Genomic DNA, 40,426 nt, shown 5'->3' with positions numbered 1-40,426 from the left:
AAAAAGATATTTAAAGCTTTACAAATAGAATCGATTTTTTAGTGGTTCACTTTCGTCCGCTGTAGGTGGTTCACTTTCACCCGCCGCACTATGCTCAATTTAATCCGCTGTGGGTGGTATACTATGCCCGTTTTTTGCATTCTAATAAATTATCGAGTTGGTTAAATCGATTTTCCCAAATGACTCTAAATTGCTCTAGCCATTTATCGATTTCTTTCATTTTTTCAACTTTAAGTTCGTAGTATATTTCTCTCCCTTGTTGGTTAGCCTCAACCAAGTCACATTCATTTAAAATTTGAATGTGTTTAGAAATAGTGGGTCTTGCAGCATCAAAGTTTTCGGCTATAGCACCCGCTGTCATTGTTTGTGAGGTGAGTAATACCAATATAGCCCGCCTTGTTGGATCGGAAATTGCTTGAAAAATATCTCGTCTTAATTTCATTATGAAGTTATTTAACTACAAATATATATGAAGTTACTTAACTACGCAATTATATTTTAGATAAAGTCATTTAAAATAGTTTACTACCTAAAAAACAAAGAAGCTGTAGTTACAGGTGTATTCTCTATAAAGATGTTGAAGACAAGTAAAATAGTAGATTCTATATTTTTTATCCATATAGTCGTAAAAGACCAGAGAATTATTAAATACACCCTACTGAAAGATAGTTATGCCGTTTCAGCATCTTTATCTTAACTAAAAAGGGTGCTGATTACTTATAAAATTCATTACAATTAAACTAGTTTGCATAGTCGGTAAATAAAGATTTGGTATTCTCCACATATAATATCTTGGCTACTTCTTGCAATCTAGACTTAGGAATCTTTTTCCATCGATTGAAATCGGTTTCATAATTTGATCCAAAAAGAAGCTGGCTCATATTAGTAACAATACGGTAATTAGCATGAGGATGCGCATTTCTGGGATCATTCTTTGCATTTTTTAAATAATAAGCTACACGATTGTAAAGTTCTTTATTGCAAAATATCATTTCTATTAATTTGCCTCTGTATTCAAGGTCTCGCGACTCTAAACCTGGGAATCTTTTGTAATCATAAAAATGTTGTCCTTCATGTTTAAGATAAACTATTTTAAATTTTTCAGAACTTTGATTATATCCCTTTGAAACACAATAAAGCGCCTTATTAGTAGCCCAACCCCCTGGATATCTCTCGCCTAAACGGGAATATTCCATCCAACCTAAAGATATAAAATCCTTCATAAAATAGACAGTCACCTCTTCAGTGTGGTCTACCAATTCAATTTTAAACTTCTTGGGTTCCATGGTTCTCCAAACTAAAAAGTCATAAAATTTACCAGCTTTCCCAAAATCCGTACAATAATAACCTTTACTTTCTATGTACCTTTTGTACACTTCATCTAAATTATCATGATTAACAATTGTGGCATTATTAGCATCGTTTTGTGCTGCTTTATTAAAGAAGTTTATCAATTTCACCTTAAACAAACTGTCATTATCTTGCTCAGGATGTAACAGTCCTTGTCGCCAATATTTCTGAAATATTCGATGCAATGGATTCAAGAGGGTATCAGTTATAGCAAAATAGTTAGTGGTTAAGTCTTCATTATACTTAAAACGTGCCTCAAACTTATCTTTGAAATTAAGATCTTTAGTCTTATAAATCTGTAATGTATCTAAGGAGTTTAGAATTGGGGTTATCTCCCCTTTTATAGCCATTCCAAAAATGTACTCATAATCAAGAGTGTCTTTAACTGTTTTTTGTGCATAAATAGTGAAGGTAAACAATAGGAATAAACTAAAAATAGGAGCTTTATGTTTCGAATTTATATCTTTCTTATGTATGGTTTATAATTAAAAGACATGTATTTTTAACGAATGTTGCAGTTACCATTTTAAAACTATGTTAAAATAACATTTGATACTTTACACATAAATTTCTGCTTAGTTTTTGTATCCATACTTTAAAAGATAAGGACTTAACCATTTGTATATAAAAAAATGCATTGTTTTTTGGTTTCCAACTATTAGAACATCCATCTAAAATCTTATTTTATATACTTAGATAAGTTCATAACTTATTCAGAATATAACAATCACTATATTTGATATTGACATCCTAAATAATAACAATGCTGAAAATTAGATTCCTCATCATAATTGTTCTTACATCTTATGGAGTAAGGGCACAACATACAAGAGAAGTCGCCCAGTTTAATCACGATTTCAATCAATCCCTCAGTGTTCGAGATCTTGCTATTACTGCAGACGGAAAGGAAGCGTTCTTTACTATCCAAAGTCCTTTTCAGGAAATTTCTCAAATTGCTTTTATCAAAAAAGAAAATAATACATGGAGCGAGCCCGAATTAATGCCATTTTCTGATGCATTTTCCTATTTAGAACCTTTTATATCTGCCAATGGGAACCGCTTGTATTTTGTTTCTAACCGCCCCTTACATAGTGCTGATACCATTAAAAAAGACTTCGATATATGGTATGTAGAAAGAAAGCAACAAGGCGAAAAATGGTCTACACCTATAAATTTAGGAAAACCTGTAAATTCAGATCTTGATGAATTTTATCCTTCACTAAGTGAAAATAACAATTTATATTTTACTATGGTCTCACCCGAAGGTATGGGAAAAGACGATATTTATGTATGTAGATGGCAAAATGGAGCCTACCAAAGTCCTATGCTTTTAGACAAACATATTAATAGTGCTGGGTATGAGTTCAATGCTTTTATTTCTAAAAAGGAAGATTTTTTAATCTTTACAAAATATAATGAAGCAGATGGTTATGGTAGCGGAGATCTTTATATCTCCAAAAAGAATTCCATGGGAAATTGGGAGAAGGCTGAGAATATGGGAGCAGCCATCAATACCAAATATATGGAATACTGCCCCTTCTACGATGAGCAAAGCCAGCTATTATATTTTACTAGCAAAAGAAATGATTTAACTCCAAGAACATTTAAAGACTTTTCAGATTTGCAACAATACATAAAAGAAGGTAATAATGGACTGAGTAAAATTTATTGGATTCCTCTAAATATAAGATAGCATCTTTTATCATATCGGCACGAGTATGATGTTTGCGCTAGCGGGTTTCTTTTTTACTGAAGAAAATTCTTTTAGCTATTGGTTCAAAAATATTTAAACCTCAATTAATCAATCAAAAAAAAGCTACTAAGTTTCCTTAGTAGCCTTTTCTATAATTTTATTTGAAGAATATTATTTACTCAAATACATCTTTCTACGCTGATACAAGTCGTAAAACTCATCATCTTTCAAGCTATCTATAAATAAGATACTCTCTCCTGTACTCTTCATTTCTGGTCCTAATTTTTTATTTACATTAGGGAACTTATTAAAGGAGAATACCGGTTGTTTAATTGCATATCCTTCTAATTGCGGATTGAAGGTAAAGTCTTTAACTTTCTTCTCTCCCAACATTACTTTAGTTGCATAATTTACATAAGGTTCTTTGTATGCTTTTGCAATAAAAGGTACCGTTCTAGATGCACGTGGATTTGCTTCAATAATGTAAACCATATCATCTTTAATAGCAAACTGAATGTTAATTAATCCAACTGTATTAAGTGCTAAAGCAATTTTACGAGTATGATCTTTTATTTGCTCCAATACTAAGTCTCCTAAATTAAACGGTGGCAATGTTGCATTTGAGTCTCCCGAGTGAATTCCACAAGGCTCAATATGCTCCATAATTCCGATGATATACACATCTTCCCCGTCACAAATAGCATCCGCTTCTGCTTCGATAGCCCCATCAAGATAATGGTCTAAAAGTAATTTGTTGTTTGGTATTTTTCTCAGAAGATCTACAACATGCTCTTCTAATTCTTTTTTATTGATAACAATTTTCATTCCTTGCCCTCCTAATACATAAGAAGGTCTCACTAGAATTGGAAAATCAAGCTCATCTGCAAGCGCTAAAGCTTGATCTGCTGTTTCTGCAACCCCAAATTCAGGATAAGGAATATTATTTTCTTTCAATAATGTTGAAAAGCTCCCACGATCTTCAGCAAGATCTAAAGACTCGTAGCTAGTTCCTATAATTTTTACTCCGTATTTGTCGAGTTTCTCAGCAAGTTTAAGAGCTGTTTGTCCTCCTAACTGAACAATTACACCTTCTGGTTTTTCATGGCGAATAATATCATAAATATGTTCCCAGAAAACTGGCTCGAAGTATAATTTATCTGCTGTATCAAAGTCGGTAGAAACTGTTTCAGGATTACAGTTTATCATAATAGTTTCATAACCACATTCCGCAGAAGCTAATACTCCGTGCACACAACAGTAATCAAACTCAATCCCTTGACCAATTCTATTCGGTCCAGACCCTAATACTATTATTTTTTTCTTATCTGTTACTACACTTTCGTTATCTGAATATACTTCTCCATCTGCAGTTTGTACTACATCTTCAAAAGTAGAATAATAATAAGGTGTTGCAGCTTTAAATTCTGCTGCACACGTATCTACTAATTTATAGATTCTATTAATACTCATTTCATCACGCTTGTTGTGAACTTCACTTTCCCAACATCCAAGCATATGTGCTATTTGTCTATCTGCAAAACCTTTTTGTTTTGCTTCTAGCAATAAACTTTTAGAAATAGTCTCAATAGTATAAGTAGAAATCTCTTTTTCTAAGAAAGATAATTCTTCGTATTGCTTTAAGAACCACATATCAATTTTTGTAATCTCATGGATGCGACTTAATGGAATTCCCATCTGTATAGCATCATAAATTACAAACACACGATCCCAACTTGCGTGTGTTAATTTATCGATAATTTGGTCATAATCTTTGTATCCTTTTCCGTCTGCTCCTAAGCCATTTCTTTTGATTTCTAGAGATTGTGTTGCTTTGTGTAAAGCTTCTTGGAACGAACGTCCAATTCCCATTACCTCTCCAACACTCTTCATTTGGAGTCCTAATTCTCTATCAGAACCTTCAAATTTATCAAAATTCCAACGTGGTATTTTCACAATTACATAATCCAATGTAGGCTCAAATAAGGCAGAAGTAGATTTTGTAATTTGATTTTGTAATTCGTCTAAAGAATAACCTATTGCTAATTTACTAGCAATTTTTGCAATTGGATAACCTGTTGCTTTAGATGCTAATGCAGAAGAACGAGATACCCGTGGGTTAATTTCAATAGCAATAATATCTTCATTATCATCTGGACTTACAGCAAACTGTACATTACAACCTCCAGCAAAATCTCCAATACTACGCATCATATGGATAGCCATATCTCGCATTTTTTGGAAAGTTCTATCAGATAATGTCATAGCAGGAGCTACTGTAATAGAGTCTCCAGTGTGAATCCCCATTGGATCCATATTTTCAATTGTACAGATAATAACAACATTGTCATTATCATCTCTAAGTAATTCTAATTCATATTCCTTCCATCCCATCAAAGCCTTATCAATCATTACTTCATGGATAGGAGATATTTCAAGACCTCTACTTAATAACTCATCAAAATCTTCTGCTTTATGTACTATAGAAGCACCTGCTCCTCCTAGGGTATAAGATGCTCTAATTACTAATGGAAAACCGAACTCTTGTGCTATTTCTTTTCCTTTTAAGAAAGAAGTAGCCGTAGCTTGTGGCGCCATTGGAATTCCTATTTTCAGCATTAATTCACGGAATTGCTCGCGGTCTTCCGTAATATTAATTGCATCAATATCTACTCCAATTATTTCCACTCCAAAATCTTCCCAGATTCCTTTCTCGTCAGCTTCAATACAAAGATTCAAAGCCGTTTGACCTCCCATTGTAGGTAAAACCGCATCAATGTTTGGATGCTTTTTTAGAATTTCAATAATTGATTTTGTGGTTAAAGGCTTTAGATAAACATGATCAGCCATTGATGGGTCTGTCATGATGGTAGCAGGGTTGCTATTTATCAAAACAGTTTCTATTCCATCTTCTCTAAGCGATCGTAATGCTTGTGAACCAGAATAATCAAATTCACATGCTTGCCCGATAATAATAGGTCCTGACCCTATTAACAATATACTCTTTAAGTCTTCTCTTTTTGGCATTTTTATTAACTATTGTATAAATATAAGATGTTGTTGGGTATAAAAAAAGGCGTTACTAATAAAAGTAACACCTTATATTTTAATAATCAAATCGATCATTATTTCTTGTGTCTAGGTTCAGAAGAAACAGATAATTTTTTTCTACCTTTTGCTCTTCTGCTAGCAAGCACCTTTCTACCGTTAACAGAGGCCATTCTTTCTCTGAATCCGTGCTTATTTCTTCTTTTTCTCTTCGAGGGTTGAAATGTTCTTTTACTCATTGTAATATCTTTATCTCTTTGGTAATTCTATCTCTTATCGGCTTGCAATATACTTCACAAAAGCGCGGCGCAAATATACAAAGACTTTTTACTTATACAAACACCTTTTTGAAAATATTTTTAATATCTTTTAAAACCTATTATTTTACTCGTACTAAGGGAGTTTCTATATTTATAAAAGCTATATATGTCCTGAGAAAATTAAGACAGGTTTTCTACTTCAAAAATAACACTTATTTTTTATAATAAGGCAAATTTCCTTTAACGGCAAATACTCTAGCCCAAACATCCATTAGTACTGTACACATTACTATAGTCTCTATTTCTTCATTATTAAAATACCTTTTAACTTCTTTCGTTGCTTCTTGAAGTTTTTCATAAGAAACAGTTGAAATAGCTTCTGCATAGTTAAGTGCTGCTTTTTCTTTAGCCGAAAAAAGCTCACTTTGTTTATAGGCCATGATATTGTCTATTTTATGAATATCAGTTCCACTATCTCGTGCATCTTGCGTATGAAATATAGTACAATAACTACATTTATTATTAATGCTTACCCAAAGCCTAACTAGTTCTGCTATTTGACGATCTAATGGTAAGGACTCATAACTAAAAGAACCATACTTTTCAGCTAATTGGGAAGGTATATCTGTGTAATTTGTAACATTTTCTGTATACAAGGTTTCTTTAAATGCTATACTCCCAAAACTTTGATTAACAATAGCTGTTTCTGTTTTCTCAATCTCTTGTGCATTACTATTATTTAGTGTCATTAAGATGATGAATAAAATTAATATAGTTTTCATATGATAAATTTTTATAAAATAATTAGTGTTATTTACTTTCGTACAAGACATTTCACAATAAAAAATACCCTTGAAGGGTAATAGCTATTAGATAGTTATTCGTTTGCTATGTCTTTACAAATAACAATATAGCGATAATTTACCTCGATACTGTATTTTATTCTATAAATAATAGATTTTAAACTATTATTTATTACAAACGCTAGTAAGTATAGAAAGTTAATTTTTATAAAGTTCTAAGCCAGCTCTGTTAACCTTAAATAAGTAGTTTTTATATAGAGGAAAATAAACGGGGAAAACCTAAACTTATTAAAATCAATTATCTATAAGGAAGTTCACAAAGTATTTAAATGGAACAAATTGAGTTTATTTGTATGCAGAGTCGTTTAATAAATTCAGGGCAAAATTTCATAAAACAAACCCTGTATAAGCTATTAAAAAGGTATCTAATAAAATAGTTTCTTTTTAAACTATTGCACACTATTAAAAATGCCTGATTTTATTACCTTTGCCCTTTAATTGAAAATACCCAATATGTTCAACAAAAATATAAAATTAGTAATAGCCGTATTAATTATAGCTTATGCCGTATTCCAATTTATTGAAGGCAATATAGGTAATGGCATTTTTTTAATGCTCCTTTCTCTTATTTTTATCTTTCTTTATTTTAGAAATGAATTGATTTTGCTAGCATTTTTAAGAATGCGAAAGCAAGACATGGTTGGAACAGAAAAATGGTTAAACAAAATTAAAAACCCTGAGAGCGCCTTAATTACAAAACAGCAAGGATATTACAATTATTTAAAAGGAATTATCTCTTCTCAAACCAATCTTACTCAAGCTGAAAAATACTTTAAGAAGGCATTAAAATTAGGATTGAGTATGGATTACGATCTAGCAATGGCAAAACTAAGTCTTGCAGGAATTTCTATGCAAAAAAGAAGAAAAAGAGAAGCTACAATGCTTTTAAATGAAGCTAAAAAATTAGACAAACAAAATATGCTAAAAGATCAAATTAAAATGATGCAACAGCAATTAAAAAGAATCTAAAACTATTCTTGCTTCAAAAAATATAAAAAATGCAATTATTTCTTAAGAGAAGTAATTGCATTTTTATTTATAATAATGGCGCCCATAAGCGGCAAAACGATTCTTTAAGTCGCTGTATAAGTCCGCGGTTTAGCCATCTTTCGGCATCTACTTGTTCACTGTATTGCAAATCGTCTATATAGATTTCTAGCATTTGCTTTGTAATATCTTCATCATAAATTAAAGCATTTACTTCAAAATTAATATGGAAGCTACGGTAATCCATGTTTGAAGTTCCAATGGTGGTAAAAACATCATCAACAATCATTGTTTTTGCATGAATATTCCCTTTTTCGTACAAATAAATCTTTACTCCTGCTCGTAAAAGTTTTTCTAAATAGGAATAGGTAGCATATTTTGCTGCCCAAGAATCGCAACTTTTAGGAATAATTAAGCGTACATCTACTCCACTTTTAGAAGCGGTAGAAAGCGCTAAAGATATTTCATCATTCGGAATAAAGTAGGGAGTGGTTATATAAACATATCTACTAGCAGAATTTATTGCTGTAAACATTGCTTCCATAATATTAGCCCATTCGGTATCTGGACCACTAGCAGCAATTTGAATAGGAATTTTATTACTCACTTCGGTTTCTGGGAACCACCTTTTATCAATCTTAATATCATTTTCACTTACAAAATCCCAATCTAAAGAAAAGTGAAATTGCAACATTCCTACAGCCTGTCCTTCTATACGAATATGAGTATCTCTCCAAAACCTACGTCCTTCTTTATTTATGTACTCATCTCCAATATTTATTCCGCCAACATAACCTATTTTTCCATCAATAATTACCATTTTTCTATGATTACGATAATTTGCTTTACTTGCAAATTTTGGAAAATAAACAGGCATAAAAGGGAACATCTCTACCCCACTGTTTTTTAAAGAAGAGATAGATTGATTGGAAAAAGAACTAGCAACAGAATCGTAATTTATTTTTACTGAAACTCCTTCAGCAGCTTTTTCACAAAGAAGATTAATAATTTTGGTCCCTATTTCATCATCTCTAATTATATAATACTCTAAATGGATAGAAGATTTAGCTTCCTTTAAATCGGCAAAAAGACTATTAAATTTTTCTTCGCCATTAATCAATATTTTAACTTTATTATTTAAAGTAAGAGGAGAGCGTTTTTCACTATCTATAAGCTTAATTATTTTAGTATTTCCATTTAAAAGATGACTTCCAATATCATAAGCTTCTTTTTTATTTAATACTAATTGCTGCGCCCAATCTCTTATATTTTTCTGATTTAAAACATTTTTCTTTTTGAATATTTTAAACTTCCGATAATCTTGTCCAAAGAAAAAATACACAATAAGCCCTACAAAAGGAAAGGCTAAAAGTGCTATTAAATAAGATAATGTTTTTGTAGGATTTATATTTTTAAGCAGAATTGTAACTGCTGCTATCAAAGCTAAAACATAATTTAACCCTAGTAAAAACTGCCACAAATGATCTGAAATATAAGCCCACATTATTTAGCAGGTGGGTAATATCCTTCTTTAGGAATTTCTATGTAATATTTTTTGTGAGAAGCATTATTTAAATGAGTTTCTCTTAACCACGGATTATGGATTTTTAATACTTTATAGTTTATTCCAAATTTTTTAGCAAATTTAGGGAAATCTGTCACCACAGTATCAACTTCCATTTTAGTTACTGGAATATGGGTATATAAATCCTCTTGATCAAAATTAAATCCATAAGATTCTGGATTTGATAATATTTCTTTTAACGCCAAAATTCTAAAAACATAACGTCCAGTTTCTTCACCTAATAAAACATTGTAATAGTTTTCAACCTCTTGCCTTTCCAATTGTTTTGCCATTCCAAATTGTCCAGCATTATAGGCAGCCGCTGCCATTGTCCAGCTTCCAAAACGATCTTTTGCTTTCTTCAAATATTCACAAGCAACTTCGGTAGATTTTTCAATATGGTATCGCTCGTCTACATTATCGTTTACTTCTAAGCCGTATTCTCTTGCTGTTCCCTTCATTAACTGCCAAAAACCAGTAGCTCCAGCAGGAGAAATAGCTTGTGTTAATCCGCTTTCAATAACCGCTATATACTTTAAATCGTCTGGAACCCCGTGTTTCTTTAAAATCGGTTCTATAATTGGAAAATATTTATTAGCTCTTTTAATTAGTAATAATCCGTTAGACTGCCAATACGTATTAACCAACAGTTCTCTATCCATACGCTCTTTTACATCTGGATCTTCTACCGGAACCCTTTCTCCAGCAAAATTAATCCCTGCTGGAATTTTTAAAGCGTAAACATTATAATCATGCACAAGACTTAGACTGTCTTTATCTTTTGCTACCGTTTTATTTGTTGCTTCTGGCATTGGATTGGTAGATTGAACTGCATTAATAAATACTGCAGAAACAGCAACTACCCCTATCAAAATTATTATGTTTTTTATACGCTTCATCTACTTCTTTTTTTTATAAATATACAAATTTGATTTTTCATTTATCATCAATTAATTTAGGTAAGTTTTCATTAAACCATCTAAATTTATTAATTATCATGATGTGAGTTCCCCCTTTAATTTTAATACAATCTTTAATATAAGTACAAGGAAAAATTGCATCTTTATCTCCTTGAATATGTATGGTTCCTGATGAAGGCTCCACCTGCTTCCAATTAATAATAGAATCAATAGCCCAATCTAAATAATATTTATCTCTAACAGATAAATATTTCTCATACAAATGTAACCTTTTTGTAACGGTTTCTCCAAAAGCATACTTAGCTAAAACCTCAATATTACTTACTAAGCTTGTAGGTAAAAGCTTATGTGCTTTTGTATATTTTGCAAAAATCATTCTCTTTGGTAATTCCTTATTACATTTAACGCTAGAAATAATAATTACTTTTTTTACTGAAATAAATTTTGCCATTTCCTGCACCAATATCCCTCCAAAAGACACCCCTATAAGAACAGGGTTTTCATGCTCAATTAGAAGCGTCATTCTTTTGGCATAAGCTTCTAGCGTCTCATTTTTTAAAGGAATATTCCAAGTTAAAAAATGAGGAACAAACCGATCTTTTGGCAATTTTATATTTTCAAAAATTGTAGGGTTTGCAGCCATCCCTGGCATAAAGTACACATGTATCAATTCAGTACTCATAGATATTAACAATTGAAAAATAGAAGGTTAGCTATTTTTTTCGTAACTTTGCACTGCTAAAGGTATATAATTCTCCGTCAATACAACTACCGACCTAAACTAAATTATACCAAATTTTACCACCATTTAGTGCAAAACACAATGCATTACATGGACTGAATTAGATTTTTGGTGATAATTAAAAATGATTTTTAAACCTCGTAATAATGAATGAAGTAGTAATTAATGACAATGAGTTTTTGCGTCAATACGAAACAAGAATTGACGGTAAGCTAGCTAAAATAGAGTATGCTTCTCAAGAACGAAAAGTTTTTTTAACAAAACTTGTTATCCCGGAAGAGGTAACAGACCCTAACTTCAAAGATGAATTCATTACAACTGTTTTGAAGCACATTGAAGAGAAAAAATTAAGTGTAGTTCCTACTAGCCCCCAAATTGCTGGTTTCCTTAGAAAGCATAAAGAATTTAAAGATTTATTACCAGTAGGAATTAGAATTTAAGAAACTAAAAGCTGTCTAAATAGGCAGCTTTTTTTTATCATCCAATTATACTACATAAAAAAATCGCCTAAAAAATACTAGACGATTTCTTCCCTCTAAAACAAACAAACTAGTTATTACAATTATCCTTTAGCTACAATTCTTACATCAACAATATACTCTTCATTTGGTTTTAAAGCAGCTACCTCTACCTTTTTATAATTCATTCTGCTTTTGATATATTCTTCAACCATATCATTTTCAGCAGAAACATTTATAACAACTATTTCACTACGCTTATTCACCATAAAATGAACTTTAGCCACCATATCATTTTCTGTAACTTTAAATGTTGGCGTTCCTAATATAGTTGAAAGTTGTTTAGAAACCTCTTTATTTGATGGTTTCGGATCTACGTTGGCCATAACAATATTCGATACTGCTACGAATGCCATTACTAATACTAATTTAAAATTTTTCATAATGCTTTTTGTTTTTTGATTACAGGTCAAAATTACAAACAGAAATCATAATAAAATACTAAAAACTAGATAGTTAACTTACAATTAAATGATATAACATTTTCGTAACAAAGAAAAAAATGCAGAGAATTAATCAAGAAATAGGAAAAGCCATATATACATAGTCTTTCAAGAATCTGTTTATTTTTCAGAAGAAAAAGAGAAAAAAATCAACCTTTCATTCCCTAGTAAAATACGCTACTAAGAAATATAAATTTGAGCTGAATCTTTAAATTAATAGCAAAAAAACAAACTTACTATTAGCATATTCATATTATAGCAAACTCAAATGTGTTGCTAACAATAACTTTACAAAGCAACTATGCTTATAAAACTACTTTACAATTTTAAAACAAAAAAGCCTCGATAAAAGTATCGAGGCTTTGTATATAATGTAATATCAGGAATTTATTTTAATACTTCCTGAACTTTATCTGCTGCTTCTTTAAACTCAATAGCCGATTGAACAGCCAATCCAGAGTTGTCTATAAGCTCTTTAGCTATATCTGCATTTGTTCCTTGCAAACGTACAATAATTGGAACTTTAATTGAATCTCCCATATTTTTATAGGCATCTACAATTCCTTGTGCAACACGGTCGCAACGTACAATTCCTCCAAATATATTTACCAAGATAGCTTTTACATTTGGATCTTTTAAAATCATTCTAAAAGCAATTTCTACTCTTTTAGCATCTGCAGTACCTCCAACATCTAAAAAGTTTGCAGGTTCTCCTCCAGCCATTTTAATTAAATCCATGGTAGCCATTGCTAAACCAGCTCCGTTAACCATACAACCAACGTTTCCGTCAAGGTTTACAAAGTTAAGACCAGCTTCTTTTGCTTCAACTTCAATTGGATCTTCCTCTCTTAGATCGCGCATTGCTTCATAATCTTTATGACGGTATAAAGCATTGTCATCTATAGATACTTTAGCATCTACAGCCATAATTTTATCATCTGAAGTTTTCAATACAGGATTGATTTCAAATAAAGAAGAATCAGAAGCTTCGTAAGCTTTATAAAGTGCTGTAACAAATTTTGTCATTTCTTTAAAAGCAGTACCGCTTAAACCTAAGTTAAAAGCAATTCTTCTAGCTTGGAAAGGCAATAATCCAGTTGCAGGATCTATTTCCTCATGAAATATTAAGTGCGGTGTTTTATCTGCTACCTCTTCAATATCCATTCCTCCTTCAGTAGAATACATAATCATATTCTTCCCTTTGCTTCTATCTAACAATACAGACATATAAAACTCAGAAGTTTCACTGTCTCCTGGGTAATAAACATCTTCAGCTACCAATACTTGGTGAACTCTTTTACCCTCTTTAGAAGTTTGAGGTGTAACCAAGTCCATTCCAATAATATTTCCAGCTATTTCTTCTACTTCTTTAAGGTTTTTAGCAAGCTTAACTCCACCACCTTTTCCACGTCCACCGGCATGAACCTGTGCTTTTATTACGTGCCATCCGGTTCCCGTTTCTTCAGTTAATTGTTTTGCAGCAGCTACAGCCTCTTCAGGATTCTGAGCTACAATACCACGCTGAATGCGTACTCCAAAACTTGCTAATATTTCTTTTCCTTGATATTCGTGTAAATTCATAACGATACGTTGTATAATTTAAAGCTGAACAAAAGTAACAAATGGAGTTTAATAAACCCAATCTAGAATTATTTTTTTGGGCAAGCATACAAATCTACTACCTCGAGGCAAGCCCACAAGGTATTCTAAGGAAATAAATTTAATTCATTTCGACGCAGAGCGTCTGGGAATTAGACCCTCTATGAGGGATTAATAACAAATAGCAACTCAAAAACATTCAGGAATAACATAAAACTCCTTAAAATTTTAAAGGGTCTAAGTTTTTAAAATGCCCATTCATTTGAATTAGTTTTCTTGTATCGTTAACTTGATTTAATATAGGGAGTACTTTTAATAAATGTGCTTTTATAAATTGAACACGTTCCCGCTCACTCACTATTTCTAATAGCTGATATTCTTCTCCTATACTCATCCCTATTTTATGGGCAAACAAAAAACTATTAAAAGTTTCTATCTGAATATTGTGTGCAGAAACACCAATAATTGCATATAATTGCTTAATTAAAGCTATTACTTCAGAATATTCTTCGAGCGTACTATCATCTTTATTTTCAAAAAATTGAACTTCGCCTCCCGCATATAATTTATTAGGAATTGGATTAAAGAATTTATCTACTTTAAAAGTCCTAATCCCTTTACATAGAATATCCATGCTTCCGTTATCATAGTTTTTTACAATCTCTTCTAACTTCACTTCTGTACCATAACTTAATTTCCCTTCCAAAAAAGTGGGAATTCCAAAGTTTAAGCCTCTTCGTTTACAATCGTTTATTAATTGTTTATAGCGTTCTTCAAATATGTGTAATGGAAGTACCTCCGTAGGAAAAACAACAATTTGAAGCGGAAACAGCGGAATAATTCTATTCATAACAGACACGTTCTTGTAAGTTTATAATTATAGTTCTAAAAGGCAAAAATGCTTTTTAGCGACAGCTATTTCTTAAATTTACAAAAAATACTTTTTAAATTTTAGAAATCACCAACCTTATGTTATAAATGTAACATTGTGTTTTATTTTTATATATTTAATAAAATTTATTTTGAATACGAATCTACTTTTCTAATTTTGCCTTCTAATATATAATGTAGTATGAACAATAGCGACCTTTTAAATGTAGCCAAAGAATTTGGCAGTCCGGTATACGTATACGACTCAGAAAAAATAACATCTCAATACCAAAGGCTTACTTCTGCTTTTAAGAATGTAAAGAATTTAAAACTAAATTATGCCGTAAAAGCGCTATCTAATGTGGCTATTCTTAAGCTTATGAATTCTTTAGGAAGTGGTTTAGATACTGTTTCCTTACAAGAAGTACAATTAGGTTTAATGGCAGATTTTAAGCCAGAAGACATCATTTTTACCCCTAATGGAGTTTCTTTAGAAGAAATTGAAGAAGTTGCCAAGTTGGGAGTTCAAATAAATATTGACAATCTTTCAATTCTAGAACAATTTGGAGCTCGAAATCCAAAAATTCCTGTTTGTATTAGAATCAATCCGCATGTTATGGCTGGTGGGAATTCTAATATTTCTGTAGGACATATCGATTCTAAATTCGGAATTAGTATCCACCAAATTCCGCATATTCTAAGAATTGTAGAAAATACTGGGATGCGAGTAAACGGTATCCATATGCATACGGGAAGCGATATTTTAGATATTGAAGTCTTCCTGTATGCTTCTGAAATTTTATTTGAAACTGCTAAAAATTTCCACGATTTAGAATTTATAGATTTTGGAAGTGGTTTTAAAGTTCCTTATAAAGAAGGCGACATTGAAACTAATGTAGAGGAATTAGGGAAAAAACTTACAAAACGCTTTAATGCTTTTTGTAAAGAATTTGGTCGCGACTTAACATTAGCTTTTGAGCCAGGTAAGTTTTTAGTAAGTGAAGCTGGTTTCTTTTTAGCAAAAGTAAATGTAGTTAAACAAACCACATCTACTGTTTTTGCAGGAATAGACTCTGGTTTTAACCACTTAATCCGACCAATGTTGTACAATTCTTACCACAGAATTTACAATATCTCAAATCCGAAAGGGAAAGAGCGCTTCTACTCTATTGTAGGTTATATTTGCGAAACAGACACTTTTGGAAGCAACAGACGCATTAACGAAATATCTGAAGGAGATATTCTTTGTTTCAAAAATGCTGGAGCTTATTGCTTCTCTATGGCTAGTAATTACAACTCTAGATTTAGACCGCCAGAAGTATTATGGCATCAAGGGAAAGCTCATTTAATAAGAAAAGGAGAAACTTTTAACGACCTTATAAACAATCTTGTGGAGCCAGACATCCCTGAGATAAATAAAAAAGAACTCGTAAAAGAGGCATAAAATAGTAAAAACTACCTCTGAAGAAGCTCCAAGGTATTCAAAAAATAATTTAAACGTATTTCGACGCAGAGCGTTAGAGAAACAAACCCTCTAAGAAGGGATTAAAGCTCGGCAAAATTTGCCGAGCTTTTTTTTACTGAATACATTAACACTCTTCTACATTGATATTTTGCTATATTTACTCTTCCTGAATTAACCCAACCATAAACGCTTGTAGTAAAGTGATTATTTGGAGGTTTTAAGCTATTTGCCTACGTTACCAAGGTTTGGTATATTTATATAAATTTATAGTCGAAAATGGGGAAAAACACATCAATATCGCTTGGAAATCATTTTGAGGATTTTATCAGAGAAGAAGTGAATTCTGGTAGGTATGGTTCAGCTAGCGAAGTTATTCGTTCCGCATTACGCTTGTTAGAACATGAAGAAAAAAAAGAAAGAGAATTGATTAAGGCTCTCGAAGTTGGGGAAAGCAGCGAATTTGTTGAAAATTTTGACGCAAAACAAAATCTAACTGAATTACATCGCCAACACTCATGAGTAAAAACAAGTATCGAATAAGTAAACAAGCGATTGATGACTTAAATGATATTTGGGTATATACTTTTCATAAATGGTCTAAAGAACAAGCCGACAGATATTACGAACTAATAATTGGAGAGATTGATTTTATAGCAGATAATTACTTGAATGGTAAGTCCGCAGAACAAACTCGAAAAAACTATCGAATAGCGAAAATCAAATCGCATCTTATTTTTTACAGAAAAGTCGAAAGTGAGATTGTTGAAATCGTTAGAATTTTACATCAGAGAATGGATATTAAAAAACGACTGAAATAAAAAATTACTCACAATAATACTATAAGTAATTGCTTGTTCTTGCATACTTTTGAAAATTCTAACTAATTTTCACGAAAAGAAATCTCAGCTAAGCACAACATATAGCTTCTTAAAAAACAAAAACATGAAACAATATATATTTATCCTTTTCACTTTTTTATTTACAATAACTACACAAGCCCAAGAAATTGAATGGCTAACGTGGAGTGAAGCCATAGAAAAGGTAAACACGGATAAAAATCCGAAAAAGCTTTTTGTAGATGTCTATACCGATTGGTGTGGATGGTGTAAAAAAATGGATAAAGACACCTTTAACAATCCAAAAGTAGCCAAATATATGCAGGAGAATTTTTATATGATAAAAATGGATGCTGAAGGAAAGGAAGCTATTGTTTACAAAAACAAAACCTTTAAATATATTCCACAAGGAAACCGCGGTTACCATGAGTTGGCCGCCGCTTTGTTGAAAGGGAAATTGAGTTTCCCAACCGTTATTTTTTTAAATGAAAATGAAGAAATTCTTTCTCCAGTTCCTGGATATCAAAAACCAGATGGGTTTTTAATGATTGCTAAATATTTTGGAGATGATATTTATAAAGATAAAAGTTGGAAAGAATATGACGATAGTAATAAAAGCTAACCCAAACACCAAACTATGAATTGTCCATTAACAAACTTGAAAATCAACCGATAGGATAGTAAAAGGCGTTACATCTCCCCCTTGAGAAACAATAAATATTAACAGATGAAACTTTTAATCAAGCTATTTATTTTTTCAATAATTACTTTCTTTTTTACTTCATGTAAAGAAAAAAAGGATGATCAAATAAAAAAAGTAACTATTGAGAATGTTAGTCCTATTAGCCCTATGGAAAGGGTTTTGGAAGCTAACAATCCGCTTTTAAAAAGAGTTCTTGACAGTGCTGCTGATTATGAAGTACAAATTATGTTTACTGAAATTAAAAGGAACCATAACAACGTTACTTTTAAAGATTATAAATTCCATGTAAACGATTCCAATTATTTTTATCCTGCAAGCTCAGTAAAATTACCAATAGCTGTTTTAGCACTAGAAAAACTTAATAAAGACAAGCGTTTTACTATAAATACTCCTTTTTATATAGAGGGAGATTCGGTGGAGACAACTTTTAAAGATGAAATAAATAAAATATTTGCGGTTAGCGATAATGAAGCCTATAACCGACTTTTTGAATATTTAGGAAAAGATTATATCAACAAAACTCTCAAAGAAAAAGGATTAACAAACGTTCAAATAAATCATCGTTTAGCTACCGACAATGCCTATGAAATTGAGAATAAACCGCTTATTTTCATCACAAAAGATACCCTTACAGAAATTGTAGGAAGCATAAATACCCCTATTGACACTCTAAAAATTGAAAATTTAAAGAAAGGAAAAGGTTATATGGAAAACGATTCCATTATAAATGAGCCTATGGATTTTTGCTTAAAAAATTATCTTCCTGTAAGTACACTTCATAACATTATGAAACGAATTATTTTTCCAGAGAATTTTTCTCCTGAAGAGCAGTTTAATTTAGCTGCATCTGACAGAGAATTCCTTTTAAAATCTATATCTACACTACCAAAAAATCAAGGTTATGACTCAGAAGAATATTACGATAGTTATGTGAAATTCTTTATGTATGGAGATAAAAAAGAAGACATTCCAGACTCTCTAAAAATATATAATAAAGTTGGATTTGCATATGGTTATCTTACCGATTGCTCTTATATACACGATACAAAAAACAACATTGAATTTATTATTACCGCCACCATTCATGTAAATAAAAATCAAATTTACAACGATGGTATTTATGAATACGATAAAGTTGGCATCCCTTTTCTTGCTGAATTAGGACGTCAATTTTATAAAACTCAAACATTAACTAACTAACAACCAAAATGAAAACTACAAAAACATTTTTATTATTTATTACAATTTTATTTTTTATGAATACAAAAGCAGCTGCTCAAGAATTTGAATTAACCTTCGACCACAATGCTATTTTAGTTAAAGACCTTACCGAAAGTTCCAATTTTTATTTAAACATTATTGGACTTAAAGAAATTGAAAACAAAACTGAAAAATCGCATATTCGCTGGTTTTCTTTAGGCGGAAACTCTTCACTTCATGTTATTGAAGATAAAAACCATAAAGTACCAGACGTAAAAGGGCTTCATTTTGCCTTACACACTAAAAATTTAGATGCTTTTATAGAACATTTAAAAGAAAATAATGTCTATTTTGAAAATTGGCCTGGCGAAGCAAATACAACCAATACACGTCCAGATGGGGTTAGACAAGTTTATTTAAAAGACCCAAATGGATATTGGATTGAAGTTAATGAGAACTAAAAAATCAACTCCCTCGAGGCAAGCCTACGAGGTATTCAAAGGAAAAATAATTTAATACATCTCGACGTAGAACACTTCGATATACTCAGAACAAGCTCTGGGAAATAAAACGCTCAATGAGGGATTTGAAAATGAAGAACAATCAAATAAAAATAGAAAAAGAAAGCATTCTTTCGGATAATTGGTACCTGTTAAAAAAAATTGATTTTCAGTTTAAAAACAAAAAAGGCGAATGGGAAAAAGTTAGTAGAGAGGTATACGACCGTGGAAATGGAGCTGCTATTTTACTATACAATCCCGAAACAAAAAATATTGTTTTAACTAGACAATTTAGAATGCCAACTTATTTAAATGGTAATGAAAGCGGGATGATGATTGAAGTTCCTGCTGGAATTATTGAAAATGAAGATCCCGAAATATCTATCATCAGAGAAACCGACGAAGAGACTGGATATAAAATTTCTGAAGTACAAAAAGTGTTCGAAATATATCCATCTCCTGGTGCTGTTACAGAAAAGCTACACCTCTACATTGGAAAATACAACGCCAATATGAAAGCACATGAAGGCGGCGGACTCGATAGCGAACATGAGGATATTGAAGTTTTTGAAACCTCTTTTACAGATGTAGAAAGCATGGTAAAGAATGGTGAAATAAAAGATGCAAAGACCATTATGTTAATTCAATACGCTAGACTACATGGTATTATATAAAAAAAGCATTGTTAGCAGGAACTAACAATGCTTTAACAACAAACTAACTATCAATTTAACAAATTGAAATTTTTATTTCAAACTACCCTTTGGTAGTAATGCAAAATCTATTTCAGGAGCTTTTCCGTTTGGCGTTCTAGTATGCATGGTATTCATTTCTGTCATATCATCAAAAAAGCCACAATTTTTCATATAAAAAGTATTGCCTTTAGCTCCACCAGCATAATCAACTCTAGATCCTTTTTTTGCTGTAGCATCTGCTGTAAATTTAGCTTCGGTTAATTCATGCCACTCTCCTTCGGTATCATACACCCATTGGTTTCCATATACTCCCATACGACTTATATTTCCTGTTTGGGTAATAAAATTTTCTAAAAAAGAATGCTGTCTTTTTAAATAAGTACTTGTGTGCGGTCTTCTAAAACTAGCAATCAAATTCCAACTCCCTTCAGTAGGGTCAAAGAAATAAGCTGTATAATCGGTAGAATTATTGGTAGATGGACTCCCTTTAAGTAAAAACTTATACGTCTGCCCCGCTTTCCAATTAAACACTTTATAACTTTGTCCACCAGAACCTTCGTTTCCAAATTCTCCTGTGGTGACTCCTTCTCCTTTTCCTAAAAGAATAATTTTATAATCGTCTGGAATTTCATCAGGATTTTGCGTTTCATATGGACTCCAAACTGAAAATAAAATTCGTCGCTCTGTTGAAGAATTCACCTGCATCCCAAAGTATCCTTCAGCAAAACCATTCGCCATAAAATATGAACCTAAAGTATCGTCTCCTTCTGGTACTGTAATTTCATTATAAAACCACACAATGTCTTTTCCTTCTGGAGCTATATAGTTTAAGTGGACAGATGGTCCTCTTCTACCCCAATAAAAGTCTTCTTTTACATAAGTAATACCTTCATTTAATGCAGAACCTTCTAACGTAAAACTATCTATATCTGCAATAGTTTCTCCAGTATTAGACTTCCCTTGTATTTCTAAAAAATAGCACCCTGCCTTTTCTACAGAAAACATCCCAGCTTCAAGAGTTTGAAAATCGGTATTGGAGATTTCCACCTCTTTCTGCTGATCTCCCAATGCAATAGTTACTACAGAAGAACCTTCTACGGCTTGTGCTTTAAGACTTACTTTTATTTGTCCCGAAGTATTTACCTTAAAATACGTACGAATTTTTGTATCTAAATCCTTCCAATTACGAATTCCATCTTCTGTAATAATTTCTTCATTACTAGCAATATCTCCAACAACCCAACTATTTCCCTTAGCAAGAATAATACTTGGCGGATTAATAGCTTCTTCTATTATAACTTCTTTGGTTTCTCCATCCGTGTTACAACTAAAAAGTATAACCGAGCAAATGGTTATTAAAACTGATAAATATGTATTTTTTTTCTTCATTTAAAAAAAGTTAACTGAATGCTTTTAGCGATATTTACAAAAAAGCATTCAGTATTATCTAAACTCAACAATTAAATTAATCGTTTTGGATTAATGTAGGCTGTGTATTAATTTGGTTTTGTGGAATATATTCAATCACTCTATTATCTGTTGGCAACACTTCATAATAAGGATTACTTCCACTTAAATGAGTCCCTGGATATCTTCTATCTAGCGTCTCAGCATTTCTAAACACATCAAACTTTCTATGCCCTTCATAAGCAAATTCCAATCTACGCTCATCTGACACAACATCAATTAAGTCTTTCCCTACTGGAAAATCGGTAGCATCATCATAAGTTGACACCCCTGCACGCTCTCTAATAACATTTACATTAGCAAGTGCATTTGTTTCATCTCCCATTTCAGCATAAGCTTCAGCTTTATTTAAATACATTTCAGCTAATCTAGAAACTACTGGCGACCATAAATGAGGTACATTTTCTTGTAAAGAAGCTTTTAGAATATAAAATTTTGGAAAACCATTTCTTTTAAACATATCGAAATCGTATGTTACATATGTTTTTGTACCTGCATTATTAAAATAATACAATGTTTCCCCTCCATTATCCTCAGTCATAACTTCTACTTTACTTTCATCTTGAGTAAAGTAAATTTTCCCATTCTCTTCGGTGGTTCTTCTAAATTGGTAAGTATAATTATCATTTACCCAATAAACAGCTGGTATTTTGTTTCCGTCATCATCCAATTCGTACTGCGGATCGATAAATTCTTTTCTCGCATCTTCTGGATTTTCATTTATTAAATTTAAGTACGATTTTGAAGCATACATTTCTCCCCATCCAGTTCCTTGAATGTTAGCATAAAGAGACCCTACAGTATACCATCCTGGAGCTCCACTATTATTATAATCTGCTTCTTCTACAAAACGAAAACAAAAAATAGTTTCTGTATTATCTTCAGGTGTTTTTTGGAAATATTTTCCTAATTCTGTTGTTGGCAACAAACTATACCTTCCAGAGTTTATTACTTTATCTGCATACTTAATAGATTTATCATTTTCTCCCATATACAAATAAACTCTAGACAATAAAGCTTGTGCCGCCTCTTTAGTAGCATATGCATTTGTTTTATTAATGCTCATTAAAGATTCTGCCTTCAATAAATCTTCCACTACTTGATTGTAAACTTCTCCTACGGTATTTCTGTCTGGAATATCTGTAATATCAGAAGTTAACTTTAAAGGCACACCTAAGTTTGAAGCTCCTTGATAATATGGTTTCCCAAATACATTTACCAACTCAAAAAACGCATATGCTCTTAAATAGTAATTCTCTCCTATTAATTGATCTGACTCAGCAGCTTCCCCTTCCGTAGAAAGTTCAATCACTTTATTACATCCTACAATCGCTTTGTAAGCCGAACTCCATAAGTCGTTAATCCTACCACTGGTAGTAATATTATTATAGTTGTATGTGTAGAATAAAGCATCTGTTGTGGTTCCACTTAAAGAAACATTATCACTAGAGAACTCTGCTATTCTATGTAATTGTGGAGCAAAACCTCCTCCATCTCCATTTCCTTTTAATAAGGAATAGGATCCTCCAGTTGCGGCTTCTAATCCGCCTTCTCCTTCAAATAATTCATCTGAAGCAACCGAATCATATGGAAACCTGTCAAGTTCACATGAAGTTATAGAGGCTGCTGCTAATATGATATATAGTATTTTTTTCATTTCTTTTGATTTTAATGATTAAAAGGATATCGATAAACCTAAAGTAAGTCTCTGTGAAACAGGATACAAAGAACTATAATTCCCATTCACCCCTACTTCTGGATCCATCCCTGAAAAATCTGATGTTGTCCATAAATTATCCCCAGAAAGATAGATATTGAAATTACTCATCCCGATATTCTGTACCCAATCTGAAGGTAATGTATACCCCAATCTAACATTTCTCATTCTCAAATAACTACCGTCTTCTAAGTAACGAGAAGATACTTTATTTGATAAATTATTTCCACCATTTATCAATTTAGGATGCGTAGCAACATCTCCTGGCTGCTCCCAACGACTCCATCCATCTGCTAAAATCTGTTGGTTATATGTTGGATAAGCCCCATCTGCATCGTACAATTCTCTACTTGAGTTATAAATTAAATTCCCTTTTGAAAAAGCAAAGTTTGCCGATAACGAAAGCCCTTTATAATTAAATACAGTACCAAAACCACCATAATAATCTGGTGTAGAAGCTCCTACTTCTTGCTGTGTAGCATCATTCCAATTATTTGTTGTAGTTACTTCACCTGTAGTTTCATCTACAACCTCCCATAGTGGATCTCCATTTGCAGAATCTACACCAGCCCACTTACGCATATACCAAGTATTAATATCTTGCCCTTCATTTAATCTTTTATTTCCATTTATTATTGGCTCTCCTTCAAAAAGCTCAGTAACTTCATTATTATTAATACCAATATTAAAGTTTAAAGCCCATAAGAAATCTTCATTACGAATTACATCTGCATCTATAAAAGCTTCAAAACCAGTGTTTTTAACTCCTCCAATATTTTCCCAATATCCACTATATCCAGTAACATCAGGTATTTTCACAAAATACAATAAATCAGAAGTATCTTTAATATAGTAATCAAACGTTAATCCTATTCTGTCAAATATTCTAAAATCAAATCCAAAGTTTGTTTGAAAAGATTTTTCCCAAGCAACATCTTCATTCCCTAATTGAGAAGGCGTAGTTACAGGCACTCCATTATATGTATTACTCAAGCTAAACAAATCGTATTGTGGATATAAAGAACTAGGTCTATTTCCAACAGCACCATAACTAGCTCTTAGCTTAAGCTCATTAATAGCTTCTACATTAAAAAAATCTTCATTATGTACATTCCACCCAGCACTTGCTGAATAAAAAATACCATATTGATTATTCTCTCCAAAGTTTGAAGCCCCATCCCGTCTAATAGATAATTGCACTAAATATCTATTATCGTAACCATAGTTTGTATTTAATAACATAGATTGCAATGCGTATTCGTTTTTACCTCCACCAACAGTTTGTGGACTAGCTGCATTGTCTAAAATTTCTGTACCAGCAACAATTCCTTGTCCTGCAGCAGAAAAGCTATCAAATACATAATCATTATATTCATATGCAGCCAAAGCTGTAAAACTATGGTCTCCCCATAGGTTACTATACTTTAACATCTGGTTGGTAAATCTTGTTATTCTTCTAGAAGTATATTGACTTAAACTACCATTAACCGCCAAACCAGCATTTGATTTTGGATCTTGATATGATTTACTATCATATCTAAACATTGTATAACTGTTTGTTGAGATGAATTTTAAATGATCAGTAATTTTATATTCAAAATCAAAGTTTGTATACAAATTAAACTCTTGATTTTCACTATAATTCCACTGCAAATCATATAAATAGTTAGAGTTATCTCTCCCAATCCAACCAGTCCCATTCTCTTGTGGGTTTATAATATTCCCCTCTTCATCATAAGGAGAATCCCATGGCATATAGGTAAGCATAGCATACAAAGAGTGTTGCTGATTTTCTACTGTATTGTAGTTCAGTCCAACTTTAGGCTTCAATGTTAAACGCTCTCCTACTTTATAATCATGATTTATCCTAAAACTTAATTTATCAAATTCATATCCCTTAATAGATCCTGTTTCATCATAATATCCTAAAGAAATATATGTTTTAGTTTTTTCTGTTCCAGCAGTAAATATTAAATTATGATCCTGAACAATTCCAGTTTGGGTACCATTATCTATCCAATCATAATCTTTCTCCAACAAACTTGGGTTATACCATGGATTATCAGCTTGATTAAAAGTATCTCCAAATTGTTGATAATTATCGTACATCTGTTGAGAATTCATCAATTCAAAATTCCCTTGATTAAAGTTTGAAAAACCTGTTTTTGTTGATACCGTTAATTCACTTCTACCAACTTTGGCTTGTTTTGTAGTTACAACCACTACTCCATTTGCTCCACGAGAACCATACAAAGATGTAGCCGAAGCATCTTTTAAAACAGATAAAGTTTCAATTTCATTTGGATTTAAGTTTGGTGTACCATGCATAATAACTCCATCTACCACCCATAACGGACTTACACGTCCATCAATAGAAGAGATTCCACGTATCCGAACATCTGGTACAGACCCTGGTTGCCCAGAACCTTGGATTACTTGTACCCCAGAAACTTTACCTTGTAACATAGTAGATACATCGGTGGAAGTTACGTCTGTTAATTCTTCAGAGTCAATTGTAGAAACCGATGCTGTAACTTCTTCCTTCTTTTGTGTTCCATAAGCCACAACTACAACCTCATCTAATTCTGAAGCTGAAATTTCCATACTAACATTTACAGTATTAGCCGCTCCAATAACAACCTCTTTTTCTTTATATCCAATATAAGTAAAAAGCAATTTTACTCCTTCCTCTACAGAAATAGAGTAATTCCCATCAAAATCGGTGACAGCACCTTTGGTTGTGTTCTGCACCATTACGTTTGCGCCAGGAATTGGCATACCAGTCTCCGCATCTGTCACTGTTCCTGAAACAGTTTTTTCTTGCGCAAAAGAAACCATACAACACAAAACCGTAATAAAACTTACAAATAAATGTTTCTTCATTATTAAAAAATTAGGTTAGTAATTTATGTTAAACTCAAATTCTTGTTAAAAAAGTAATGTTACACAACTTTTAAATAAACATACACATAACAAAAACTTTCATTTCCACCGCAATTTATAAATTTCTCACAATTAAACAAAAAATAATAAACATTTAACTTTCGAATTGATTTTAAAATTATAAAAAAACATATAAAACGAAAATAAAAAGCTTATATGATAATTTTTATTTTCGAATTATTTTCTTTTAATTTGCGTAAGATGACTATTAGTCTTCACTATATAAATATGAAAAAGATGAATAATAATACTGAAAGCTGTCAAGATCTTTATACGGTTCAAGAAATTAATGCACAGCCTAGATTATGGTTAGAGACTTTTCTTCTACTGAAAAAAAATAAAGAAGACATCTCTAATTATTTACAACCTATTTTAGATATCAATAATCTTAGAATAATTGTAACTGGTGCAGGTTCTTCAGCATTTATTGGAGAGGCAGCTCAAAGCATCATTCAAAAGCAAACCAACCAGTTAACGCAACCTATTGCTACCACAGACCTTGTTACGCATCCAGATTTTTTCTTTATAAAAGACACTCCTACCTTATTAATTTCTTTTGCAAGATCTGGTAATAGCCCAGAAAGTCTAGAAGCAGTTTCCTTAGCAGATAAATATTGTAATAATGTTCACCACTTAATTATTACTTGTAATAAAAATGGAGAATTAGCCAATTACAATAAGGAAACAAAAAGTCCATGTTATAGTATTATTTTACCAGAAGAAACTAATGATAAAAGTTTAGCAATGACAAGTAGTTTTACCTGTATGCTTCTTACCGCTATATTAGTTTCAGACATTAAAAACATAGACAAAAAAGAACAAGTTCTAGAAACTATATGTAAACAGGCTACTACTATTATAAAAAATCAAGAAATTTTTTCTAAAATAGCAGAAAGAGCCTTTGAAAGAGTCGTATTTTTAGGTTCTGGAGAGAAATTAGGTATTGCGAGAGAATCTCATTTAAAATTACAAGAATTAACTGACGGTAAGGTTATTTGTAAATTCGATTCGTTTTTAGGTTTTAGACATGGACCAAGAGCTGTGGTTAACGCAAACACACTGCTTGTATATTTATTTTCTGAAGATGAGCACGCCTTTAAATATGAAAAGGATTTAGTGGAAGACATCGCTAAAGATCCTAGAAATATTCAGTCTATTTTGGTTGGAGGCTTCAATGATATAACTATTGAAAATTCTACTAGAATTCCTTTTCAAGCGGTTAACAACAATATATTACAACTAATTCCTGTTACATTAATAGGTCAGCTTTTAGGGTTGCACAAATCGCTAAACTTAGGCTTAAACCCAGACAACCCTTCGGTTTCTGGAGCTATTAACAGAGTGGTTCAAGGAGTTAATATTTACAAAAAATAATGAAATGATCTTAACTGTTTGTCCAAATCCATCTATAGACACCTATGCTTGGCTAGAAAATATAGAAGCTAAAAAAGCAAATAGGATATTAGCATTAAAAGAGTATCCTGGAGGAAAAGCTACGCATGTTGCCTTTGCATTAAAGGAGCTTAATATGGCAACCACACTTTTTGGAAACTGGGCAGGGACAACAGGACAATGGATCAAAACTGCTTGCAGCACTAAAAATATAGACGTTGATGGAATAACACTTGATGATGGACAGAACAGAAAATGTTATACGTTTAGATCCTCGCTAGCTGCTTTTAACAATACTGAACTTTTAGAGCCAGGACCAAAATTTAAAGAAACAGATTGGGAGTTATTTACAACAGCATTTCAACAATCGGTTTCCAAACATTCTCTAGTATGCATCTCTGGATCGTGGCCTAAAGGAGCTCCAGAAAATGCTTATAATTTGTTGATTGAAATTTGTAATCATCAGCAAAAAAAAGTAATTATTGATTGCTCAGGAAAACAACTAAAAAATGCATTACAACAATCATTTTTTGGCCTCCATATTAATGAAGACGAGTTAAAATCTATATATAAAGAAGATTCAATTCCGTCTATTATAAAAAAGTTAAGCGTAAAGGTAGAACTTATCGCTATAACAAAAGGAAAAGAAGGTTTATGGTTATACTACCAAGGAAAATTAATCCATGCAAATGTAACCATTGATAAGGTGCTAAGTACCGTTGGTAGTGGCGACTGCCTTACCGCAGGAATTACTTATGCAGTTGAAAAAAACCTCAACATGGAAGATATTGCCAGGTATGGCGTTGCATGTGGAGCAGCCAATTGTTTAAATGAAGACTTAGGAATGCTTAAAATTGAAGATGTAAACAAGCTACTGCCAAAAGTAATAGTAACACCTCTTGAAAATAAGCTTATGAATAATTAGAAGGAGAAACTGAAAAAATGGCCACAAAAGTAAATATCAAAATAATCAACTACCTCAAGGCAAAGTCTACGAGGTATTCAAAGAAAAGATGATTTAATCCATTTCGACGTAGAACACCTCGATATACTCAGAACAGGCTCTGGGGAATAAAGCCCTCAATGAGGGATTCAAATCTCAATTATTGAATAAAAGAATTGAATTATGTCTTATAAAGAATTAATAGTTGTTGGAGAGCTCAATGTTGATTTAATATTAAATAACATTGAAGGTTTTCCAAAAATAGGAACAGAAATTATAGCTAATAATATGAATCTCACACTTGGGAGTTCATCGGCTATTATGGCTGCAAATGCAGCTACAATGGGAATTTCAACTTCTTTTTGCGGCGTAGTTGGGAACGATAACTATGGAGATTTTATTACCTCGGAATTAAAAAAGAAAAACGTACATACGGAATTCATCACAAAAAATAGTGCCTTACAATCTGGAATCACTATTGTAATGAATTACGATCAAGATAGAGCAAATGTAACCTATTGCGGAGCTATGGAAGCATTAACTTTTGATTTAATTCCATGGGACACATTGTCAGAATTCAAACATTTTCATTTATCCAATTTTTTTATTCAGAAAGGTATCCGAAAAGACATTACCAAAATCTTTAAAAAAGCAAAAGAATGTGGGTTAACAACTTCTCTTGACCTGCAATGGGATCCAGAAAATAAATGGGATTTTAATTTTGAAGCATGCCTCCCTTATGTTGATATTTTTATGCCGAATGAGCAGGAATTATTGGCTCTAACAAAACAAGAAACACTGGATACTGCAATACAACATATTGAGAAAAGTGCAAATATTATTGTAGTCAAGATGGGAGAAAAAGGCAGTATTGCTATTCAAAATAAAAAAAGAACTACTACCGAAGCTTTTCATAATCCTACCTATGTGGATTCTATTGGAGCTGGAGACTCTTTCAATAGTGGTTTTATAAAAAAATTCATTGAAAAAGTACCCTTGGCAGAATGTCTTCGTGCAGGAAATTTAATGGGCGCTTTAAATACAACTGCTGCTGGAGGAACAGCTGCCTTTGTCAATCAAAATATCATCAAAGAAAAAGTAAAAACAATATTTAATTCTGAATTATAAAAGTCATGTTATTAAAAGAAAAATTAGCCGTATTTACCAGTCAACATAGAGGATTGCTCGCTACAAACTTCTATAACTTAGAAACCTTACACGGGGTTTTAAAAGCAGCATCAGAATTAAAAGAACCTATAATTTTACAATTGACCAAAAGTTCCATAGATTATATGGGGTTGGACACTGCTGTAAAACTCGGAAGAGCAGGTTTAGAACAGTTTGGTGTTGAAGGATGGATTCACTTAGACCACGGAGGTTCTGTAGAATTAGTACAACAATGCCTTGATGCTGGCTTTGATTCTGTTATGATTGACGGAAGTGAACTCCCTTTTGAAGACAATATAAAAATGACTCAAGAGGTAGTAAAGCGTGCTAAAAAATACAATGCACATGTAGAAGCAGAATTGGGTTATGTAGCAAAATTAGGTCAATCTCATGGTACACAGGGTTTTACACAACCAAGTGAAGCTAAAGAATTTGTAGACGCTACTGGCGTTGATGCTTTAGCAATTGCCATTGGTACAGCCCATGGATTCTATAAAGAAGAGCCTAATTTAGATATTGAACTTTTAAAAAGCATTAAAGAAGTTACCAATGCAACCTTAGTACTACATGGAAGTTCTGGAGTTCCTCACAACCAAGTGCAAAAAGCTATTAGCAACGGTATTTGCAAAGTGAATTTAGCTACAGAAATTAAAAATATCTTTATGAAAACGCTTCAAAAGGAGCTTACTAATAATGAAGAAATCGACTTAAGAAAAGTTTTCCCTAAGGCTACCAATCAAGTTACCGACTTGGTGAAAACTAAATTAGAAATGATAAAAAACTAAAACTATGCTAAACCCATTCATTGATGCACATGTCCATTTAAATACACGCTCCGAAGCAAAAATGAAGTTAGCTAAAAAATATAATGCTTCATTTTTATCGATTAATACCAATATTCCGTTTTTTGATTCTTTAGAGGAACAACAACAGGTGATTCACGATTTGGAAGAAAAATATCCAAATACAAGTAAATTCATTACTAGTTTTGATACTAAATTTTGGAATACAGACAAATGGCTTCCGCATGCTTTAAACCAAATAAAAACAGGAATGGCAAATGGCGCTGTTGGTGTTAAAATTTGGAAAAACATAGGAATGGATCCTGAAGTAAAAGATAAAAATGGAAACTTTGTTTTGTTAGATGATGCTCGCTTCGACCCTATTTATCAATACTTAGTAGCTAATGATATCTTACTTATTGGACACCAAGGGGAACCTAAAAACTGCTGGCTTCCGTTAGAAAAAATGACAGTGGATTCTGATAGAAATTATTTTGCTGAACATCCAGAATATCATATGTTTTTACTTCCTGAATATCCATCATATGAAAAGCAAATGGAGGCTCGTGATAATGTGCTAAAAAAATTCCCTCAACTAAAATATGTTGGGCTTCATTTGTTTAGCATGGAATGGAGCATAGATGAAGTAGCAAAAAGGTTAGACACCTATCCAAATACAATGACCGATTTAGCGGAGCGTATTTGCCATGTCCAATTACAAGCAAAAGAAAACCTTGAAAAGGTAAAAGAGTTTTTTATTAAATATCAAGATCGAATTATCTACGGAACTGATGTTATTGACGATGGAAGCATGAATGATGAACAACTTACCCAAAAATTTGAAACACTTTGGAATACTCATTGGGACTTTTTTGCAACTGACAAAACATTAAGTGCTCCAGAGTTTAAAGGAACTTTTGAAGGCTTAAATTTACCTGAAAACGTTCTTCAAAAAATATTTAGAGATAATGCTATAAAAACTTACAGCTTTTAAATAAAAAAGTGGCTATCTAGAAAGAATCTAAACTCTAAATGTTATCCTGAGCTTGTCAAAGGATTCTTTTATGAGTTGGTTGTTTAAACTTCGACAAGCTCAGTTTGACAACTACCAATTACTTTTTAGATAGCCACTTTTTATGGTTTTAACAGTTAATCTTGCCTTACATTTCCTATTATTTGCTCCTCCTCTGTTTTGTAATTAGACAGGTTAATAGCCGTTTCTATTAAAGCTAAATGAGAATAAGCTTGTGGGAAGTTCCCTAACAATCTCTTAGTTTCAAAATCTATATCTTCACTAAATAAACCTAAATGATTGCTATAAGACAGTAATTGTTCAAATAGTTTTACTGCTTTTTCGTGCTCTCCTATTTTATTTAATGCATTAATAAACCAAAACGTACATATTGTAAAAGATGACGAAGGCAATCCAAAATCGTCTTGATTTTTATATCTATAGAGCAAGCCATCGTTGCTAAGTTCTTTTTCTATTGCTTTTACAGTTCCTACATATCTTGGATCATTTGCATTAATAAAACCATAAGGCTCCATTAATAAAACAGAAGCATCTAAATCTTTAGACCCATAAAACTGAGTAAAGGCTTGTACTTCTTCATTCCAAGCATTGTTATGGATATCATTTTTTATTTCTTGTTCTAAAACGCTCCATTTCTCAATTTTGCGGGTTTTATTTAACATTTTAGCTACCCTTAAAGCTCTATCTACTGCTACCCAGCATAATACTTTAGAAAAGGTAAAATGCTTTTCTTCAGTTCGAAATTCCCAAATCCCCTTATCTGTTTCTTTCCAGTGTTTGTTTACAACCCAAACAATCCCTTTAGTAATAGTCCAAAGGTCTTCACTATTTTCAATTTGAGTACTAAACTTCATAAACTGCTCATAAATAACATCCATTAAAATTCCATAGATATCATTTTGACGTTGCTCATACGCAGCATTTCCAATTCTAACAGGTTTAGAGCCTTTATAACCACTTAAATGATCGAGAGTTTCTTCGGTTAACCTTTTCTCCTTATTAATTCCGTACATAATCTGAAGTTTCTCATCTTTATCTGGAATTAAATCGATAATAAACTGAAGAAAACGTTTGGCCATATTTTTATGTCCGAGTTCAGAAACTACTTTTATAACCATTGAAGCATCTCTAATCCAACAGAACCTATAATCCCAATTTCTAACTTCTCCAATAGTTTCTGGAAGTGAAGTTGTAGCAGCAGCCAAAACAGCTCCTGATTTATCATAGCTCAACATTTTCAATGTCAAAGCACTTCTCAGAATTTCTTTATTGTATTTTTTATAGGTTGGAGTTCTTTCAGACCAATTTAACCAATATACTTTAGTTCTAGATAATTCTAAAAAAGCCTTATTTACAGTTGGTACAAATATTTTCTCATTGTATCCTACCAAGAAATACCCATCTCCATTAATTGAGATTTCCTCTCCTGTTACTACTTTATCTTTGTCGTAACTAGTATATAGAAAAAGGGTATCAAATTTTTCTTTATCGGTTAAACTAACAATAAAATCATCTTTTACATAGGTATTTGTTACCCCTAAAGCATACTCTAACTTCGGATTATAATCAACCCTCATTTTTGGGTTTCCACTAATGTGTTCTATATAGCGAATTACATCTGGAGGGGAATTATATCCCCCATCTTCTTCGTAATATCTAGGCATAAAATCCCATACCGAAAAAGCATCCTCTCCATTAGAAAAACGTGTTACTAAAACACTTGTATTTTTATAATATTCCTGAGAAATAGTATATGAATTGTCTACCTTAAAACCAAAACTCCCTCCTATTTCTTCATCTAAAAGTTTAGCGAATACAGAAGAAGAATCAAATTCGGGCAAACAGCACCAATCGATGTATCCCGTTTTAGAAATTAATGCAGCGCTTCTGCAATTTCCTATGATTCCGTATTCTAAATTATTCATTAATTATATTTTTTATAACGTTTAAAAACTAATAATTCCTTAAATTAACGAAAATCTTATTTGTTAACCAATATTCTAATCATAAATGAAAGTAAATAAATTATGTCATTTTGATTATCATAATTCAAGGGCTTATTTTATATTATTTTCATAAAAAGGATATTAAAAAACAATCAACTTAAAAAAAAAGAAAAAACAGCAACCAAAATTATGAGCAAAACAATTATTGTTTCCAACCGACTACCACTTCAAATAAAATTAAATAATGATGAACTTGAAATAACCCCTAGTGTTGGTGGGCTTGCCACTGGAATGAAATCTGTGCATAAGGATGATGGTGGTTTATGGATTGGATGGTCTGGACTTACTGAGGAAGAATTAAACGAATCTCTTGAGAAAAAAGTTGATAAAGCAGTAGTTAAAGAAAATTGTGCATCGGTTAATTTATCTCAAAATGATATTGACAACTATTATTTTGGGTTTAGCAACAGAACTCTTTGGCCTCTTTTTCATTATTTTATGGAATATACCGAGTTTGAAAAAGACTTTTGGGAGTCTTACAAAAGGGTAAATCAGAAATTTGCAGATGTTGTTATTGAAAATTTAGAGGATGGAGATAAGGTTTGGGTGCACGATTACCAACTATTATTACTCCCCCAACTTATAAAAGACAAAAGACCTGATGTTTCTATTGGTTTCTTTTTACATATTCCATTTCCTTCTTATGAAATTTTTAGGACTTTCCCTTGGCGTGAAGAATTGTTAACTGGAATGCTGGGATCGGATTTAATTGGATTCCATACGTATGATTATGAAAGACATTTTTTAAGTTCGATAAAAAGAATTTTAAGACTTGATGTAAAATTCAATGAAATTATTTATCATGATAGAATTGTAAAAGTAGACTCTTTCCCAATGGGAATTGATTATAAAAAATTCCATGAAGCTGCTATCAACCACACCGAATTAAACACTAACGATAAATCTGAACTACAGCAACGTTTAGACGACCATATACAAGCTTCTGAAGACACTAAATTAATACTTTCCATAGATAGATTAGACTATACCAAAGGAATCCCAAATAGAATTCGGGCATTTGAGTATTTCCTGAATAAATATCCAGAATTCAAAGAAAAAGTTCGGCTTATAATGCTCTCTGTACCTTCAAGATCTAATGTGCCACAATATCAATTATTAAAAAAGGAAACCGATGAATTGGTGGGGAGAATAAATGGGCAGTTTGCAACCGTAAGTTGGACTCCAGTTTGGTATTTCTATCGCTCTATGCCTTTTGATAATTTGATAGATTTATACACCTCTTCAGATGTAGCCTTAATTACTCCTGTTAGAGATGGAATGAATTTGGTAGCTAAAGAATACGTAGCCACCAGAACCAAAAAAGATGGGGTTTTAATTTTAAGTGAGATGGCTGGTGCTTCCAAAGAAATGAATGAAGCCTTGATGATTAATCCTAATAATTTTGAGCAAATTGCAGATGCTATAAAACAAGCGCTTGAAATGCCAATTGAGGAACAAATATCTCGAAATACCATCTTGCAAAAAAGATTAGAGCGTTATAGTGTTGAAAAATGGGCTCATGAATTTATGAAATCTCTAGACGCCACTAAAAATTTAGGGCAAGTTATAGTTTCTGAAAAACTAAATGATAAACTTGTTGAACGCATGCTTAGCGATTACAAAAAGGCTAAAAGCAAACTAATTTTATTAGATTATGATGGAACGCTAGCTGGATTTCAAGACAATCCGCAAAATGCGAGTCCAGATGCAGCGCTTATTAAATTACTAGATAGGCTAAACGAAATGCCAAATACCGATATGGTAATTATAAGTGGAAGAGATAAAGAAACTTTTGAAAAATGGTTTGGAAATAAAGACTACTCACTTATTACCGACCATGGAGTATGGCTAAGAAAACGTACCAAAGAATGGGAAGCACTTGAGCGTTTAAAAAACGATTGGATGGAAAACATCAGACCTATTCTTGAGACTTTTGTGGATAGAACGCCTGGAACATTTATTGAAGAAAAAAAATATTCCCTTGCATGGCATTACCGTAAAGCAGATCCAGAATTAGCACAAATAAGAACTATCGAGCTCAATACAGTCTTAACCAGCCTTATTTCTAACAACGACCTTACCGTTCTAAAGGGCAATAAAGTAATTGAAATTAAAAGTAGTAGTGTTAATAAAGGACGTGCTGCTTCTAGATTATTATCTACTAAAGATTATGACTTTATTTTTACAATTGGAGATGATTGGACAGATGAATATATGTTTGAAGAAGTACCAGAAGGTTCTTATACCGTAAAAGTAGGTTTCAAAAAAACAAAGGCTAAATATTACGTAAAAGACACAAAAGAAGTACGAACTCTAATTTCCAAAATAGCTGATTCACAATAAAATAGTCATGCCAAATATCATTTTTGCATAAAAGTTTCACTTTTATCGATTTTTTAATGTGCATGATAGATTTTTATATCTATTTATAAAATTCTTTCGTAAAATTAGTACTCTAAACTAATACTAGCCAATCAAATAAATCATTTTTGTTTATTCTGATTGGCTTACTTATTGTAATTATGAAAGCAATTTACATTTCCCTTTTTATGTTCACACTTCATTTAGGGGCTCAAAACCCAACTGAAGTTTTTTTGTTTGATATGGATAAATCCTATCGATTAACAAATCCTATAAACCTCTCAAATAATCCAACTGAGTACAACAACCAACCTTATTTTGTAAATAATAACAACATATTATATTCTTCAACAAGAAATAAACAAACAGATATAAAGCATGTAGATTTACAAAAAGAAACCCAAGAATGGATAACTAATACTCCTGGAAGCGAATTTTCTCCTCAAATGGGTTATCTCCCTAATATGTTTACCGCCATACGGTTAGATACAGATGGCAAACAGTTATTATATAGTTATGATATAAAAAATGGAAATGCTACTGAGCTTATAAAAAACCTAAAAATTGGCTATTACACTTGGTTTGACAAAAATACTATTGTAACCTATACCATTGGTAAAATAGCAGATAGTTCCAAGCTGGAAGTCCATGAATTAAATAACAAAACAACTTTTACATTAACTAAAAATATAGGTAGATGTATCCAAAAAATACCTAATACAAACCTCATTAGTTTTGTTGACAAAAAGAGTATTCCCAATAGCATCAAAACCTTTGATCTTAGCACCGGGCAAGTAAAACTTATTACAAGTATATTAGAAGGTTCTGAAGATTACACATGGACTCCAGACGGGAATATATTAATGGGAAAAGATGATATTTTATATTTGTTTGATCCGTCAGATAAAAAAGGTTGGACTCCAATTGCCTCTTTAAAAAATTATAACCTTCATAAAATATCAAGATTAGCTATTAGTCCAAATGGAAAATCAATCGCAATAGTAGCTGTAAAAAAATCGGCTAATTCTCCTAGAAAAACTAAAATGGGAATTATTGACATTGGAGTGGTTGTAAATAATTTAGAGAAATCGCTTACATTTTACAAAGATATTTTAGGAATGACAGAAATGTGGAAGTTCTCTATTGACAAAAAGTTTGGAAAAGAATCAGGCTTAACAAATGGATTAAGCACAGAAGTTACGGTACTACAATTAGAAAACAATGATTATACTACAGCGTTTAAATTGATGAGTTTTGGAAAGCATAAAGATTGGCAACCTAACTATATCCAACAAGATTTAGGAGTTCAGTATATAACACTTAATGTAGATTCTGTCGACCCTTTTTTAAAGAGAATATATAAAAACAATGTGGAACTCTTAGGAAACACTCCTATTACATTAAGTAATGGAAAAACATTTCTCTTGATTAAAGATTACGACGGTACTTTTATCGAAATTATCGGGAATTCCATTAATGATTAACTCGTACAAATGCCGCAAAATTTTATTTAATTTTAATATCCTCCAAGAAACCATACATTTTTTTATCTTTAGAAAGTCATTTTATTAAATGAATACACCTTATAAAAGTGTTCAAATATTTTTAAGTCTCATTCTTAATTAGTTAAAAACTTTCTATGAAAAAATTTTTATTCCTTCTTACCCTCACCACTTGCAGTATTTTAGCTGCGCAAACAGATTCTAGAATTTATGATATTATAAATAATGTTTCTGCGGAAAGAATTAAAACCGATGTAACAAAATTAGTCGGTTTTGGAACACGACACACCTTAAGCGATACCGTTTCTAAAACTCGCGGAATTGGAGCTGCAAGACGATGGATAAAAAGTGAATTTGAAACTATTTCTTCTGATTGTGATAATTGTTTAGAAGTTTTCTATCAGAAAAATTTAGTTAAAAAAGGCGAAAATAATAGAATTACTAAAGACGTTTGGGTAAATAATGTAGTCGCTATTCAAAAAGGAACCAAATATCCTAATCGCTATATTATTATGAGTGGCGATATTGATTCTCGTGTTTCTGACGCTAATAATTTCGAGTCAGATTCTCCAGGAGCAAATGATAATGCTAGCGGAATGGCAGGTACTATTGAAGCCTCTAGAGTTCTCTCCAAATACAAGTTTGAAAATAGTATAATCTATGTTGGACTTTCTGGAGAAGAGCAAGGACTATTTGGAGGAAAAGGCTTGGCTGCATATGCTAAAGAAAAAGGATGGGAAATTATCGGGATTTTTAATAACGATATGATTGGAAACATAAAAGGCGTTGATGGAATTATTAGCAATACCGATTTTAGAATTTTTTCTGAACCTACTCCTCCAACAGAAACAGAACAACAAAGAACCCTTCGTAGGTTTTATGGGGGTGAAGTTGATGGAATCTCAAGACAACTGGCAAGATATGTACACGCAAATGTAAAAACATATATGCCAGAAATGAATCCTATGTTAATTTATCGTCTTGACCGTTTTGGTCGCGGAGGGCACCATCGTCCATTTAACGATGCTGGATTTGCTGGAATCCGAATTATGGAAGCTCATGAAAATTACACACAACAACACCAAGATATTAGAACCGAAAATGGCATTGAATACGGAGATGTTCTCAAACACGTTAATTTTGAATATGCAGCAAAACTAACTGCAGTGAATGCTATTAATTTAGCGTCCATTGCTTGGGCTCCACCAGCACCCAAAAAAGTTGCTATTGGTGGTATTGTAGAAGCCTCAGCCAAATTAGAATGGAATAAAATAGATGGCGCTAAAGGTTATAAAATATATTGGAGAGATACAACTTCTCCTACATGGGATCATTCACGTTATGTAGAAAATACAACTTCTTTTACATTAGAAGGCGTTGTTATTGATAATTTCTTTTTTGGAGTAGCTGCTGTAGGAGAAAATGGAAATGAAAGTGTGGTAGTTTTTCCAAATGAAATTATTAAAAACTAACTTTTGGAAGAAGCTACACTCAAGCTATTTATTTGATTTTCAATATAATAAATTACCTAAAGGCAAGCATACGAGGTATTCAAAAGATAATAATTTAGTCCATTTTGACTTAGAGCCCTTCGGTAAACTCTGGACAGGCTTTGGGGAATAAAACCCCCAATGAGGGATTTAAACATAGATATTAATCAAAAAAGCACCAATTATGAAAACCATTTTGACATCCTTATTTGCTGTTTTAATATTAACAGCGTGTAAAACAGAACCCAATAAAGAGAAAGACGTAGTTGCTAACGCCGTATCTGAAATAAGTAACGAATTATCCGAATCTCAAAGACACCACGAGTGGGTCGACCTTAAAAGAGAGAATGGAACTTTTAAAGCCTTTGTAGTATATCCGGAAAGCAATGTTGCTACCGATGCTGTTATTGTAATCCATGAAAACCGTGGTTTGAATGATTGGGCACGTTCTTTTGCTGATAAGCTTGCTGCTGAAGGATATTTGGTAATTGCTCCAGATTTAATTTCGAATACTGTTGAAGGCATTGAAAAAACAACAGATTTTGAAAACACCGACAAAGCCCGAGAAGCTATATACGCCCTCAATCCAGACCAAGTTACTAAAGACTTACAAACCACTTACGAATATTTAAAGAAAGATCCTGCGGGGACTGGAAATATTTCTGTAGTTGGTTTCTGCTGGGGAGGTTCTCAAACATTTAGATATGCCACCAATAATCCAAACATAGAAAAAGCTTTTGTTTTTTACGGAACAGCTCCAGACAACAAAACAGTTCTAGAAAATATTAAAGCTCCTGTTTATGGTTTTTATGGCGGAAATGACAATAGAGTAAATGCTACTATTCTAACTACCAAAGAAGCTATGAAACAATACAACAAGGTGTATGAACCCATTATTTATGAAGATGCTGGACATGCCTTTATGAGAAGTGGTGCAGAAGAAAATGCCGAGGAAGGTAATAAGAAAGCACATAACCAGGCTTGGAAACGACTTTTAGAGCTTTTAAAGTAAAATGCTCACCTAGTATTAAAAGGCTAAAAAGTATTTTTATGTAAGGGTTAATCACAATTTAAGAAATGCAAAAATATATAATAATTATAGTTTTAATTGCAATTTCCTGTAAAGGAAAATCCGAGAAAAATAATCTAACTGAAAAGTCTAAATTTGAAATTATAAAGACTTCCGAATATGAACTTATAAAAACTAAAAATCAAAAGGGACTATTGATTTTATTTCCTTGCTTTCCTTGCGATGCAGAAAACACCTTATCTGAATTTAAAATTGCGGAGATGAGTATAAAAAACAACTTTTCAGTTTTAGCAATGAATTTAAATCAGCGTTTATATTTAAACCAAAAAGAAAAACAAGA

General features: G+C 32.1%; 35 protein-coding genes (1 of these 35 running past the window's edge). 20 read left to right on the top strand and 15 right to left on the bottom strand.

Annotated elements, in window-relative coordinates:
• Nucleotides 1–121: 121 nt before the first annotated feature.
• Both AC13CQ_RS11205 and AC13CQ_RS11200 read right to left on the bottom strand, forming a co-directional pair.
• The gene (locus AC13CQ_RS11205; protein ID WP_474507664.1) at nt 122–442 is read right to left on the bottom strand and encodes a metalloregulator ArsR/SmtB family transcription factor; all 321 of its coding nucleotides are present in this window, start codon (nt 440–442) and stop codon (nt 122–124) included.
• Between the two features lie 298 nt (nt 443–740).
• Nucleotides 741–1,769, bottom strand: a complete 1,029-nt coding sequence (locus tag AC13CQ_RS11200) for a hypothetical protein (RefSeq protein ID WP_474506716.1) — start codon at nt 1,767–1,769, stop codon at nt 741–743.
• Nucleotides 1,770–2,113: 344 nt separating this feature from the next.
• Between AC13CQ_RS11200 and AC13CQ_RS11195 the strand changes: the two genes are divergently transcribed.
• Nucleotides 2,114–3,043: a TolB-like translocation protein gene (locus AC13CQ_RS11195; RefSeq protein WP_474506715.1), complete on the top strand. Its 930-nt coding sequence runs from the start codon at nt 2,114–2,116 to the stop codon at nt 3,041–3,043.
• A gap of 171 nt (nt 3,044–3,214) precedes the next feature.
• On the opposite strand, the gene carB is transcribed toward AC13CQ_RS11195, so the two are convergent.
• The 3 genes from carB to AC13CQ_RS11180 form a co-directional block, all read right to left on the bottom strand.
• Nucleotides 3,215–6,067 carry a carbamoyl-phosphate synthase large subunit gene (carB, locus tag AC13CQ_RS11190; protein WP_008615343.1) on the bottom strand — a complete coding sequence of 951 codons (2,853 nt, stop codon included), beginning with the start codon at nt 6,065–6,067 and terminating at the stop codon, nt 3,215–3,217.
• Nucleotides 6,068–6,165: 98 nt separating this feature from the next.
• Entirely contained in the window at nt 6,166–6,327 is a 162-nt protein-coding gene (gene rpmH, locus AC13CQ_RS11185) for a 50S ribosomal protein L34 (RefSeq protein WP_008615344.1), read from the bottom strand.
• A 233-nt stretch (nt 6,328–6,560) separates the two neighbouring features.
• Entirely contained in the window at nt 6,561–7,130 is a 570-nt protein-coding gene (locus tag AC13CQ_RS11180; RefSeq protein ID WP_008615345.1) for a carboxymuconolactone decarboxylase family protein, read from the bottom strand.
• 534 nt (nt 7,131–7,664) lie between these two features.
• Here AC13CQ_RS11180 and AC13CQ_RS11175 point away from each other — a divergent pair.
• Entirely contained in the window at nt 7,665–8,180 is a 516-nt protein-coding gene (locus tag AC13CQ_RS11175; protein WP_008615346.1) for a membrane protein, read from the top strand.
• Between the two features lie 67 nt (nt 8,181–8,247).
• On the opposite strand, the gene cls is transcribed toward AC13CQ_RS11175, so the two are convergent.
• Genes cls through AC13CQ_RS11160 form a run of 3 tightly spaced genes read right to left on the bottom strand, consistent with a single transcriptional unit; the run spans nt 8,248 to nt 11,364 of the window.
• Entirely contained in the window at nt 8,248–9,702 is a 1,455-nt protein-coding gene (gene cls, locus AC13CQ_RS11170; protein ID WP_474507663.1) for a cardiolipin synthase, read from the bottom strand.
• On the bottom strand, nt 9,702–10,661 hold the full coding sequence (locus tag AC13CQ_RS11165; protein WP_008615349.1) for a lytic transglycosylase domain-containing protein: 960 nt from the start codon (nt 10,659–10,661) through the stop codon (nt 9,702–9,704). The genes cls and AC13CQ_RS11165 overlap by 1 nt, the downstream gene beginning before the upstream one ends.
• A 37-nt stretch (nt 10,662–10,698) precedes the next feature.
• On the bottom strand, nt 10,699–11,364 hold the full coding sequence (locus tag AC13CQ_RS11160) for an alpha/beta hydrolase (protein ID WP_474506713.1): 666 nt from the start codon (nt 11,362–11,364) through the stop codon (nt 10,699–10,701).
• 206 nt (nt 11,365–11,570) lie between these two features.
• Between AC13CQ_RS11160 and AC13CQ_RS11155 the strand changes: the two genes are divergently transcribed.
• Nucleotides 11,571–11,864: a GNAT family N-acetyltransferase gene (locus AC13CQ_RS11155; RefSeq protein ID WP_008615355.1), complete on the top strand. Its 294-nt coding sequence runs from the start codon at nt 11,571–11,573 to the stop codon at nt 11,862–11,864.
• Nucleotides 11,865–11,986: 122 nt separating this feature from the next.
• Here the strand turns inward: AC13CQ_RS11155 and AC13CQ_RS11150 are convergent, their stop codons facing one another.
• From AC13CQ_RS11150 to AC13CQ_RS11140, 3 genes are all read right to left on the bottom strand, one after another.
• Nucleotides 11,987–12,325, bottom strand: a complete 339-nt coding sequence (locus AC13CQ_RS11150) for a hypothetical protein (protein WP_008615356.1) — start codon at nt 12,323–12,325, stop codon at nt 11,987–11,989.
• 447 nt (nt 12,326–12,772) lie between these two features.
• The gene (gene sucC, locus AC13CQ_RS11145) at nt 12,773–13,966 is read right to left on the bottom strand and encodes an ADP-forming succinate--CoA ligase subunit beta (protein ID WP_008615357.1); all 1,194 of its coding nucleotides are present in this window, start codon (nt 13,964–13,966) and stop codon (nt 12,773–12,775) included.
• A gap of 238 nt (nt 13,967–14,204) precedes the next feature.
• Nucleotides 14,205–14,834 carry an LON peptidase substrate-binding domain-containing protein gene (locus AC13CQ_RS11140; protein ID WP_474507662.1) on the bottom strand — a complete coding sequence of 210 codons (630 nt, stop codon included), beginning with the start codon at nt 14,832–14,834 and terminating at the stop codon, nt 14,205–14,207.
• A gap of 222 nt (nt 14,835–15,056) precedes the next feature.
• Here AC13CQ_RS11140 and lysA point away from each other — a divergent pair, with 222 nt between their 5' ends.
• The 7 genes from lysA to AC13CQ_RS11105 all read left to right on the top strand — a co-directional run bounded on the left by lysA (nt 15,057) and on the right by AC13CQ_RS11105 (nt 20,232).
• Entirely contained in the window at nt 15,057–16,298 is a 1,242-nt protein-coding gene (gene lysA, locus AC13CQ_RS11135) for a diaminopimelate decarboxylase (RefSeq protein WP_008615359.1), read from the top strand.
• Nucleotides 16,299–16,595: 297 nt separating this feature from the next.
• A complete protein-coding gene (locus AC13CQ_RS11130) occupies nt 16,596–16,838 on the top strand; it encodes a type II toxin-antitoxin system ParD family antitoxin (RefSeq protein ID WP_008615360.1) in 243 nt (80 codons plus the stop codon).
• Nucleotides 16,835–17,137, top strand: a complete 303-nt coding sequence (locus AC13CQ_RS11125; protein ID WP_008615361.1) for a type II toxin-antitoxin system RelE/ParE family toxin — start codon at nt 16,835–16,837, stop codon at nt 17,135–17,137. The genes AC13CQ_RS11130 and AC13CQ_RS11125 overlap by 4 nt, the downstream gene beginning before the upstream one ends.
• A gap of 124 nt (nt 17,138–17,261) precedes the next feature.
• Nucleotides 17,262–17,777, top strand: coding sequence for a thioredoxin family protein (locus AC13CQ_RS11120; RefSeq protein ID WP_474506711.1), 516 nt, complete (start codon nt 17,262–17,264; stop codon nt 17,775–17,777).
• A gap of 105 nt (nt 17,778–17,882) precedes the next feature.
• Entirely contained in the window at nt 17,883–19,058 is a 1,176-nt protein-coding gene (locus AC13CQ_RS11115) for a serine hydrolase (protein ID WP_474507661.1), read from the top strand.
• A gap of 56 nt (nt 19,059–19,114) precedes the next feature.
• Nucleotides 19,115–19,519 carry a VOC family protein gene (locus AC13CQ_RS11110; protein ID WP_482882896.1) on the top strand — a complete coding sequence of 135 codons (405 nt, stop codon included), beginning with the start codon at nt 19,115–19,117 and terminating at the stop codon, nt 19,517–19,519.
• A gap of 131 nt (nt 19,520–19,650) precedes the next feature.
• Nucleotides 19,651–20,232 (top strand): NUDIX domain-containing protein, encoded by a 582-nt coding sequence (locus tag AC13CQ_RS11105; RefSeq protein WP_474506708.1) that lies wholly within the window; start codon nt 19,651–19,653, stop codon nt 20,230–20,232.
• Nucleotides 20,233–20,304: 72 nt separating this feature from the next.
• On the opposite strand, the gene AC13CQ_RS11100 is transcribed toward AC13CQ_RS11105, so the two are convergent.
• The 3 genes from AC13CQ_RS11100 to AC13CQ_RS11090 form a co-directional block, all read right to left on the bottom strand.
• Nucleotides 20,305–21,642, bottom strand: coding sequence for a DUF3472 domain-containing protein (locus AC13CQ_RS11100; protein WP_474506707.1), 1,338 nt, complete (start codon nt 21,640–21,642; stop codon nt 20,305–20,307).
• Nucleotides 21,643–21,718: 76 nt separating this feature from the next.
• Nucleotides 21,719–23,377: a RagB/SusD family nutrient uptake outer membrane protein gene (locus AC13CQ_RS11095; RefSeq protein ID WP_474506706.1), complete on the bottom strand. Its 1,659-nt coding sequence runs from the start codon at nt 23,375–23,377 to the stop codon at nt 21,719–21,721.
• A gap of 18 nt (nt 23,378–23,395) precedes the next feature.
• A complete protein-coding gene (locus AC13CQ_RS11090; RefSeq protein WP_474506705.1) occupies nt 23,396–26,320 on the bottom strand; it encodes a SusC/RagA family TonB-linked outer membrane protein in 2,925 nt (974 codons plus the stop codon).
• Nucleotides 26,321–26,617: 297 nt separating this feature from the next.
• Between AC13CQ_RS11090 and AC13CQ_RS11085 the strand changes: the two genes are divergently transcribed.
• The 5 genes from AC13CQ_RS11085 (at nt 26,618) to AC13CQ_RS11065 (ending at nt 31,658) form a co-directional block, all read left to right on the top strand.
• Nucleotides 26,618–27,754, top strand: coding sequence for an SIS domain-containing protein (locus tag AC13CQ_RS11085; RefSeq protein WP_337901278.1), 1,137 nt, complete (start codon nt 26,618–26,620; stop codon nt 27,752–27,754).
• 4 nt (nt 27,755–27,758) lie between these two features.
• On the top strand, nt 27,759–28,697 hold the full coding sequence (locus tag AC13CQ_RS11080) for a 1-phosphofructokinase family hexose kinase (protein WP_474506704.1): 939 nt from the start codon (nt 27,759–27,761) through the stop codon (nt 28,695–28,697).
• 201 nt (nt 28,698–28,898) lie between these two features.
• Nucleotides 28,899–29,843 (top strand): carbohydrate kinase family protein, encoded by a 945-nt coding sequence (locus AC13CQ_RS11075; RefSeq protein ID WP_474506703.1) that lies wholly within the window; start codon nt 28,899–28,901, stop codon nt 29,841–29,843.
• A 5-nt stretch (nt 29,844–29,848) separates the two neighbouring features.
• Entirely contained in the window at nt 29,849–30,667 is an 819-nt protein-coding gene (locus AC13CQ_RS11070) for a class II fructose-bisphosphate aldolase (RefSeq protein ID WP_335587603.1), read from the top strand.
• A 4-nt stretch (nt 30,668–30,671) separates the two neighbouring features.
• Nucleotides 30,672–31,658, top strand: a complete 987-nt coding sequence (locus AC13CQ_RS11065; RefSeq protein WP_474506702.1) for an amidohydrolase family protein — start codon at nt 30,672–30,674, stop codon at nt 31,656–31,658.
• 155 nt (nt 31,659–31,813) lie between these two features.
• Here the strand turns inward: AC13CQ_RS11065 and AC13CQ_RS11060 are convergent, their stop codons facing one another.
• Nucleotides 31,814–33,622 (bottom strand): glycoside hydrolase family 15 protein, encoded by a 1,809-nt coding sequence (locus tag AC13CQ_RS11060; protein WP_008615395.1) that lies wholly within the window; start codon nt 33,620–33,622, stop codon nt 31,814–31,816.
• A 210-nt stretch (nt 33,623–33,832) separates the two neighbouring features.
• Between AC13CQ_RS11060 and AC13CQ_RS11055 the strand changes: the two genes are divergently transcribed.
• The 5 genes from AC13CQ_RS11055 to AC13CQ_RS11035 form a co-directional block, all read left to right on the top strand.
• Complete coding sequence (locus AC13CQ_RS11055) at nt 33,833–36,046, top strand: bifunctional alpha,alpha-trehalose-phosphate synthase (UDP-forming)/trehalose-phosphatase (protein WP_474506701.1); 2,214 nt, start codon at nt 33,833–33,835, stop codon at nt 36,044–36,046.
• Nucleotides 36,047–36,252: 206 nt separating this feature from the next.
• Entirely contained in the window at nt 36,253–37,548 is a 1,296-nt protein-coding gene (locus AC13CQ_RS11050) for a VOC family protein (protein ID WP_474506700.1), read from the top strand.
• Between the two features lie 155 nt (nt 37,549–37,703).
• Nucleotides 37,704–39,038 carry a M28 family peptidase gene (locus AC13CQ_RS11045; RefSeq protein ID WP_335587607.1) on the top strand — a complete coding sequence of 445 codons (1,335 nt, stop codon included), beginning with the start codon at nt 37,704–37,706 and terminating at the stop codon, nt 39,036–39,038.
• Between the two features lie 202 nt (nt 39,039–39,240).
• The gene (locus AC13CQ_RS11040) at nt 39,241–40,068 is read left to right on the top strand and encodes a dienelactone hydrolase family protein (RefSeq protein WP_008615401.1); all 828 of its coding nucleotides are present in this window, start codon (nt 39,241–39,243) and stop codon (nt 40,066–40,068) included.
• A gap of 65 nt (nt 40,069–40,133) precedes the next feature.
• Nucleotides 40,134–40,426 carry the 5' end (the start) of a hypothetical protein gene (locus AC13CQ_RS11035; protein WP_474506699.1) on the top strand. It continues 619 nt past the right edge of the window, so only the first 293 of its 912 coding nucleotides appear in the window; it begins with the start codon at nt 40,134–40,136; the stop codon falls past the right edge of the window.

The sequence above is a fragment of the Galbibacter sp. L-19 genome, from assembly GCF_056857615.1.
Note: the sequence above shows the minus strand (reverse complement) of the source record. Positions and strands in the feature narration are given on the sequence as shown.

Coding starts and splice junctions, on each gene's coding strand:
- AC13CQ_RS11155 (WP_008615355.1), top strand. CDS start 11,571: ATGAATGAAGTAGTAATTAATGACAATGAGTTTTTGCGTCAATACGAA.
- AC13CQ_RS11095 (WP_474506706.1), bottom strand. CDS start 23,377: ATGAAAAAAATACTATATATCATATTAGCAGCAGCCTCTATAACTTCA.
- sucC (WP_008615357.1), bottom strand. CDS start 13,966: ATGAATTTACACGAATATCAAGGAAAAGAAATATTAGCAAGTTTTGGA.
- rpmH (WP_008615344.1), bottom strand. CDS start 6,327: ATGAGTAAAAGAACATTTCAACCCTCGAAGAGAAAAAGAAGAAATAAG.
- AC13CQ_RS11205 (WP_474507664.1), bottom strand. CDS start 442: ATGAAATTAAGACGAGATATTTTTCAAGCAATTTCCGATCCAACAAGG.
- AC13CQ_RS11040 (WP_008615401.1), top strand. CDS start 39,241: ATGAAAACCATTTTGACATCCTTATTTGCTGTTTTAATATTAACAGCG.
- AC13CQ_RS11130 (WP_008615360.1), top strand. CDS start 16,596: ATGGGGAAAAACACATCAATATCGCTTGGAAATCATTTTGAGGATTTT.
- AC13CQ_RS11160 (WP_474506713.1), bottom strand. CDS start 11,364: ATGAGTACTGAATTGATACATGTGTACTTTATGCCAGGGATGGCTGCA.
- AC13CQ_RS11150 (WP_008615356.1), bottom strand. CDS start 12,325: ATGAAAAATTTTAAATTAGTATTAGTAATGGCATTCGTAGCAGTATCG.
- AC13CQ_RS11195 (WP_474506715.1), top strand. CDS start 2,114: ATGCTGAAAATTAGATTCCTCATCATAATTGTTCTTACATCTTATGGA.
- AC13CQ_RS11090 (WP_474506705.1), bottom strand. CDS start 26,320: ATGAAGAAACATTTATTTGTAAGTTTTATTACGGTTTTGTGTTGTATG.
- AC13CQ_RS11110 (WP_482882896.1), top strand. CDS start 19,115: ATGAATACAAAAGCAGCTGCTCAAGAATTTGAATTAACCTTCGACCAC.
- AC13CQ_RS11115 (WP_474507661.1), top strand. CDS start 17,883: ATGAAACTTTTAATCAAGCTATTTATTTTTTCAATAATTACTTTCTTT.
- AC13CQ_RS11125 (WP_008615361.1), top strand. CDS start 16,835: ATGAGTAAAAACAAGTATCGAATAAGTAAACAAGCGATTGATGACTTA.
- cls (WP_474507663.1), bottom strand. CDS start 9,702: ATGTGGGCTTATATTTCAGATCATTTGTGGCAGTTTTTACTAGGGTTA.
- AC13CQ_RS11175 (WP_008615346.1), top strand. CDS start 7,665: ATGTTCAACAAAAATATAAAATTAGTAATAGCCGTATTAATTATAGCT.
- AC13CQ_RS11180 (WP_008615345.1), bottom strand. CDS start 7,130: ATGAAAACTATATTAATTTTATTCATCATCTTAATGACACTAAATAAT.
- AC13CQ_RS11045 (WP_335587607.1), top strand. CDS start 37,704: ATGAAAAAATTTTTATTCCTTCTTACCCTCACCACTTGCAGTATTTTA.
- AC13CQ_RS11065 (WP_474506702.1), top strand. CDS start 30,672: ATGCTAAACCCATTCATTGATGCACATGTCCATTTAAATACACGCTCC.
- AC13CQ_RS11055 (WP_474506701.1), top strand. CDS start 33,833: ATGAGCAAAACAATTATTGTTTCCAACCGACTACCACTTCAAATAAAA.
- AC13CQ_RS11105 (WP_474506708.1), top strand. CDS start 19,651: ATGAAGAACAATCAAATAAAAATAGAAAAAGAAAGCATTCTTTCGGAT.
- AC13CQ_RS11070 (WP_335587603.1), top strand. CDS start 29,849: ATGTTATTAAAAGAAAAATTAGCCGTATTTACCAGTCAACATAGAGGA.
- AC13CQ_RS11060 (WP_008615395.1), bottom strand. CDS start 33,622: ATGAATAATTTAGAATACGGAATCATAGGAAATTGCAGAAGCGCTGCA.
- AC13CQ_RS11120 (WP_474506711.1), top strand. CDS start 17,262: ATGAAACAATATATATTTATCCTTTTCACTTTTTTATTTACAATAACT.
- lysA (WP_008615359.1), top strand. CDS start 15,057: ATGAACAATAGCGACCTTTTAAATGTAGCCAAAGAATTTGGCAGTCCG.
- AC13CQ_RS11165 (WP_008615349.1), bottom strand. CDS start 10,661: ATGAAGCGTATAAAAAACATAATAATTTTGATAGGGGTAGTTGCTGTT.
- AC13CQ_RS11050 (WP_474506700.1), top strand. CDS start 36,253: ATGTTCACACTTCATTTAGGGGCTCAAAACCCAACTGAAGTTTTTTTG.
- AC13CQ_RS11075 (WP_474506703.1), top strand. CDS start 28,899: ATGTCTTATAAAGAATTAATAGTTGTTGGAGAGCTCAATGTTGATTTA.
- AC13CQ_RS11100 (WP_474506707.1), bottom strand. CDS start 21,642: ATGAAGAAAAAAAATACATATTTATCAGTTTTAATAACCATTTGCTCG.
- AC13CQ_RS11140 (WP_474507662.1), bottom strand. CDS start 14,834: ATGAATAGAATTATTCCGCTGTTTCCGCTTCAAATTGTTGTTTTTCCT.
- AC13CQ_RS11080 (WP_474506704.1), top strand. CDS start 27,759: ATGATCTTAACTGTTTGTCCAAATCCATCTATAGACACCTATGCTTGG.
- carB (WP_008615343.1), bottom strand. CDS start 6,067: ATGCCAAAAAGAGAAGACTTAAAGAGTATATTGTTAATAGGGTCAGGA.
- AC13CQ_RS11085 (WP_337901278.1), top strand. CDS start 26,618: ATGAATAATAATACTGAAAGCTGTCAAGATCTTTATACGGTTCAAGAA.